Source organism: Rhodopseudomonas palustris (assembly GCF_013415845.1).
Lineage (GTDB): Bacteria > Pseudomonadota > Alphaproteobacteria > Rhizobiales > Xanthobacteraceae > Rhodopseudomonas > Rhodopseudomonas palustris_F.
In genome coordinates, this window is sequence record NZ_CP058907.1 from 3,297,946 (window position 1) to 3,354,913 (window position 56,968).

The 56,968-nt window shown below is 65.1% G+C and carries 50 protein-coding genes (2 of these 50 running past the window's edge); 21 read left to right on the top strand and 29 right to left on the bottom strand.

Annotated features, from left to right (window positions below):
- Positions 1-529, bottom strand: partial view of a hypothetical protein gene (locus HZF03_RS15065; protein WP_119019639.1) — the 5' portion only. It extends 428 nt beyond the left edge of the window; the window shows 529 of its 957 coding nt (coding positions 1-529); the start codon lies at positions 527-529; the stop codon falls past the left edge of the window.
- Positions 530-738: 209 nt separating this feature from the next.
- The gene (locus HZF03_RS15070) at positions 739-1,833 is read right to left on the bottom strand and encodes a GGDEF domain-containing protein (protein WP_234832323.1); all 1,095 of its coding nucleotides are present in this window, start codon (positions 1,831-1,833) and stop codon (positions 739-741) included.
- A gap of 304 nt (positions 1,834-2,137) precedes the next feature.
- Between HZF03_RS15070 and HZF03_RS15075 the strand changes: the two genes are divergently transcribed.
- Positions 2,138-2,824 (top strand): oxidoreductase, encoded by a 687-nt coding sequence (locus HZF03_RS15075; RefSeq protein ID WP_119019641.1) that lies wholly within the window; start codon positions 2,138-2,140, stop codon positions 2,822-2,824.
- Between the two features lie 521 nt (positions 2,825-3,345).
- Here HZF03_RS15075 and HZF03_RS15080 read toward each other — a convergent pair.
- A complete protein-coding gene (locus HZF03_RS15080; RefSeq protein WP_119018235.1) occupies positions 3,346-3,690 on the bottom strand; it encodes a 5-carboxymethyl-2-hydroxymuconate Delta-isomerase in 345 nt (114 codons plus the stop codon).
- Between the two features lie 193 nt (positions 3,691-3,883).
- Here HZF03_RS15080 and HZF03_RS15085 point away from each other — a divergent pair, with 193 nt between their 5' ends.
- The 3 genes from HZF03_RS15085 to HZF03_RS15095 all read left to right on the top strand — a co-directional run bounded on the left by HZF03_RS15085 (position 3,884) and on the right by HZF03_RS15095 (position 6,432).
- Positions 3,884-4,729, top strand: a complete 846-nt coding sequence (locus HZF03_RS15085) for an alpha/beta hydrolase (RefSeq protein ID WP_119018234.1) — start codon at positions 3,884-3,886, stop codon at positions 4,727-4,729.
- A gap of 86 nt (positions 4,730-4,815) precedes the next feature.
- Positions 4,816-5,394 carry a GNAT family N-acetyltransferase gene (locus HZF03_RS15090; protein WP_119018233.1) on the top strand — a complete coding sequence of 193 codons (579 nt, stop codon included), beginning with the start codon at positions 4,816-4,818 and terminating at the stop codon, positions 5,392-5,394.
- Positions 5,395-5,451: 57 nt separating this feature from the next.
- On the top strand, positions 5,452-6,432 hold the full coding sequence (locus tag HZF03_RS15095) for an NADPH:quinone oxidoreductase family protein (protein ID WP_119018232.1): 981 nt from the start codon (positions 5,452-5,454) through the stop codon (positions 6,430-6,432).
- Between the two features lie 134 nt (positions 6,433-6,566).
- Here HZF03_RS15095 and HZF03_RS15100 read toward each other — a convergent pair whose 3' ends face one another.
- The 5 genes from HZF03_RS15100 to HZF03_RS15120 form a co-directional block, all read right to left on the bottom strand.
- Complete coding sequence (locus HZF03_RS15100; protein WP_012496470.1) at positions 6,567-7,046, bottom strand: DUF3833 family protein; 480 nt, start codon at positions 7,044-7,046, stop codon at positions 6,567-6,569.
- Between the two features lie 133 nt (positions 7,047-7,179).
- Positions 7,180-7,476 (bottom strand): hypothetical protein, encoded by a 297-nt coding sequence (locus tag HZF03_RS15105; RefSeq protein WP_011158539.1) that lies wholly within the window; start codon positions 7,474-7,476, stop codon positions 7,180-7,182.
- Between the two features lie 325 nt (positions 7,477-7,801).
- Positions 7,802-8,374, bottom strand: a complete 573-nt coding sequence (locus tag HZF03_RS15110; RefSeq protein ID WP_119018243.1) for a DUF4142 domain-containing protein — start codon at positions 8,372-8,374, stop codon at positions 7,802-7,804.
- A gap of 141 nt (positions 8,375-8,515) precedes the next feature.
- Positions 8,516-9,169: a trimeric intracellular cation channel family protein gene (locus tag HZF03_RS15115; protein ID WP_011158541.1), complete on the bottom strand. Its 654-nt coding sequence runs from the start codon at positions 9,167-9,169 to the stop codon at positions 8,516-8,518.
- Positions 9,170-9,301: 132 nt separating this feature from the next.
- Positions 9,302-10,180 carry a LysR family transcriptional regulator gene (locus HZF03_RS15120; protein WP_104511657.1) on the bottom strand — a complete coding sequence of 293 codons (879 nt, stop codon included), beginning with the start codon at positions 10,178-10,180 and terminating at the stop codon, positions 9,302-9,304.
- A gap of 109 nt (positions 10,181-10,289) precedes the next feature.
- Between HZF03_RS15120 and HZF03_RS15125 the strand changes: the two genes are divergently transcribed.
- From HZF03_RS15125 to dapA, 4 genes are all read left to right on the top strand, one after another.
- Positions 10,290-11,861: a proton-conducting transporter transmembrane domain-containing protein gene (locus tag HZF03_RS15125; protein WP_119018231.1), complete on the top strand. Its 1,572-nt coding sequence runs from the start codon at positions 10,290-10,292 to the stop codon at positions 11,859-11,861.
- Positions 11,862-11,882: 21 nt separating this feature from the next.
- Positions 11,883-14,309 carry a YbcC family protein gene (locus tag HZF03_RS15130; protein WP_119018230.1) on the top strand — a complete coding sequence of 809 codons (2,427 nt, stop codon included), beginning with the start codon at positions 11,883-11,885 and terminating at the stop codon, positions 14,307-14,309.
- 185 nt (positions 14,310-14,494) lie between these two features.
- Positions 14,495-14,755, top strand: a complete 261-nt coding sequence (locus HZF03_RS15135) for a hypothetical protein (RefSeq protein WP_119018229.1) — start codon at positions 14,495-14,497, stop codon at positions 14,753-14,755.
- Between the two features lie 3 nt (positions 14,756-14,758).
- The gene (gene dapA / locus HZF03_RS15140; protein ID WP_119018228.1) at positions 14,759-15,682 is read left to right on the top strand and encodes a 4-hydroxy-tetrahydrodipicolinate synthase; all 924 of its coding nucleotides are present in this window, start codon (positions 14,759-14,761) and stop codon (positions 15,680-15,682) included.
- Positions 15,683-15,713: 31 nt separating this feature from the next.
- On the opposite strand, the gene HZF03_RS15145 is transcribed toward dapA, so the two are convergent.
- The 7 genes from HZF03_RS15145 to HZF03_RS15175 are packed head-to-tail and all read right to left on the bottom strand — an operon-like array spanning position 15,714 to position 24,231.
- Positions 15,714-16,160 (bottom strand): PTS sugar transporter subunit IIA, encoded by a 447-nt coding sequence (locus HZF03_RS15145; protein ID WP_119018227.1) that lies wholly within the window; start codon positions 16,158-16,160, stop codon positions 15,714-15,716.
- 23 nt (positions 16,161-16,183) lie between these two features.
- Complete coding sequence (locus HZF03_RS15150; RefSeq protein WP_041809891.1) at positions 16,184-16,876, bottom strand: response regulator transcription factor; 693 nt, start codon at positions 16,874-16,876, stop codon at positions 16,184-16,186.
- Positions 16,873-19,596, bottom strand: a complete 2,724-nt coding sequence (locus tag HZF03_RS15155) for a sensor histidine kinase (RefSeq protein WP_012496479.1) — start codon at positions 19,594-19,596, stop codon at positions 16,873-16,875. The genes HZF03_RS15150 and HZF03_RS15155 overlap by 4 nt, the downstream gene beginning before the upstream one ends.
- A 45-nt stretch (positions 19,597-19,641) precedes the next feature.
- Positions 19,642-20,247 (bottom strand): K(+)-transporting ATPase subunit C, encoded by a 606-nt coding sequence (locus tag HZF03_RS15160; RefSeq protein ID WP_119018226.1) that lies wholly within the window; start codon positions 20,245-20,247, stop codon positions 19,642-19,644.
- Between the two features lie 12 nt (positions 20,248-20,259).
- Positions 20,260-22,380 carry a potassium-transporting ATPase subunit KdpB gene (gene kdpB / locus HZF03_RS15165; protein WP_119018225.1) on the bottom strand — a complete coding sequence of 707 codons (2,121 nt, stop codon included), beginning with the start codon at positions 22,378-22,380 and terminating at the stop codon, positions 20,260-20,262.
- Between the two features lie 18 nt (positions 22,381-22,398).
- Positions 22,399-24,102, bottom strand: a complete 1,704-nt coding sequence (gene kdpA / locus HZF03_RS15170) for a potassium-transporting ATPase subunit KdpA (protein ID WP_119018224.1) — start codon at positions 24,100-24,102, stop codon at positions 22,399-22,401.
- A gap of 39 nt (positions 24,103-24,141) precedes the next feature.
- Positions 24,142-24,231 carry a K(+)-transporting ATPase subunit F gene (locus HZF03_RS15175; protein WP_104511648.1) on the bottom strand — a complete coding sequence of 30 codons (90 nt, stop codon included), beginning with the start codon at positions 24,229-24,231 and terminating at the stop codon, positions 24,142-24,144.
- Positions 24,232-25,582: 1,351 nt separating this feature from the next.
- Here HZF03_RS15175 and HZF03_RS15180 point away from each other — a divergent pair.
- On the top strand, positions 25,583-26,341 hold the full coding sequence (locus HZF03_RS15180) for a hypothetical protein (protein ID WP_234832221.1): 759 nt from the start codon (positions 25,583-25,585) through the stop codon (positions 26,339-26,341).
- On the opposite strand, the gene HZF03_RS15185 is transcribed toward HZF03_RS15180, so the two are convergent.
- Positions 26,331-28,235, bottom strand: a complete 1,905-nt coding sequence (locus tag HZF03_RS15185) for a potassium transporter Kup (protein WP_119018222.1) — start codon at positions 28,233-28,235, stop codon at positions 26,331-26,333. The two genes, HZF03_RS15180 and HZF03_RS15185, sit on opposite strands and share 11 nt — an antisense overlap.
- 139 nt (positions 28,236-28,374) lie before the next feature.
- Between HZF03_RS15185 and HZF03_RS24555 the strand changes: the two genes are divergently transcribed.
- Positions 28,375-28,785, top strand: coding sequence for a sensor histidine kinase (locus HZF03_RS24555; protein ID WP_276510741.1), 411 nt, complete (start codon positions 28,375-28,377; stop codon positions 28,783-28,785).
- Positions 28,786-28,891: 106 nt separating this feature from the next.
- Here HZF03_RS24555 and HZF03_RS15195 read toward each other — a convergent pair whose 3' ends face one another.
- Complete coding sequence (locus HZF03_RS15195; RefSeq protein ID WP_119018221.1) at positions 28,892-32,128, bottom strand: efflux RND transporter permease subunit; 3,237 nt, start codon at positions 32,126-32,128, stop codon at positions 28,892-28,894.
- Between the two features lie 129 nt (positions 32,129-32,257).
- Positions 32,258-33,457 (bottom strand): efflux RND transporter periplasmic adaptor subunit, encoded by a 1,200-nt coding sequence (locus tag HZF03_RS15200; RefSeq protein WP_119018220.1) that lies wholly within the window; start codon positions 33,455-33,457, stop codon positions 32,258-32,260.
- Positions 33,458-33,654: 197 nt separating this feature from the next.
- Between HZF03_RS15200 and HZF03_RS15205 the strand changes: the two genes are divergently transcribed.
- The 3 genes from HZF03_RS15205 (at position 33,655) to HZF03_RS15215 (ending at position 36,660) form a co-directional block, all read left to right on the top strand.
- Positions 33,655-34,242: a TetR/AcrR family transcriptional regulator gene (locus HZF03_RS15205; protein ID WP_104511639.1), complete on the top strand. Its 588-nt coding sequence runs from the start codon at positions 33,655-33,657 to the stop codon at positions 34,240-34,242.
- A 131-nt stretch (positions 34,243-34,373) separates the two neighbouring features.
- The gene (locus HZF03_RS15210) at positions 34,374-35,540 is read left to right on the top strand and encodes a GGDEF domain-containing protein (protein ID WP_119018219.1); all 1,167 of its coding nucleotides are present in this window, start codon (positions 34,374-34,376) and stop codon (positions 35,538-35,540) included.
- Positions 35,541-35,673: 133 nt separating this feature from the next.
- Complete coding sequence (locus tag HZF03_RS15215) at positions 35,674-36,660, top strand: aldo/keto reductase (protein WP_119018218.1); 987 nt, start codon at positions 35,674-35,676, stop codon at positions 36,658-36,660.
- A gap of 21 nt (positions 36,661-36,681) precedes the next feature.
- Here HZF03_RS15215 and HZF03_RS15220 read toward each other — a convergent pair whose 3' ends face one another.
- The gene (locus tag HZF03_RS15220; protein ID WP_119018217.1) at positions 36,682-37,092 is read right to left on the bottom strand and encodes a hypothetical protein; all 411 of its coding nucleotides are present in this window, start codon (positions 37,090-37,092) and stop codon (positions 36,682-36,684) included.
- A gap of 508 nt (positions 37,093-37,600) precedes the next feature.
- On the opposite strand from HZF03_RS15220, the gene HZF03_RS15225 reads away from it, so the two are divergent.
- Positions 37,601-38,251 (top strand): CPBP family intramembrane glutamic endopeptidase, encoded by a 651-nt coding sequence (locus HZF03_RS15225; RefSeq protein WP_011158572.1) that lies wholly within the window; start codon positions 37,601-37,603, stop codon positions 38,249-38,251.
- Positions 38,252-38,260: 9 nt separating this feature from the next.
- Here the strand turns inward: HZF03_RS15225 and HZF03_RS15230 are convergent, their stop codons facing one another.
- Positions 38,261-40,123 (bottom strand): potassium transporter Kup, encoded by a 1,863-nt coding sequence (locus HZF03_RS15230; protein ID WP_011158573.1) that lies wholly within the window; start codon positions 40,121-40,123, stop codon positions 38,261-38,263.
- 260 nt (positions 40,124-40,383) lie between these two features.
- Positions 40,384-41,220 carry a tetratricopeptide repeat protein gene (locus HZF03_RS15235; RefSeq protein ID WP_119018241.1) on the bottom strand — a complete coding sequence of 279 codons (837 nt, stop codon included), beginning with the start codon at positions 41,218-41,220 and terminating at the stop codon, positions 40,384-40,386.
- Positions 41,221-41,520: 300 nt separating this feature from the next.
- Here HZF03_RS15235 and HZF03_RS15240 point away from each other — a divergent pair, with 300 nt between their 5' ends.
- Together HZF03_RS15240 and HZF03_RS15245 are read left to right on the top strand one after the other, a co-directional pair.
- Positions 41,521-41,694: a DUF1328 domain-containing protein gene (locus tag HZF03_RS15240; RefSeq protein ID WP_107344910.1), complete on the top strand. Its 174-nt coding sequence runs from the start codon at positions 41,521-41,523 to the stop codon at positions 41,692-41,694.
- Positions 41,695-41,869: 175 nt separating this feature from the next.
- Positions 41,870-42,166: a hypothetical protein gene (locus tag HZF03_RS15245; protein ID WP_011158576.1), complete on the top strand. Its 297-nt coding sequence runs from the start codon at positions 41,870-41,872 to the stop codon at positions 42,164-42,166.
- Positions 42,167-42,283: 117 nt separating this feature from the next.
- Here HZF03_RS15245 and HZF03_RS15250 read toward each other — a convergent pair whose 3' ends face one another.
- The 3 genes from HZF03_RS15250 to HZF03_RS15260 form a co-directional block, all read right to left on the bottom strand.
- On the bottom strand, positions 42,284-42,907 hold the full coding sequence (locus HZF03_RS15250; protein ID WP_011158577.1) for a GNAT family N-acetyltransferase: 624 nt from the start codon (positions 42,905-42,907) through the stop codon (positions 42,284-42,286).
- A gap of 254 nt (positions 42,908-43,161) precedes the next feature.
- On the bottom strand, positions 43,162-43,560 hold the full coding sequence (locus HZF03_RS15255; RefSeq protein ID WP_011158578.1) for a PaaI family thioesterase: 399 nt from the start codon (positions 43,558-43,560) through the stop codon (positions 43,162-43,164).
- A 147-nt stretch (positions 43,561-43,707) separates the two neighbouring features.
- Entirely contained in the window at positions 43,708-44,988 is a 1,281-nt protein-coding gene (locus tag HZF03_RS15260; protein WP_011158579.1) for an ArgE/DapE family deacylase, read from the bottom strand.
- A 132-nt stretch (positions 44,989-45,120) separates the two neighbouring features.
- Here HZF03_RS15260 and HZF03_RS15265 point away from each other — a divergent pair, with 132 nt between their 5' ends.
- Positions 45,121-45,384 carry a DUF6719 family protein gene (locus tag HZF03_RS15265; RefSeq protein ID WP_011158580.1) on the top strand — a complete coding sequence of 88 codons (264 nt, stop codon included), beginning with the start codon at positions 45,121-45,123 and terminating at the stop codon, positions 45,382-45,384.
- Positions 45,385-45,412: 28 nt separating this feature from the next.
- Here the strand turns inward: HZF03_RS15265 and HZF03_RS15270 are convergent, their stop codons facing one another.
- Both HZF03_RS15270 and HZF03_RS15275 read right to left on the bottom strand, forming a co-directional pair.
- Positions 45,413-45,808, bottom strand: coding sequence for a hypothetical protein (locus HZF03_RS15270; protein ID WP_119018216.1), 396 nt, complete (start codon positions 45,806-45,808; stop codon positions 45,413-45,415).
- 1,262 nt (positions 45,809-47,070) lie between these two features.
- Positions 47,071-47,619: a CreA family protein gene (locus HZF03_RS15275; RefSeq protein WP_012496505.1), complete on the bottom strand. Its 549-nt coding sequence runs from the start codon at positions 47,617-47,619 to the stop codon at positions 47,071-47,073.
- Positions 47,620-47,830: 211 nt separating this feature from the next.
- Between HZF03_RS15275 and HZF03_RS15280 the strand changes: the two genes are divergently transcribed.
- The 3 genes from HZF03_RS15280 to HZF03_RS15290 all read left to right on the top strand — a co-directional run bounded on the left by HZF03_RS15280 (position 47,831) and on the right by HZF03_RS15290 (position 51,137).
- Positions 47,831-49,444 (top strand): L,D-transpeptidase, encoded by a 1,614-nt coding sequence (locus HZF03_RS15280; protein WP_119018214.1) that lies wholly within the window; start codon positions 47,831-47,833, stop codon positions 49,442-49,444.
- Positions 49,445-49,597: 153 nt separating this feature from the next.
- Entirely contained in the window at positions 49,598-50,536 is a 939-nt protein-coding gene (locus tag HZF03_RS15285) for a polysaccharide deacetylase family protein (protein WP_011158585.1), read from the top strand.
- 37 nt (positions 50,537-50,573) lie between these two features.
- Complete coding sequence (locus tag HZF03_RS15290) at positions 50,574-51,137, top strand: dihydrofolate reductase family protein (RefSeq protein WP_119018213.1); 564 nt, start codon at positions 50,574-50,576, stop codon at positions 51,135-51,137.
- Between the two features lie 3 nt (positions 51,138-51,140).
- Here the strand turns inward: HZF03_RS15290 and HZF03_RS15295 are convergent, their stop codons facing one another.
- The 3 genes from HZF03_RS15295 to aspS all read right to left on the bottom strand — a co-directional run bounded on the left by HZF03_RS15295 (position 51,141) and on the right by aspS (position 55,815).
- On the bottom strand, positions 51,141-51,578 hold the full coding sequence (locus HZF03_RS15295) for a DoxX family protein (RefSeq protein WP_119018239.1): 438 nt from the start codon (positions 51,576-51,578) through the stop codon (positions 51,141-51,143).
- A 106-nt stretch (positions 51,579-51,684) separates the two neighbouring features.
- A complete protein-coding gene (locus HZF03_RS15300) occupies positions 51,685-53,994 on the bottom strand; it encodes an NADP-dependent malic enzyme (RefSeq protein WP_012496509.1) in 2,310 nt (769 codons plus the stop codon).
- Between the two features lie 45 nt (positions 53,995-54,039).
- Positions 54,040-55,815, bottom strand: a complete 1,776-nt coding sequence (gene aspS, locus HZF03_RS15305) for an aspartate--tRNA ligase (RefSeq protein ID WP_011158589.1) — start codon at positions 55,813-55,815, stop codon at positions 54,040-54,042.
- A 259-nt stretch (positions 55,816-56,074) separates the two neighbouring features.
- On the opposite strand from aspS, the gene HZF03_RS15310 reads away from it, so the two are divergent.
- A protein-coding gene (locus tag HZF03_RS15310; RefSeq protein ID WP_119018212.1) for a protein adenylyltransferase SelO crosses the window boundary here: on the top strand, positions 56,075-56,968 show its 5' portion. 585 nt of this gene lie beyond the right edge of the window; the window shows 894 of its 1,479 coding nt (coding positions 1-894); it begins with the start codon at positions 56,075-56,077; its stop codon lies beyond the right edge, outside the window.

Genomic DNA, 56,968 nt, shown 5'->3' on the forward strand with positions numbered 1-56,968 from the left:
CGACGGCCTCTACCAAGACATTCCACTCCTCCAGCACTTGAACAGCAAACTTCCAATTATCGAAGGACTTTTTGCGATAGACCTTTGGATAGGACCTTGAGGATTTGAAGCTGTCACGTAGATCAAGAACAAGATGATTAAGGATGCGCTCGCCGAGAGCGCACGCTGCGACTAGAGCGGGGTAATAGAGACCAGCAACAAACGACCGGCGCGCCTGCTCGTGGAATTGATTATGATAAGCTAGCAGTGACATAGACTTCGGGCCGAGATCGATCGCATTCTTGACGACTTTTTCGATCTGTCCCGAGCCGTACTGTTGCTCTAGTCGACTGATACACTGCACGCGGCTCTGCAGATGGTTTTGCTTGACTGACTCATCCCAAGATTCATCGATCTCCTCGAGACTCAAGGGCGTAGAGTCAAAATCAAACGAAAATGGGTGATAGCGGCGAAACCCACGATCACTGAGGTCGGCATGCGAGGCATGGTCGTACACGCCCAAGGTCAAATCAACGATGGTCTTCCGCATTCTTAATATTACCCCTTCCCGACTGAGCGTAGCAACCCTCAGCAAGTATACGCGACGAGCGCCTTGAAGGGTCGATGTGGAACCGGATCGCAGCTCTTGATGTCAGCAAGCGCAACAAATGTGACCCGGTGAGCGCAGCGACAACCGGGACTCTTCGCGCCACCGAGCTGCAGCTTCCGGATGTCGCTTCGCTGATCCGGGCTACGGGACTACACGCCCCGGTCGACCGTCCGGTCGCGGCCCGATGCCTTGGCCCGGTAAAGCCGACTGTCCGCCAGCTTGTAGAGCGCCGTCCAGTCGCCGGCCTCCCGGATCGTCGCCACTCCGAAGCTCGCGGTCACGGGCCGCGTGTCGAGACCGGGAATACGGCTGTTCGCGATGGTCTGCCGGAGCCGTTCGGCGCACTCGGTGGCGTCGGACAGCGATGCGCCGGGCAGGAACACCGCGAACTCCTCGCCGCCCCAGCGGCCGACCAGATCGCCCTTGCGGGCGGTTCTGCGCAGGATCGCGCCGATCTCCTGCAGCACGGCGTCGCCGACGTCATGACCGAACGTGTCGTTGATCGATTTGAAATGGTCGACGTCGCACAGGATCAGCGCCGCGCCTTCGGGCGCGCGGCGCATCGGCGCCGCGATCTCCGCCTCGAAACCGCGGCGGTTGAGCAGCCCGGTGAGATGGTCGAGGTCGCGCTCGCGGCGCAGATCGTCGATCAGGTCGGACACCGCCGCAGCCAGGATGGCCATCGCCAAGGCAGCGCCCAGTACGGCAAGCGACAATTGCAGCGTCTGCCAGAAGACAGAGTCGGCGAACACGAGTGGTCCACCCGACGGCGGCGACACCCCGACCGTGAACACGGTGCGGGGGAAGAAGTGGAGCCCGAACAGCAACAGCGTCCAGAACAGGATGCGGTCGACCACGCGGCCGTATCTCAGATGCGCAAGTCTGAGCGCGGCCACGCAGAGCAGAAGTCCGTATCCGAAGTTCTGCACGTAGATGCGCGCGAGCAGACTGCGATCCACGTAAAAGAAGTAATACAGCGCCAGCGAAAACGCGGCGAAGATCGCGACGTCGATCCACAAGCCGAACGCCCTGCTCGAGCGGATCAGCACGCCTTCGACCGCCGCGATGACGGCGCAGGTGTAGAGGGCGCCCGACACCATTGCGTTGAGGCCCGTGTCACGCGGCCAATAGAGAATCTGGCTCGACGCACCGAGAGCGAACAGCGCGCACGCAGCGGCCAGAAGGGCGAGATAGGGCCGCCGCCGGTCGTAGCTCCAGGCCGCGAGAAACGCGACGCCGAACACGCCGATGATGCCTGGCCCGATCAGGGACAGCGTGACTCTGACAACGGAACCCGGCATCTCGAACGTCGCGACCTCACCAGCTCAAGCCCGCGTGTTTTGCCTCCATCGGCTGTCTAAATCCACCACGCACTCGATTCAATTTTAGCCAAGTGACATCGCTTCGGGCCGATCAGCGCAGCGCTATTCGCCGCGCCTCCAGATGGTGCTGATGACGGTTTCTGAGACCCCTGCAGCGTGATCTTCACTGCAGGGCGTTCATGCCTTGGCGTTGCCGTCCCCATGCCCCTGTGCAATCCTGCGGGACATGACCACCTCCGGCGACAGCTCCGCCCTGAAAACCGCCCTCGTGTTCGGTGCGACCGGATTGATCGGCTCGCAGCTCTTGCGCGGGCTGCTGGACAGCACCGACTATGCGCGGGTGATCGCGGTGGTGCGGCGGCCGCTGACCTTCAGCGATCCGAAGCTGACGGTGCTGATCGGCGACCTCGATCGCCTGCCGGCGCTGGCCGCGCAGCTCACAGCCGACGAGGTGTTCATCGCGCTCGGCACCACGCGCAAGCAGACGCCGGATGAGGTTGCGTACTACAAGATCGACCATGACTATCCGGTCGCGGCGGCGCGGATCGCGCGGGAGGCCGGCGCCAAGGCGGTGTTTCTGGTCACCGCGGTCGGCGCCGACGCCGCGTCGCGCTCGTTCTATCTCCGCACCAAGGGCGAGGCCGAGCGCGACATCATCGCGCTGGGCTTTCCGCGCACCGCCATCTTCCGCCCGTCGATGCTGATGGGCGAGCGCGCCGAGCACCGCCCGGTGGAACGGCTGTTCATCGCACTCGCGCACATCGTCAACCCGTTGCTGCGCGGCACGGCCGATCGCTATCGCGGCATCGACGCCGCCGATGTGGCGCGGGCGATGGTCGCGGCGGCGCGGACCGATGCGCCGAAGCTGCGGATCTATCATTGGCGCGAGATGATGGCGCTGCTTCGCCGCTGAGATGCGCGAACCAACGCCCGATGCCTCGGCACCCGGCAGTCTTCGCGCCGTTGAGATGCGGCCCCCGGGATGTCGCTTCGCTCATCCGGGCTACGGGCTTGATACTATTCCTACAAGGATTATAGTCCGCATCGTCCTGTCCGTGAGGGGCGCTTCGCGAGGCGTCGTTGAGCGGGGCAGATCATCGGCCGGGAGACCGGCCGGTGAGGGTTTGGCGAAGCTGCATGGTGCAGCGGGGCCGGGCTTGACGCGGCGTCCTGCGCGGTGTGGCTCGCACCCACAGCGTCCGGGAGGCAGAAGGTCAGCGCAAACAAGTGTACGCAGTTTGCGCAAAGCAAACTGCTATGCCGCCGCTACTATGAGCGGCTGCCCTGTGCGTGGCTGGACGGGACGGAACGACACGGGAGAAATCCCCGTGCTCCCCGCGCCCGGAAGAACGGTCCCGATGCCAAAAGATCGCCGCTGGTGGGCGCGCCGTGGCTGTTTGAGATTGCGATCCCGACGCGCGCGGCGGGCCTCGGCTACGGCTTCAGCCGTTTCTTGTAGGCTTCCGGGTCCATGTCGCGGATGTCGACGCTGAGGCTGGTGATGTCGGGGCAATGCTCGACCAGGGTCTGGCGCAGCGCGACGCTGAGCGCGACCTTCTGCTCCGGCGTGCGGCCCGCCAGCATGAACACGGCAAGATGCACGAAGCTGTCGCGCTGGCCCGCGACCAGATAGTCGTCGAAGCCGCGGGCCCGCACCTTGATGTCGGCGGCCTGCATCACCCCGGTCGCCGCAGCGGTGACGGCGAGCTGCTCGATCATGCGCCGGATGCGGTCGCGGCTGAGATGATCGGCCGAATAGTCCATCACGAGGTGCGGCATCGTCCCTCCGGTTCGCTTCCCACGGAATCTGCGGGCCTTCTTTGGCGCTCGCGTGCGCATGGTCAAGCCCGAGCGGCGGATCGACGCAAGCGCCGCGCCGCTCATGGCCGTATGCGTAAATGCGATCGACAGGCTGTTCGTATTTCGGCAAAGCTCGACGCCAACAAGACGCTGCACGTTCGATGGAGCCGCAATGACGACCGACCGCCCTGCCGATCCCCGCGCCCGCTGGGCGTATCTGTCGCAGAGCGAGCGCGACGCCGCCTACGATGTCGTCACCGCGGTGAAGAACAGTGCCGAGCTGAGCGCCGAGCGCAACGCGGCGTCGGCGATCGCGCGCGCCACGCTGCGGTCGGAGCTCGATCTGGCTTACGGCCCGCGCCACAAGGCCAAGATCGACCTCTATCCGGCCGCAAAGCCGGAGGCGCCCTGCCTGGTGTTCTGGCATGGCGGCTATTGGCAGAAGAATTCGCGCGAGCTGTTCGCCGCGCTGGTCGAGGGCATCGCCGCGCACGGCTGGTCGGTGGCGATCGCCGGCTATTCGCTGGCGCCAGAAGTGACGCTCACCGACATCGTCGCCGAAAGCCGCGCCGCGCTCGACTGGCTCGCCGCGCATGGCCCCGAGCACGGCATCGCTGGCCCCGTGGTGACCTCGGGCTGGTCCGCCGGCGGCCATCTGGTGGCGATGACGCTGGACCATCCGGTGGTCGCCGCAGGGCTGTCGATCGCCGGCGTGTTCGAGCTCGGCCCGCTGCGCGACACCTTTTTGAATGCGGCGCTGCGCCTCACCGATACCGAGATCGCGTCGCTGTCGCCGCTGCGGCTGCCGCCGGTCGATAAGCGGCTCGACCTCGCCTACGGCACCAATGAGCTGCCCGCCTTGGTGCTCGACTCGCGCGATCTGCACGCGCGCCGCGCCGCCGTCGGCGCGCCCGGCCGGCTGCTGCCGCTTGCCGGCCACGATCACTTCTCGATCCTCGCCGAACTGCGACGCCCGGACGGCGCGCTGGTGCAGGCCGCGCGCGAGCTGATCGGCTGAGCCCGCGCCATCTCGGCGCCACCATCGCGGACGACAGCTGCGATCCGACGCAGCCAGCTCGGCCCGGGATCACCGCGTTGCTAGCGATGATCCGTCCCGGCCAAGCGCAACAGGAGCCCTCGAGCTTGAACCGCCCCGATCAGCACGTCACGCTTCGCCCCGCGGCGAAGCAGGATCTCCCCGTCTTCATGCGCGAGTTGCAGGATGCGTTCGCGGTCGCCGTCATTGAAGAGTTCGGATCTAGTCCGAGCGAGCCCATCCCGTCCGACCGCGACATCCAGCAATCGTTCGACGCGCCGGGTGCCGAGGTGCTGCACATCGTCGCGGACGGCGAACGGGTCGGCGGCGTGGTGGTGAGGATCGACGCCGCGACCCAGCACAACTCGCTCGACCTGTTCTTCATCGCCACGCATGCGCACGGCCGCGGCCTCGGCACCGCCGCGTGGCGGGCGATCGAACAGCGCTATCCGCAGACCAAGGTGTGGCAGACCCACACGCCGTATTTCGAACGCCGCAACATCCACTTCTACGTCAACAAATGCGGCTTCAAGATCGTCGAATACTACAACGCCCGTCACCCCGACCCGCACGAGCACGAACTCGATCACGAGCCGGACGGCCTGCCGCCGGACGGTGGCTTCTTCCGGTTCGAAAAGATCTGCTGAAAGCCCGCCTCTCCTCACCCAGAAGGACCATCGCCCTTGCCAGCTCCCGAGCCCCTGATGAAAGCCGTCGTCGTCGACGACTATGCCGCGATCGATCAGGTCGCCTTGAAACAGATCGCGCGGCCGGCGGTGATGCCGGGATCGGTGCGGGTCCGGGTTCAGGCGGTCGGCATCGGCTTCGTCGACGGCCTTAAGGTGCAGGGCCGCTATCAGACCAAGGATCCGCTGCCGTTCATTCCCGGCACGGAATTCGCCGGCGTGATCGACGCGGTCGGCGACGGCGTGGCCAACTACGCGGCCGGGCAGATGGTGATGGGGATGGCGCGCTCCGGTGCGCTCGCCGAATACATCGTGGTGCCGGCCGAGGCGGTGGCGCCGCTGCCCGACGGCGTCTCGCCGGAAGAAGGCGCCTCGTTCCGGGCCAACTACCTCACCGCGTATTACGCGCTGGCCGAGCGCGCCAAGCTGCAGCGGAACGAGATCCTACTGGTCCTCGGCGCCGCCGGCGGCGTCGGCACCGCCGCGATCCAGATCGGCAAGCTGCTTGGCGCCCGCGTCATCGCCGGCGCGTCGACCGCGCAGAAGCGCGACTTCGCGCTGAAACTCGGCGCCGACGCCGTGATCGACTACACCCAGCCGGACTGGCGCGACACCTTCAAGGCGCTGTCTGGCGGCCACGGCGCCGACGTGATCTTCGATCCGATCGGCGGGCCGGTCGCTGTCGAAGCGTTTCGCTCGATCGCCTGGAACGGCCGGCACATCGTCGTGGGTTTTGCCGCTGGCGCCATCCCGGCCCTGCCGTTCAATCTGCCGCTACTCAAAGGCGGCAGCTTGCTCGGCGTCGACCTCGCCCAGCTGCCGCGGCGCGAACCGGATGTGCTGGCGCGCTGCACCGCGGAGCTGTCGCGGTTGCTCGCCAGCGGCGCGCTGAAGCCGGCGATCGTCTCGGCATTTGCGCTGGAGGATTTCCGCGCCGCGTTCACCGCCCTCGCCGGCCGCGACGCGCTCGGCAAGGTGGTGGTGCGGATCGCGCCGTAGCGGGCTTGGTCGATTGATTGCGAAGAGCCTGACAGAGCCGGGGCACGGCGAAGGATAAATAGCACCCTGCCCTACATGGTTCGAGACGGCGCTGCGCGCCGCCTCACCTTAAGGGTGTGCGTGTCGTGACGGGCTCAGGAAATCTTGCGATAGGTCACGTGCCCTGTGGCGAACGGCAGGCCGAGGCGGCCGGCCGATCCGCGGACGATGCAGGCGTTGGGCTCGATCAGATAGAACCAATCATCGAAGTTGAGCTTGGTTGAGCTACCATCCGGCTGCGGCGTATCGCGGGTGTAGCGCCAGTTGAACGCGCATCCAGCCTGATCGCCTTCGGCAGCGTCATCGACGCGCGGTTCGGCACCGCTGTAGCGGCCGGGGCCAAGCTTGCGAATGGTCCATTTCAGGGTGTCGCGGTAGCCGTCGTCGAACCGATAGGTCTCGCTGAACGACACCGTCTGCGCCGCCGCATCCCAGCGGCCTTCGGCCTGGATCGTCGCGCGCTTCTGCAAGCCGCCGACGAGACTTTCCAGCACGGCCCAGCCCTCGAGCCGACCGTTGAAGAACTGCTCGGGCAAGAACACCGGAACGGTGTCCTCGAAATCCTTGATCGACATCGGCCTCTCCATCAACGGGTGGGACAAACCCGTCCTGGTGACGCCGGTTCCTTCGGGAAGGCGCGACGGAAGCGCTGTGAGGCGATCTGCCGCGGTCAAGGCCGCTCCTTGACGGAGCGGCCTCCGCGCGTTGTTACCAGCCGCGATTGCCGAAGCTCAGACCGATACCCGGGCCGCCGCGATCACTATCACCCCGATAGCCGCGACGCTCGTAGCCGCGGCCGTAGCCTTCGCGATAGCCTCGTTGCACATAGCGCGGGCCGCCGCCACCGCTGCGCCAGCACCGGCCGGACTCGTTGCAGATCATACGGACATGCTCGGCCGAGACCGGCGCGGTCGCACCGGCAGAGCCGGCCTGGATCGGGGCCGCAGCCGCGACCGTCGTGAGCAAAGCACCGGCGGCAACAGATAGCAGAATGGTCTTGATCATGATTGATCTCCAAGGTCGTCGTTGAACGGATGTTGGGCAATGAACGGATGTTCGAGGCCGGCTTCTGAGTGAACCGCGTGTCGGCGGTTGGACGTGGTGCGTGCTTCGACGGCGGCAAGTGTGGTTGAAGCCAAGCTTTGCTGTCGGAGCACGGCAGTCCTGTTGGAGGCGGACGGTTCAAACCGTCGTGCCAATCAGCAGAAGCCGGAGATGTGTGGAATTTCCGCACGCCTGTTACGTGCATCGAGCTAATCGCCGCAGCCCTCGAAGGTTCCTGAAAGGCGGGAATTTGCACCGGCGAGCGCAGCCGGAGCAAATCAAGCGATCACTTCGGCGCGGGCGACGAGCCGACTGTCGGCGCGCCGGCCTTTGCCGGGCCGAGCTTCTGCGCCATCTCCAGATGATGCTTGAGTACGGGCAGCGTCTCCCCGGCCCATTGCTTCAGCGCGGGAAGATCGCCATTGCTGGCGTAGCTCTGAAACAGCGCCACCGCCTTCTGGTGCGCCTCCACCTGCTGGGCCGCATAGGTCGCGACAAAGTCGTCGCCGTTGCTGGCGCTCAGCTTGTCAAGCAGCGCCTGGTGCGGGGCATCGAGCTGGCTCGGCACATCGACCTTGAGACTGTCACGAACGATCAGGCGACGGACGTCGCCGGAGGTCTTGCCGTGGTCCTGCAGCATCTGATTGGCGAATTGCTGCTGGGCTTCGTTGCCACGGGCGAGCGCGAGCCGTGCCGAGGCGGTCTCGAACAGATCCGAGATCGCCACCCGCTGAATGAAGCTCTCGGTCGCGGCGCTGAGCGGCGCCTGTGAGGTGGTGGTGGTCGACGATGCCGGCGTTTGGGCGATGGCCGGGCTGGCCAGGAGGATGCAGCTCAGCAATACGAGGGCGCGCTTCATGTCGATCTCTCCTGTGATCCGGTCCGGATGCAATTGCGAGAGGAAGGATCGACGATCCGTCCGCGCCGCGATGATCCGACCAAACCCGCGGATCGACCGTCCGTTCCTCCACAGCCGCAGGCGCGCGACGGCGACGGTGCGCTAACCGCCGTCCTGTGGCGGCGGCTTGACCGGGTCGCCCGCCTCATCGAGCTTCGCGACCGGCAGCCGCCAGCCGCGGCGGATCGCAGTGACGCGAAGCGCAAAGCAGGCCAGCAAGGCGGCCGCCGTGACCGGTGCGGCGGGGAGTTGCAGCATCTGCCCGACCACCACGATCGCCGCCGCGATCAGTGCCGCGACCGCATACAGCTCGGCGCGCAGCACGGTCGGGATCTCGGCGAGTAGCAGGTCGCGTGCCATGCCGCCGCCGATCCCGGTGACCACGCCGAGCGCGACCGCCGTCACTGGGCTGAGCCCATGCGCCAACGCCTTGCTGGCGCCGGTCACCGCAAACAGCGCCAGCCCGGCGGCGTCGAGCATCAGGATCGCGCTGCGCATCCGCACCACCACCGGCACTAGGTAGAACGTGACGAGGCCGGCCAGCAGTGACACCCCGAGATAGCGCCAGTCCGCCACCGCGACCGGCGGCACCGCACCGATCAGCACGTCGCGAGTGATGCCGCCGGCATTGCCGGCCGCGAACGCCAGCACCAGCACGCCGAACAGATCGAGCCGCCGCCGCGCCCCGGCCACCGCGCCGCTGAGTGCGAACACGAAAGTTCCCGCCAGATCGAGAACGATCGGAAGCTTATCCATGATCTCTAGCTCTCCGCTCGCGGCAGGTCGTCGGACACTACCCGGCCGCACTTCCGCAGCGGCGCGACCTTAGCGCCAATCGGTTGATGATTGATTCTGGAGCCGAGTCGCATTGCCATGCGTCATCCCCGGCTAGATCTTCTTCGCCCGCAGCAGTTTGGTGAGCACCGGATTGGGAAAGCGCCGCTCGATCGTCACCGCGTAGAAGGTCTCGACGATGCCGGCGAGCTGCTCGGCTTCGATCAGCCGGCCGTCGTCGAGCTCGTCCTTGACCACGATCGGCGGCAGCACGGCGAGGCCGAGATCTTCGCGCGCCAGCAGACGCATCATCGCCATGTCCTCGACCTCGGCGGCAATCTGCGGCCGGATCCCGAGCCGCGCCACCAGCGCGTCGAAGCCCATCCGGATGCTGCTGCCCGCGGTCGGCACGATCACCGGATGGCCGCGCAGCCGGTCTTCGAGACTTCCCTTCCGCCGCAGCCGGGCGCGGGTCCCGATCAGGCTGACCGAGCGCTCGGCCAGCCGGTGGACCACTAGGCGGTTGACGCTATCGCGCGCCGGGGCGTGGTTGATCAGCACCACATCGAGGCTCAGCGCCGCGAGCAGTTGCAGCAGCTCCGCCGCACTGCCCGAGCGCAGGATCAGTTCGACGTCGGGCCGGCCGAGCACCGGTCGCAGAAACGCCATCTGGAAGTTGCGCGACAGCGTCGCCAGCGCCCCCACCCGCAGCGCCTGTCGCGCCACCCCGGTGTTGCGCAGCGTATCGATCAGCTCTTCACCGGTGGCGAAAATCGCGTCGGCATGATCGAGGGTGATGCGGCCGGCTTCGGTGAGATGCAGTTGCCGGCCCCGGCGCTCGAACAGCGCGTGGCCGATCCGCTCCTCGAGTTTGCGGATCTGCACCGACAGCGCCGACTGCGTCAGGTTCAGCCGCTGCGCCGTGCGGGTCAGATTGCCGTCATGCGCGACTGCCCAGAAGTAGCGCAGATGGTTGTAGTTGAGCGCGTTCATCGTTCGATTTTAGCGAACGTAAATGCGAAAACAATGCATTTTCTTTGATCCGGCCGCGGGTCTATCCCGGCGACGAAACTCTTCATCGCCGCATCCGGAGAACAGCCTCGTGCCCCTTGATCTGCAGCCGCTCGCCGCACCGCTGCCCCTGCTGATCGCCGCCGCGCTCGCCTTTGCGCGAGCTGGTCGACGCCCGCCGCTGGTGCCAGCGCTGGCCGAGGCCGCGGCATTGCTGGCCTTCCTCATCACCGCCGGTGCGCTCGCGGTGCTGATCATGGTCGGCCCCGCGACGAGCCCGCTGATCGGCCTTGCCGGCGTTGGCCTGTCGGCGCGGCTCGATGCAGTCAGCGCCCCCATGCTGCTCTTGGTCGGGTTCGTCGGCTGGATCGTGGTGCGCTACGCGCGGACGTATCTCGACGGCGAGGCGCACCAGGGCGCATTTCTTGGCTGGCTGTGCACGGCGATCGCCGCGGTGCTGCTGCTGGTGCAATCAGGCAACCTGGTGCAGCTCGCCGCGTGCTGGATCGCCACCAGCGAGTGTCTGCACCGGCTGCTGCTGTTCTATCCGAACCGCGCCACGGCGCAGCGGGCCGCACGCAAGAAGCGGCTATTCGCCAGCATCGGCGCGGCCGCGATGCTCGGCGGCGTGGCGCTGCTCGCGAACGCGTATCACACCACGGATATTGCGACCATCAATGCCACCGCCCGAGCGGGCGATGCACCCGCCGCAGCGATGATCGCGACCGCACTGCTGGCCCTGGCGGCACTCCTGAAGTCGGCGCAATTCCCAACGCACGGCTGGCTCACCGAAGTGATGGAAGCGCCGACGCCGGTGTCGGCGCTGCTGCATGCCGGCGTGATCAATGCCGGCGGCTTCCTGCTGATCCGCTTCGCCGATCTGATGATGACGGTGCCCGGCGTGCTCGCGGTGCTGGCGATGGTCGGCGGCTTCACCGCGCTGTTCGGCGCACTGGTGATGCTGACCCAGCCGGCGGTGAAGACCTCGCTGGCATGGTCCACCGTGGCGCAGATGGGCTTCATGATGCTGGAATGCGGTCTGGCGCTGTTTCCGCTGGCGCTGCTGCACATCGTCGCCCACTCGCTTTACAAGGCGCACGCCTTCCTCGCCTCCGGCGGCGCGGTTGAACAGATCGTGGCGATCCGGCGGCCCGGCTCGATCGCGGTGCCGAGCGGCACGGCCGTGGCGCGGGCCTTCCTGGCGGCACTGGCGATCTACGTGGCGATCGGCGCCGGCTTCGGCTTGGTGCTCGGGTTCGATCACAAGCCGCCGCAGTCGCTAGCGCTCGGCGCCATCCTGGTGTTCGGCGTCGCATATCTGCTCGCGCAGGGGCTGGCCGACGCCGCGCCGCGGCTCTTGACCCGCCGCACCGCGATCTACTCCGCCGCGACCGCCGCCGGTTACTTCGCTCTGCAGACAACCGCCGAATGGCTGACCTCCGGCACACTGCCGCCGCCGCTCGCGCCCGGCCGGCTGGAATGGACGCTGATATCGCTGGCGGTGCTCAGCTTCGGCGGCATCGCCATCGCCCAGGCGCTGTTTCCGCTGTGGACCTCGCACCCGGCGACTGCAGGCCTGCGCGTCCACCTGTCGAACGGCCTCTACATCAACGCCGCCCTCGATCGCCTGCTGAGCGGCTGGTCCGCCCGCGCCACCTCGTGATCCGGCCGAAGGAGTCCGCCGATGCTGATGACTAAGCCCCCCGTCCCGCAGCTCAACCTCACCGTCGTACGCGAGGCGGCCGAACGCGCCGCCCGCGCTATCCCGCCGCTGTGGCCGCTGGAATCGAGCGTCGCGGTCAACCCGTTCCTCGGTCAGATCGGCGAGCCGCTCGCGGTCGCGGCCGCACGGCTGCGCCGCGTCGCCGGCGCCGCAGTGACGATGCCACGCGCCTGGTACGCCGAGCGGATCGCCTCCGGCAAGCTTAGCGACGTCGACCTTGCCGCTGCAATCGACGCCGCACCTCCGACCACACGTCCGCTGACGATCGCCGACCTAAAGCGGGCTGCGCAGATGGAAATCGCTCCGCCGCAGGCGCTGCCGACCGTCTCCGAGCTTGCGAGCGCCGTCTCGGGCCTCGATTGGACCGGCTTCGTCGCCGAGCGCATCAGCGCCTGGGCGAGTAGTTACTTCGATCGTGGCCAGGCGCTGTGGGCCGCACCGATGGGGCCGAACGCATATGCGGCCTGGCGGCTGACCGCCACTCACGACCTGACGCCGGAGATCTTCGGCCTCACCGGCTTTGCGGCGGACGTCGCTGCCGCTCCGGAATCGGCGGATGCGGCGCTGATCCGCGCCGTGGAGCAGCTTGGCCTGAGCGAAGCTGCATCGGAGAGCTACTTCCATCGCCTGCTGATCAGTCTCGGCGGCTGGGCCCAGCTTGCACGCTACCGGCTGTGGCAGGCGGAGCTTGCCGGGAGCACCGATACCGCGGTGACCGATCTCATCGCCATCCGTGCAGTGTGGGATTCTACCCTGTTGCGCAAGTACCAGCCCCAGATCGCTGCGGAATGGACCGATGCGATCAATGGCTACGCGCAGCCGCTGCAGCCGACCGAAGACGATCACATCAACGCCATCCTGCAGGATGCGGTCGAACGCGCCGCGCAGCGGAAGCTTCAAACCGTGTTGGCGGCTTCAGCGCAGCCGAAGCTGGATGGACGTCCGGCGCTGCAAATGGCGTTCTGCATCGATGTTCGCTCCGAGCCGTTCCGGCGCGCACTGGAAAGTCTCGATCCGCGCCTCCGCACGCTCGGCTTCGGCGGCTTCTTTGGCCTTCCGATCGCGCATCGGCGGTTCGCGTCCGACGTCGTCGAAGCCCGCCTGCCGGTGCTGTTGCCGCCGCGTGTCACCACCAGCTGCAGCGGACAAACGCACGCGCACGAGGCGAACGACCGCGCGAAGCGTGTCGCCGCGCGCGCCAAGCGCGCCTGGGGCCGCTTCAAGCTGGCAGCGATCTCGTCCTTTGCCTTTGTCGAGTCGATGGGGCCGATCTATGTCGCCAAGCTGCTCAGCGACGGCCTGAGGTCCGGTACGCGCAAGACCAACGCTGACCCGGCGCCGCAGTTTGATCCGCCGCTCGCTCTCGGCGCTCGGGTCGATACGGCCGAGGCCGTTCTGAGAGCCATGTCGCTGACGGGTCCGTTCGCGCCGCTGGTTCTGATCGCCGGGCATGGTGCCAGCGTCGTCAACAATCCGCACGCCAGTGCGCTGCATTGTGGAGCCTGCGGCGGTTTCCCCGGCGACGTCAATGCGCGGCTGCTCGCCGGACTGCTCAACGACCCAGAGGTCCGTACAGCGCTGGCCGGTCGCGACATCGCGATCCCAGCCGATACGTTATTCGTCGGCGCACTGCATGACACCACCACGGACGCAGTGACGCTGTATGATGCCGACCATCCCTCGCCGGCCCACGCTGCGGACCTCGCGCAGACGCGGGACTGGCTCGCCACCGCCGGGGCGCTGACGCGGAGCGAGCGGGCGTTGCGGCTGCCACGGGCGGCGACGGGCGGCGCGATTGCGCGGCGGGCGCGCGATTGGGCCGAGGTCCGCCCCGAATGGGCGCTCGCCGGCTGCCGGGCCTTCATCGCCGCGCCGCGGTCCCACACCAGCGGTCGTGACCTTCAGGGGCAAGCCTTCCTGCACGACTATGACTGGCGCAAGGATATTGATTTCTCGGTGCTCGAGCTGATCCTCACCGCGCCAGTGGTGGTCGCGAGCTGGATCAGCCTGCAGTACTACGGCTCCACCGTCGCGCCGGAAACGTTCGGCGCCGGCAACAAGCTGCTGCACAACGTCACCGGCGGGATCGGCGTGGTTGAAGGCAATGGCGGCCTGCTGCGCGCCGGCTTGCCGTGGCAGTCGGTGCACGATGGCGAACGCTTGGTCCACCAGCCGCTGCGACTGTCGGTGTTGATCGAGGCCCCGCATGAGGCGATCAGCACCATCCTCGATCGCCACCCGGAGGTGCGTGCGCTGTTCGACAACAGATGGCTGCACCTGTTCGCGCTCGACGATAACGGTCGGATGCACTGGCGCTACGTTGGCGACGGCGGTTGGGAGCGTGCCGACAATCCTCCCACCAACCAATGCGTCGCATCTCTCGAGTAGACCGCGTGTCATCTGCTCCGCACTGAAAGCCGGGCAGATCCACTTATGCGGTACCTATGACGTGATGCCAGGTCTCGTCTCGCAATCCTACGGGGGAGGACCGAGATTTCCGTCGTCATCGAAGCCGCCGGTAGGCCCCTTCGGACGACGGCTTCGATGAATAAAAAACACATAGGACCTCTCCCATGCAAAACATCGAACCTCCCTCGTGTGGCGTTGAACAGAACATCGTGCTGATTGGCAAAGACGGGCTGAATCGCTGGGTGGCCCGCGAGCAGAATGGACGCTTCGGCGGCCTGTTCGTGAGCCGCGCGCACGCCATCAAGTTCGCTCTGTCCGAACTGGGACGGAGCCCTCATGCCATCATCGACATCTCCCAGCCCGCAATCCTCGACGTCTTCACGTCATCTCGAGCCGCATCGACCGCAGCCCAGCTCGCGGCCTGACCGATGGCCAAGCCCTGCTCAACGACCGATCGGCTGACCGGCTATATCCCCGATCTGCCAACACCGTTCGACGAAGCCGGCGACATCGATCTGGTCTCACTGGCTCGCTTGATCGAGCGGGCGATCAGTTCGGGCGCATCTGCGGTTGTGATCTGCGGAACCGCCGGCGAGGCATCAACACTCACACCAGCCGAGCAGACAGCCGTTATCCGCGAGGCGGTCGAGATCGCAGGCAGACGGATCAAAGTCATCGCCGGCGCCGGCTCGAACGCGACGAGCCAGGCGATCGAACTGGCAGCGCGGGCGCAATCCGCCGGTGCGGACGCCGTTCTTTCGGTCGTGCCCTACTACAACAAGCCGACGCAGGACGGCATTCACGCACACTTCGACGCCATCGGTCGCGCGATCGAACTGCCGGTCCTGCTTCACGATGTCCCCTCTCGCACCGCTCGTCCTCTGGCAGACGATACGATCGTCCGCCTTGCACGATCCGGTCGGTTCACGGGCCTGGTCGACGGCTCGGGCGACGTGCTGCGGCCGCTTCGGCTTCGGCCCCGGTTACCAGCCGGTTTTCAAATGCTGTCCGGCGACGACACAACGTCCTTTGGATTTCTTGCGAGCGGCGGCGACGGGGCGGTCTCAGAGGTGGCCAACATTGCCTCCGACCTTTGCCGCACGATTCACACCTATTGCCGCCAAGGCCGCCTGCAATCGGCGCGCTATCTCCAGAAGCGTCTGCTACCGCTGGCATCCAGCCTCGATCAGGACTCGCCTGCGTCTCTCAAATACGCGCTGAATTTGCTCGGTCTGATCCGGCCCGATACACGCCTGCCGATCGTCCCGCTGGCTGGCGATTCCGCCGCGCATCTTGCCGCCGTGTTGGCAGCAATGGCCGACGAGGATCTCGCCGAAACGATTGGCGCGTGATCAGGGTATCTTGCCGGCACGCGCAAACGCTTCACGCACGCGTCAACATCTGGAACGCCGTCGAGGCATCCGCCGCCGTGCGTAGCTCGCGGGCAATCGCCTGCTGCCGCAGATGCCGCGCGACCGAGGCCAACAGCGGCAGCTGCTCGCGGCTCGATGACGCCGGCAACAACAGGAGAAACACCAGGTCGACCGGCTTGCCATCGATCGCATCGAAATCGATCGGCCGCTGCAGTCGGGCGAACAGAGCGAACGGCTGAGCTAATTCTTCGAAGCGCGCGTGCGGAATAGCTACGCCATCGCCGACGCCGGTCGAGCCGAGACGCTCGCGCTCCAGCAGCCGCCCGGACAGCAAGCCCTGCGACAGGGCAACCGTCTTCGAAGCGATCGACGACAGTTCGCTGATGAGCTGCGCCCTGTCGGAGCAGCGCAAACCCACGACGACGTGCGCCGGGAGCAGAATATCCCCAATGACCATAGCGTTTCCGGGTGGATGTCGTTCTAGTTCGGTGCCTTCAGGCGATAGCCAATCCCAGTTTCCGTCAGCAGGTACTGCGGACGCTCGGGATCTGGCTCGATCTTCTGCCGAAGCTGGCGAACATACACCCGCAGATACTGCGCATCGGTGAGTTCGTCCCACAATTCGTGCAGGAGAAACTTGTGCGTCAACACCTTGCCGGCGTGTTGCACCAGCACGCGCAGCAGGTCGTATTCCTTCGGCGACAGCTTCACGTCCTTGTCGGCGAGCTTGACGATCCGCCGCACCAGATCGACGGACAGGTCTCCGACGCGGAATACTGGACGCTCGCCCTGCACCTGAAGCTGGTGCCGCAGCGCGGCGCGCAGCCGCGCGAGCAGCTCGTCCATGCCGAACGGCTTGGTGACGTAGTCGTCGGCACCGAGATCGAGCGCTTCGACCTTGCCCGCTTCGTCACCACGGCTCGACAGCACGACGATCGGAACGGATTCGCTGCGCGCGCGGATCTGCCGGAGCAGCTCGTGGCCGGGCAGATCTGGCAGTCCAAGATCGAGCACCACCAGATCCGGCGGCGTATTCGCCATCGCCTGCAGCGCGAGCTTGCCGTTGCTGGCCTCGATCACCTCGTAACCCTGACTGCCAAGGCCCATCCTCAGCAGCTTCCTGATCGGCGGTTCGTCGTCGATGATCAGAACTTTAATCGGCATGGCGGTCACGCTGCACTGATCAGGGCATCGCCACGCGATGCGACGGGGAGACGGATAGTCATCGCGGCACCGCTACGATCGGATCGATTGCCGGCCGACAATCGCCCGCCCATGGCCTCGATGAAACCTCGTGCGATCGCCAGTCCGAGGCCAGTACCGGGCCTTATATGATCGCCTTTCCGCACGCGATAAAACTTATCGAACACGGTTTCCAGTTCGGCAGGCGGAATGCCCTCGCCTTCGTCGCGCACTTGAAGCTCAACCTGACCACCGCTCTGCGCGGCGCGAAGCTGGATGGCACTGCCGGCCGGCGCGTATTTCGCTGCGTTGTCGAGCAGGTTGAACAGCGCCTGTTCGAACAGCACCGGATCGACCTCGATCAGCGGCAGATCATGCCCGAGATCCAGCTTGACCGTATGCTGCGCCAGGATCGACGTCGCGCGCCGCAGCGTGGCGCCGACCAGTTCGCCGAGATCGTGCGCCGCGCTGTTCGGAACCACAGCGCCAGACTCCAGTTTGGTCATGTCCAGCAGGTTGGCGATGAAGCGGTTGAGGCGTTCGGATTCCTCGACGATGGTGCCGATCAGTTCGGTTCGTTGCGCGTCGCTCAGATGCGGCGCCAGATCCCGCATCGTGGTTGCCGCGCCGAGGACCGCGGCCAGCGGAGTCTTCAGGTCGTGCGAAATCGACGTCAACAACGCCTGCCGCAACCGGTCGGACTCGGCATCGCGCTTGACCCGATCCATGTCCTCGACCAGATGCACCCGCTCGATCGCCAGCGCCCCCTGATCGGTCAGTGCGTCGAGCAGGCGGCGCTGGTCCGGCGTCAGCAAGGCACCGGCGCGATCATCATCGATCCCGATCACGCCGATCGGTCCGCGTCCGGTCCGCATCGGCAGAAACAAACGTTTGGCACCGGGCAAGGTGTCGGAGCCTCGCCCTGCCACTCGATCGTTCTCCCAAGCCCAATTCGCCGCCGCGAGATCGGCCGGATCCAGCTGATCTTCCGGCGGATAGCCGGCCTTGACGGCGATGCGGCCCTGTTCGGGGAGCAGCAACACTACCCGGACCTTCAGCATCAGCGCGATCTGATACGCGGTCGCCCACAGCACGTCGTCGAGCGCGGCGGTGCCGGCGAGCTTCCGGCTGAAGGCGTACAGCGACTCTGTCGTCCGCACCCGCTGCGCCGCGGCGGTCGCCTGGGCGCGAACACGCCCGGCGAGGTTCGAGACCAGGATCGCGATCAACATGAAGAAGAAGAACGCGACGATGTTGGTCGGATCGGTGATGGTGAAAGTATAGACCGGCGGAAGAAAGAAAAAGTTGTAGCACAGCGACGCGACGACGCTGGCGAGCAGCGAGGGCCCCAGCCCGTAGCGTACCGCGACGCCGACCACCGCGGTGAGAAACACCAGATCGACGTTTTCGATGCTGAAGAACGGTTCGATCAGCTTGGCGACGCCGAGCCCGATCCCGACCAGCACCAGCGCCATCGGATACGGCCACGGGTTGAACGGCTCCGTTCCCTCGGCCGGGCGCAGCGAACCGGTCTGGCTTTCCTCGATCGAGACCGCGGTACCGGTCATGACGTGGATCGAGATGTTGCCGGAGCCGCGCACCAGCTCGTGGACCGTCGAGCCGCGCAGAGCTTCGTACCAGAACGATCGCGGCGCCTTGCCAACCACGATCTGGGTAATGTTGTTGGCGCGCGCGAACGCCAGAATGTCGTGCGCCAGACTGCGATCGCCGCCGGGGATCGCCAGCGCTTCGCCGCCCAGCGCCTCGGCCAGACGCAGCGTATCGGCGAGCCGATCGCGCTGCTGCTCGGTCAGCGACAGGCTGCGACGCGTCTCGATATTGATCGCCGTCCAGGGCGCACGCAGCCGGTCCGCGAGCCGTTTGGTGTAGCGGACCAGCCCCTGCGAGCGCTGATCGTGGCTGACGCACACCAGCACGCGCTCGCCCGCCGCCCATGGCCCGGGGATCGCATTGGCCTGCATGTGCGACAGCAGCTGCTCGTCGACCCGCTCGGCGGTCCGCCGCAGCGCCAGTTCGCGCAGTGCGGTCAGGTTGCCCGGTGAGAAGTAGTGCTCCAGCGCGCGCTCGGCCTGCTTCGGCACATAGACCTTGCCTTCCTTCAGACGCTGGATCAGGTCGTCCGGCGTCAGGTCGACCAACTCGATCGCATCGGCCCGCTCGAACGCCGAATCCGGGACGGTCTCCCGCACCCGGACCGTGGTGATCTGCGCGACGACGTCGTTCAGGCTTTCGATGTGCTGAATGTTGACTGCGGTGTAGACGTCGATGCCGTTGGCCAGCAGTTCCAACACGTCGAGATAGCGCTTGGGATGGCGGCTGCCCGGGGCGTTGCTGTGGGCAAGCTCGTCGACGATGGCGAGCTGCGGCCGCCTGGCGAGCACCGCATCGAGGTCCATCTCTTCGAGAACCTGCCCTTTGTAAGGAATGCGCCGGCGCGGCACGGTCTCCAGGCCGGCAAGCAAGGCCTCGGTCTCGGCACGACCGTGGGTCTCGGCATAGCCGATCACCACATCGACCCCGGCCTTGGCGCGGGCGTGCGCGCTCTGCAGCATGGCGTAAGTCTTCCCGACGCCAGGCGCGGCCCCAAGGAAGACCTTGAGCCGGCCCGTGCCGGGCTCCTGCCGCCTCGCCTGTTCAAGCAAGGCGTCCGGAGAGGGTCGCGACGGCGGCTCAACGCGCGGATCAGGCATGGGAGAAATATATCCGACCGCAACAGCCTCGCCTAGCGGCGCGCCTTAGCGCGGCGCCGCGGCGTCGAGCGCGAGATTGAGCTTCAGCACGTTGACCCGCGACTCGCCGAGCACGCCGCCGAGCGGCTGCTCGATCGAGGCGCCGACCAGCTTCCGGATCTGCTCCTCCGGCACACCGCGCGCCTTGGCGACGCGCGGCACCTGAAACAGCGCGCCCTCCGGCGAGATGTCCGGGTCGAGCCCGCTGCCGCTGGTGGTGACGAGATCGACCGGAATCGGCGCTGCCGGGTTCTCCGCCTTCAGCTTGGCGACGTCCTCACTCAGACGATCCGCCAGAGCCTTGCTGGTCGGACCCAGATTAGAGCCGCCGGAGTTGGCCGCATTATACGGCGCCGAGATTGTCTTGGTGGAGTCGGCCGGATCGGGAGCGACCGTCGCCGACGGCCGACCATGGAAATACTCGTCGCCCTTGAACTCCTGCCCAATCAGCGCCGAGCCGACTACCTTGCCTCCCCGCTCGACCAGGCTTCCCTGGGCCTGATACGGAAACAGCACGGTAGCAAGGCCGGTCACGGCGAGCGGATAGGCCAGGCCTGTGATCATGGTGAGCGCCAGCAGCGACACGACGGCGGGACGAACTTCCTTCAACATGACGACTTCTCCTCACACCAGATGCAGGGCCGAGACGGCAAGGTCGATCACCTTGATGCCGATGAAGGGCACCAGGATGCCGCCGAGGCCGTAGACCAGCAGATTCCGCCGCAGCAGCGCCGCGGCTCCGACCGGCCGATACGAGACGCCCTTCAGCGCGAGCGGGATCAGCGCGATGATGATCAGCGCGTTGAAGATGATCGCCGACAGGATCGCGCTCTGCGGGCTGGCGAGGTGCATGACGTTCAACACGCCGAGCTGCGGATAGAACGCCAGGAACATCGCCGGGATAATGGCGAAATACTTGGCGACGTCGTTGGCGATCGAGAATGTGGTCAGCGCGCCGCGCGTCATCAGCAGCTGTTTTCCGATCTCGACAACCTCGATCAGCTTGGTCGGATTGGAGTCAAGGTCGACCATGTTGCCGGCCTCGCGCGCTGCCTGGGTGCCGGAATTCATCGCCACACCAACATCAGCCTGTGCCAGCGCAGGGGCGTCGTTGGTGCCGTCGCCGCACATCGCCACAAGCTTGCCCTTCGCCTGCTCGTCGCGGATCAGCCTGAGCTTGTCTTCCGGTGTCGCCTGAGCGAGGAAATCGTCGACGCCGGCTTCAGCAGCGATCGCCGCCGCGGTCATCGGATTGTCGCCGGTGATCATCACCGTGCGGATGCCCATCCGTCGCAGTTCGGCGAAGCGCTCGCGGATGCCGCCCTTGACGATGTCCTTGAGCTGGATAACGCCGAGCAGCTTGCCATCGCGGGCCACCGCAAGCGGCGTACCACCCGCCTTGGCAATCTCGTCGGCGATCGCCACCAGTTCGCGAGCGCCCTCCACGTTCGCGGCCGTCTCGATCGCGCGCGCGGCGTTGCCCTGGATCGAAGCTACGCCGGGGACGGCCGAGACAGAGGCCAGGATCGAGTCGACCGCGCCCTTGCGGATCGACGATCCGCCGATGTCGACGCCGCTCATCCGGGTCTGCGCGGTGAACGGAATGAAGTGAGCGCCGAGCTCGGCCAGATCACGACCGCGGATGCCGTGCTTCTCCTTAGCCAGCACCACAATCGACCGGCCTTCCGGCGTTTCGTCGGCAAGAGACGCCATCTGTGCAGCATCGGCAAGATCGCGCTCGCTGACGCCACGCACCGGACGGAACGCGGTCGCCTGGCGATTGCCGAGCGTGATGGTGCCGGTTTTGTCGAGCAGCAACGTGTCGACGTCACCGGCGGCCTCGACGGCACGGCCCGACATCGCCAGCACGTTGAAGCGTACCAGCCGGTCCATGCCGGCGATGCCGATCGCCGACAGCAGCGCACCGATCGTGGTCGGGATCAGCGTGACGAACAGCGCCACCAGGATCACCACGGAGATCTGCCCGCCCGCATAAGCAGCAAAGCTCGGAATCGTCACGGTGGCGAACACGAAGATGATGGTGAGGCCGGCGAGCAGAATGTTGAGCGCGATCTCATTCGGGGTCTTCTGCCGTTCCGCGCCTTCGACCAGCTTGATCATGCGGTCGAGGAACGAATGGCCGACTTCCGCGGTGATCCGCACCACGATGCGATCGGAGATCACCGTGGTGCCGCCGGTCACCGCCGAACGGTCGCCGCCGGACTCGCGGATCACCGGCGCGGACTCGCCGGTGATGGCCGCTTCGTTGACCGAGGCCACGCCTTCGACCACCTCGCCGTCGCCGGGGATCACGTCTCCGGCTTCGACCAGGACCATATCGCCGACCGAAAGGTGCTCGGCCGCGACGCCTTCATACAGCTCGGTATTGCCCGGCATCAGCAGCCGCTTGGCGACAGTGCCGACCCGGGTCTCGCGCAGCGTATTGGCCTGGGCCTTGCCGCGCCCTTCGGCGACCGCCTCCGCGAAGTTCGCAAACAGCACCGTGAACCACAGCCACAGGATGATCTGCCCGGTGAACCACAGATCCGCGCTGCCGGTGACGAGGTCGCGTACGAACAGCACCGTGGTCAGCGCAGCGACCACTTCCACCACGAACATCACCGGGTTTTTGATCATCACCCGAGGATCGAGCTTGGCGAACGACGTGCCGATCGCCGGCAACACGATCTTCGGGTCGAGCAAGGTCGACGACTTGCCGCGTGTCTTGATTTGAACCGCATCCATCGCAGTCACTCCGAATTCTCAGAACAGTGTCTTGGCCGACATCGAGACCTGCTCGACGATCGGGCCGAGCGCGAGCGCCGGGAAGAAGGTCAACCCACCGATGATCAGGATCACGCCGACGACCAGGCCGACGAACAGCCCGCCGGTGGTCGGCAACGTGCCAGCCGACGGCGGCACCAGCTTCTTGCCGGCAAGCGATCCGGCGATCGCCATCGTCGGTACGATCATCATGAACCGGCCGACGAACATCGCTGTCGCCAAGGTGAGGTTGTAGAAGAAGGTGTTGCCGGTGAGCCCGCCGAATGCCGACCCGTTGTTCGCGGTCGCCGACGTGAAGGCGTACAGCACCTCGCTGAAGCCATGCGGTCCGGCATTGCCCATCGAGGCGACCGCCGACGGCAGGACCACGGCGATAGCGGTCCAGCCGAGATACATCAGCGGAAGCACCAGGATCGCCAGCATCGCCATTTTCACTTCGCGGGCTTCGATCTTCTTGCCGACATATTCCGGGGTGCGCCCGACCATCAGCCCGGCGACGAAGATCGCCAGCACGACGAACAGCAGCATGCCGTACAGGCCGGCGCCGACGCCGCCGACGATGATCTCGCCGAGCTGCATGTTGATCAGTGGGATCATGCCGCCGAGCGCCGTGAAGGAATCGTGCATCGCGTTCACCGCGCCGCAGGAGGCGGCCGTGGTCACCACTGCGAACAGCGCCGACGCCACGATGCCGAACCGGACCTCCTTGCCTTCCATGTTGCCGCCGGTGATCCCGAGCGCATCAAGCGTCGCCGTTCCGGAAGCCTCGGCCCAGTAAGCAACCGCAATCCCCACCACGAACAGCACGCCCATGACGCCGAGGATAGCCCAGCCCTGCCGCTGATTGCCGATCATCCGGCCGAACACATTGGTGAGCGCGGCGCCGAGCACAAAGATCGACAACATCTGCACGAAATTGGACAGCGCTGTCGGGTTCTCGAACGGATGCGCGGCGTTGGCATTGAAGAAGCCGCCGCCATTGGTGCCCAGCATCTTGATTGCAACCTGCGAGGCGACAGGACCAACCGCGATCGTCTGCTTCGCTCCTTCGAGCGTAGTCGCGTCGACGTAGCTGCCCAAGGTCTGCGGCATGCCCTGCCACACCAGGAACAGCGCATAGGGAATACAGATCGGCAGCAGCACGTACAGCGTGCAGCGGGTGATATCGACCCAGAAGTTTCCAATGGTGCGCACCGATGCACGCGAGAAGCCGCGGATCAACGCCATCGCCAAGACGATACCGGTCGCGGCAGACAAGAAGTTCTGGTGTGTCAGCGCCAGCATCTGCGACAGATAGGACAGCGTGCTCTCGCCGCCGTAGTTCTGCCAGTTGGTGTTGGTGAGGAAGCTGATCGCCGTGTTGAACGCCAGATCCGGCGCCACCGCACCCTGCTCCGCAGGATTGAACGGCAGCAGCGCCTGCAGACGCAATACCGCGTAGATGATCGCGAAACCGCCGATGTGAAACAGCAGCATCGCCAGGGTGAAGGTCAGCCAATGCTGTTCCTGCTTTGGATCGACACCAGCTGCGCGATACAGCACTGTCTCGACCGGGCGCAGTACGGGCGTCAGCGGCGTCCACTCGCCGGCAAAGACGCGCGTCATGTACCAGCCGAGCGGCTTGACCAGTGCGACCACGACGGCGCCGAACAACGCAATTTGACACCAACCAATGAAGGTCATGGGTTTCGTCCTTGTTGTGCGTAGAGAACCGGCCTGAACTCAGAACCGTTCGGGACGCAGCAGCGCGTAGGTGAGATAAGCGAGCAGTCCCGCGGTCACGGCGCCCGCCAAGGCATAATCGATCGTCATCGCGGCTCTCCTAAAGACGCTCACACGCATAGGCGTAGCTGATCGCCAGCGTGAACAGTCCGGCGCATAGCGCCAGCATCAGAATGTCGGACATTGCAGGCCTCTTCTGCGACGGGCATCGTCATCAACGTGCCCTACTCGTGCCCTGCCGAAGTGCCACTCGCCGCGTAGGTTTTCGAGATCGCCGCGGCGACGAAAATATATGAAAGCTATAAAGGCGTCGGTCGGCGCCCATCTCGTGGGGACTACCCGGATCGAACGATCGGTCGTTTCCGTCGCGGTGACGACGCCGCTTCTGGCAGCTGACCGCGGTGGATGCCGACCGAGGAGAACGAAGTCATCATCGCGGCGGGCGACGACCTCGAAGCTCGAGCTCGACCCTCAGCCTGTGCAGTTTCGCAGCGGCGATCACGCCCTTGGCCGAACGCAGCACAACCAAAATGCCGCGGAGCAATCGTCGCAAGATGGATGGCACCAGGTATCGAGCGGAGGATGATCCTCGCACGGAAGACGAAGGTTGGATGCGGGGATATCGACGATCAGGCCGGAAGCCCGCCTCGATCCGGCTGTTCGGCGTCGCTGACATGGCGTTGTCCTTGCTCCTCGACCGCCACGACATGGATTGTCGCGCCGTGTAATTTCCAGGCAGGCCGACATGCCATTCCATAAGTGCCGCATAGCTTCGTCCAGCCGAACGCTGGCCACCTATTTTCTCTTTACATTTTCGGCCGCGGGACCTTCTCGAAACTCTATGGCGCCCCGCGTAGCTTGCGCGCGGCGCATGAGCCGTGAGGGACGAGCTTGACCGGGACTTCATCGCTATGGATCAGCGGCCTTCGCGCGGCTGTCGACGCACTCCGGGCGAAGGCAGATCGGGCGACGGCTGCTTGGCTGCGTTCCAAAGCCATACTGGCTGTCGGTCGCCACGATCGACAGGAGGCTTCGCGCGTCCCGTCGGAGCACACGGCGAGCGGAATACGAGGCGAACGCCCGTTCACCCGCCCCTGCGCCGCAGTCCTTGCACCCGGGATCCCGTTGCTCCTTGTCAAGCATCATCCCGAAGGCGGCTGGATCGTTCTCGACGAAGCCGGACAGTGCCGCGGCCACTTTCTTTTCAGATCGTCAGCGCTTGCGTTCGCCGGGAGGACAGCAGGCGAGATCAAACCCGCTATCCTTCTCGACGATAACCAAGCGGAACGACGGAAACACGCGAGCCGCATTCACTGGCTCCGCCGGCTGAACGACTGGCTTTCGTCATCGGATGAAGCTCCGAGCGCAGGTCGGATGTCTCGGCCGGTCCGGCTGCGCCCCGCTTCACGCTCTTCGCTCCAAGCCAAGATGGATGATCGCCGTGCCCACTGACATCCGGTTGCCCCGTCGGTCCAAGGCAACCCGACAAATGATGTCCCGGTCGTGCCTGCTCTTTCTAGGCGTCGCCGCTGCCTCGACGACGCTGCTGATCCTCGGTGTGGGACCATCCTGGATCGCCTTCGCCAACCTCGGCATCAGTCTGGCAGCCGCTGGCATTGCCGCACATCCCAGATGGACCGGCCCGGCACTGACAGCGGCAAGGCCATGGTTTCCGCGCAGGGACAGAAGCCGGGCGAACCGCCGTGCCACCTTCGTCTCGATCGCCGCGCCGTTGCTCCCGCGACGCACGATCCGCCGGTTCAAACGGGTGGCGCGGCAGTCCGATACGATTCACCGGCGGCGCGCCGACGCCGAAGCGAGACTTCGCGATTTCGGTGACCAGATCTCGGCAGCATCGATGAAAACGTCACCCACGATCCGAAAACTGCGGGACCTTATCGCCGTGTTGTCGATCGAAGCGGTGATGGCGGATGAAGCGGTCAAAATGCTCGCCCACGAAATTGCAGCGAGCATCCAGGACCAGTTACAGGACGGTAAGACGATCGCTCGCGGCAGACGCCAGTCCGACGATCGGTGGATCGACATCTCACCGGACGAATGGCGAATGCTCAGGCTGGACGCCTCCCTCGCCATCGCCCATCACCACGCCAGCGGCGAGACGGCCTACTCGCAGCTTGAACTCGCGATGTGCGTCCGTCACGGAGAGCATTATGCCAAGCAGACAGTGCTCACACCGTAATCTGCATCCCGACTTCCACCGCGCGACCGGTGGGGATCTTGAAGTACAGGCTGGCGTCGTCCGACCATTTGGCCATGTTGACGAACAGCAAGCCTTGCCAACGCGGCATCTCGGACGGGTTTGCCTGGCGGATCACCCGCCGCGACAGGAAGAACGACGTGCTCATCATGTCGAAGGCGAAGCCCAGCGGCCGGCATGCGACCAGCGCCTTGGGAACGTCCGGCGTCTCCATGTAGCCGAACCGAACGGTGATCTTGGCGAAGCTGTCGTTGACGGGCTCATAGCTCAGCCGCTCGTCCTCGCTGACGCGCGGGACGTCTTCGGTCGCGACCCGTAGGATCACGTTCTTTTCGTGGAGCACCTTGTTGTGCTTCAGATTGTGCATCAACGATGTCGGCGTCGAGTTCGGGTTGCCGGTCAGGAACACGGCCGTACCGCGAACGCGGCTGATCGACGACGAAACCGAGATCGAGGCGATGAAGTCGTTCAGATCGATTTCGTCCCGAACCGTCTTACGCGCCACGATCTTCGAACCGCGTCGCCACGTCACCATCACGCCCATCAGGCCGACGCCGATCATGAGCGGGATCCAGCCGCCGTCGACGATCTTGAGCAGATTGGCCATCAGGAAGATCAGATCGATGATCAGGAACGGCACGATAATCGCGGTCGCGACAGCGGCCGGCCAATGCCAGCATTTCCGCATGACGAAGAATGCCATGATGCTGGTCAGCACCATCGTGCCGGTGACGGCAATGCCGTAGGCCGACGCCAGCGCACTCGACGATTTGAATGCGAACACCAGATACAGCACCGCGATCAGCAGCAGCCAGTTGGCGCGGGGAATGTAGATCTGGCCCTTCTCGGTCTCGGACGTGCGGCGGATCTCCATCCGCGGCAACAGCCCGAGCTGGATCGCCTGCTGTGTCAGCGAATAGGCGCCCGAGATCACGGCCTGGCTGGCGATGATCGTCGCGCCGGTCGCGATCCAGACCATCGGCAGCAGCGCCCAATCCGGAAACAGCAGGAAGAACGGGTTCTCCAGCCGCTCCGGATGCGACAGCAGCATTGCGCCCTGCCCCAGATAGCACAGCGCGAGCGCAGGAAACACCAGCACCAGCCACGCGACCTGAATCGGCCGCCGGCCGAAGTGGCCCATGTCGGCGTACAACGCCTCGGCGCCGGTCACAGTCAGAAAGACTGCACCCAGCGCCAGCAACCCGGCGTGGCCGTGATGCATGAGAAAGTCGATGCCGTAGATTGGATTGACCGCGCCGAGGATGTGGAGGTTGTCCATCAGGTTGGCGGTCCCGGCGACCGCCATCAGGCCGAACCAAATCAGCATCAATGGGCCGAACCACGTCGCCACCGCGGCGGTGCCCCAGCTCTGCACCAAAAAGAGCCCGACCAAGATCGCCATGCTGAGCGGCAGGATGTACGGATCGAACCCGGGTGCCACCAACTTCAGGCCTTCCACCGCGGATAGCACTGAAATTGCCGGCGTGATGATGGCATCGCCATAGAACAACGCGGCACCGGCCATGCCGAGCAGCGAGATCGCCGCGAACCTTCGCCGCATCACGCTCTGCAGCAGCGCCATCAGGGTCAGCGTTCCGCCTTCGCCGTGGTTATCGGCTCGCATGATCAGCAGCACGTATTTCAACGTGACGATGATCAGGAGCGTCCACAGCATCAGCGACAGCACGCCGAAGATCATCTCTTGCGTCAGCGCCCCGCCCGCCGATGCGGCGGTGAGGCTCTCTTTCAGGGCGTACAATGGGCTTGTGCCGATGTCGCCATAGACGACGCCGATCGACCCCAGGGCGAGCGTCCAGAACGAATTCGGCTTGGGAGAAGCCTTCGCAAGCGTGACGTCGGAAACGGCTTCGGTCATGGCGCCCTGTGACGGTCAGCGGGCAACCTGCCCGCAATTTCCGGCACCCTGAAATTACCCCGGACGGGACGTCAAGACACCGCAGCACGCAATCGACGCTACGCCTATACGGCTCCTATATCGAGAGCGGCGGTTCTTTATGAGATCTTTATATCCGGCTTCCGGACCGCCCAACGGGCCACCAGCGGTCCACCTTCTTCCTCCGCGCCCAACGCCGGGATTCGGCTTCGGCGAACGCCGGCTGCCGCCCGATATCGAGAGCGCGCTGTACAGGATCGTTCAGGAAGGGATCACCAATGTGGTCCGCCACGCCCATGCGACCCGCGTCGGCGTCATCCTCGAATTTCGCGGCAGCGACGTGATCTGCATCATCGAGGACAACGGCTGCGGCATCCCTCCGGAACAGGCAGACGAACATTCGTCCCGGAGTCTCGGACTCGTCGGGATGCGGGAACGACTTGCCTCGGTGGACGGCACCGTCGAACTGGAAACCGAGGCAGGTCGCGGCACCGCGCTGTTCGTCCGCGTTCCCCTCGGCAGGCCGAGCTGAAGCGAAGCGGCGCCGAGTAAGACCCGACGCCGCTTCAGCCGCTCATCCCCAAGATCTGCTCCATCGGCATCAAATCATGCCGCGCCCAGCCGCGCCAAGGATCGCATTATGGATGCGATCCGACGACGGTCTGCTGCCGTGGCTCGGGCTCGTGCGACGCCGGCGCCAACGGCGCGTCCTGGTCGACCGTGCCCTCGCCGTGTTGCGTCAGCGGCCGGTTGCCAGCGAGCGCACGCAGCAGCACATAAAACATCGGCGTGAAGAAGATGCCGAACGCAGTGACGCCGATCATGCCGGCGAACACCGCAACGCCCATGGCGTGGCGCATCTCCGAGCCGGCGCCGGTCGAGGTCACCAGCGGCACCACGCCCATGATGAACGCCATCGACGTCATCAGGATCGGCCGCAGCCGCAACCGGCTGGCCTCGATCGCCGCCTGGATCGGCTTGCGCCCAGCGAACTCCAGTTCGCGCGCGAACTCGACGATCAGGATGGCGTTCTTGGCTGACAGGCCGACCAGCACGATCAACCCGATCTGGGTGAACACGTTGTTGTCACCCTTGCTGACCCAAACGCCGAACATTGCGGCGAGCAGGCCCATCGGCACGATCATGATGATCGACAGCGGCAGCGTCAGGCTTTCGTACTGCGCGGCCAGCACCAGGAACACCAGCAGCAGCGCCACCGGGAACACAATCAGCGACGAATTACCGGCGATGATCTCCTGATAGGTCAGCTCGGTCCATTCATACGACGTGCCCTTCGGCAGCGTCTCCTTGGCGACGCGCTCGATCGCAGCCTGCGCCTGCCCGGTCGAATAGCCGGGCGCCGCGCCGCCGCTGAGATCGGCGGTGAGGAAGCCGTTGTAGCGCATCGCCCGCTCCGGCCCGGCGCTCTCCTTGACCCGCAGCAGCGTCGACAGCGGGATCATTTCGCCGGAGTCCGAGCGCACCTTGAGCTGGCCGATGTCGTCCGCCCGCGCCCTGAACTTGGCGTCGGCCTGCACCCGCACCGAATAGGTGCGGCCGAACTTGTTGAAGTCGTTGACGTAGAGCGAGCCGAGATAGATCTGCATGGTCTCGAAAATCGAGGTCACCGGCACATTGAGCTGCCGGGCCTTGGTGCGATCGACGTCGGCATAGAGCTGCGGCACGTTGATCTGATAGCTGGTGAACAGACCGGCCAGTTCCTTTTGCGCGCTCGCCTTGGCGACGAACGCCTTAGTGGCGTCGTTCAGCGCCTCATAGCCGAGCCCGGCACGGTCCTCGATCTGCAGCTTGAAACCACCGATGGTGCCAAGGCCGGAGACCGGCGGCGGCGGAAACATCGCGATGAACGCATCCTGGATGCCGGCGAACTTCTTGTTCAGCGACATCGCGATCGCATTGCCGCTGAGCGACTTGTCCTTGCGCTCGTCGAACGATTTCAGGCCGATGAACACGATGCCGGAGTTCGACGAGTTGGTGAAACCGTTGATCGACAGGCCGGGAAACTGGATCGAGTTCTCCACTCCCGGCTCCTGCTGGGCGATCTCGCCCATCCGCCGGATCACCTCCTCGGTGCGGTCCAGCGTGGCGCCGTCCGGAAGCTGCGCGAAGCCGACCAGATACTGCTTGTCCTGCCCCGGCACGAAGCCGCCCGGCACCGCATGGAACAGATAGAAAGTGGCTCCGACCAGCAGCAGATACAGCCCCATGCCGACCGCGCGACGCGATACCACGCGCTTGACGCCGCGACCATAAGCCTCCGAGCTGCGCGCGAAGAAGCGGTTGAAGCGGACGAAAAACCAGCCGAGCGTCTTGTCCATGAAGCGCGTCAGCGCGTCCTTCGGCGCGTCGTGGCCCTTCAGCAGCAGCGCCGCGAGCGCCGGCGACAGCGTCAGCGAATTGAACGCGGAGATCACCGTCGAGATCGCCACCGTCAGGGCGAACTGCTTATAGAACTGCCCGGTGAGACCGGTGATGAAGGCGAGCGGCACGAACACCGCGACCAGCACCAGGGCGATCGCGATGATCGGTCCGGTGACTTCGCGCATCGCCTGATAGGCAGCGTCCTTCGGCCCAAGCCCGCGCTCGATGTTGCGCTCGACGTTCTCCACCACGACGATGGCGTCGTCGACCACGATGCCGATGGCCAGCACCAGGCCGAACAAGGTCAGCGCGTTGATTGAAAATCCGAACACATGCATCACCGCGAAGGTGCCGACCACCGACACCGGCACCGCGATCAGCGGAATGATCGACGCCCGCCAGGTCTGCAAGAACATGATCACCACCAGCACCACCAGCGCGATCGCTTCGAGCAGCGTGTGGATCACCGCCTCGATCGAGGCGCGGACGAACTGGGTCGGATCATAGACGATGTCGTAGGAGACGCCGTCCGGCATGTTCTGCTTCAGCTCCTTCATCGTCGCACGGACGTTGTCGGAGATCTGAATCGCGTTGGAGCCCGGCGACTGGAAGATCGGGATCGCAACTGCAGACTTGTTGTTGAGCAGCGAGCGCAGCGCATAGTCGGCAGCGCCGAGTTCGATCCGCGCGATGTCGCGCAGCCGCACCACCTCGCCGCCCGCACCATTCTTGACGATGATCTCGCCGAATTCCTCTTCGGTCTGCAGCCTTCCCTGCGCATTGACCGAGAGCTGCAGATCGAGCCCCGGCTCGCCCGGCGAGCTGCCGACCTGCCCGGCCGCGGCCTGGACGTTCTGGGTGCGGATCTCGCGCACCACGTCGGCCGGCGACAGGCCGCGCTCGGCGACCTTCTGCGGATCGAGCCAGACCCGCATCGAATAGTCGCCCGAGCCGAACAACTGCACCTGGCCGACGCCGGGAATTCGTGCCAGCCGGTCCTTGACGTTAAGCACCGCGTAGTTGCGCAAGTAGGTCATGTCGTAGCGGTCGTTCGGCGACATCAGATGCACGACCATGGTCAGGTCGGGCGCGCTCTTGATGGTGGTGATGCCGAGCGCACGCACTTCCGCCGGCAACCGCGGTTCGGCCTGCGAGACGCGGTTCTGCACCAGTTGCTGCGCCTTGTCCGGATCGGTGCCGAGGCGGAAAGTGACGTTGAGCGTCATCTTGCCGTCGGTGGTCGCCTGGCTGCTCATGTAGAGCATGTTCTCGACGCCGTTGATCTGCTCCTCGATCGGCGTCGACACCGTCTCGGCGATCACCTTGGGATTGGCACCGGGATATTGCGCCGATACCACGATCGTCGGCGGCGCCACTTCGGGATATTCGGAGATCGGCAGCACCGGCATCGACAACAGGCCGGCGAGGAAGATCACCGCTGACAGCACGCCGGCGAAGATCGGGCGATCGATGAAGAACTTGGAGAAATTCATGGCTGTGATCCGCCGGTTCGCCCGCACGCGGGCGCAATGATCCCTGCACGGCGGACCGGACGTCTGCCGAGTTGCTGTATGTTGAGAACAATGTGGGGCAGCCCCGCCTTAGAGGCGGAGCCGCGACAATTAGTTCTGCGCGACCGTCTTGCTCGAGGCGGCGGCATCCATCGCCACCGTCTCGGGCTTGATGGTGACGCCGGGACGGACCCGCTGCAGGCCGTTGACGACGATGCGTTCGCCGGCCCTGAGTCCGGAAGCCACCACCCGCAGGCCGTCGACCGAGGCCCCCAGCGTCACTTCACGGTATTCGGCATGGTTCTGGGCATCGACCACCATCACGAACTTCTTGTTCTGGTCGGTGCCGACCGCACGCTCGCTGACCAGCAGCGCTGCTTCCGGCTTCGGCTGTCCCATCGACAGCCGCGCGAACTGGCCCGGCATCAGCCGGCCGTCGGCATTGTCGAATACCGCACGCACCCGCACCGTGCCGGAGCGCGGATCGACCTGGTTGTCGATGAACTGCATCTTGCCCTTCACCGGCGCCCCTCCCGCGACAGTCGTCATCTCGACTGGAATCCGTTCGATCGCACCCGGGGTGTTTTCGTCCGCGAGGGTCTTCAGCGCGCGGGTCACCACCTGCTCGTCGGCATTGAAGCTGGCATAGATTGGATTGACCGAAACCAACGTGGTGAGCAGCGGCGAGTTCGGGCCGGCGGCGATCAGGTTGCCGACGGTGATCTCCACCTTGCCGACCCGGCCGGACACCGGGGCGCTGATCTCGGTGTAGCTGAGGTTCAGCTCGGCGGTCTTCAGCGCCGCTTCGGCCGATCTGAGGTTCGCCTCCGCCTCACGATAGGCATTGAGGCGGTTGTCGACCTCGCGCTGGGTGATGCTGGAGCTGGAGAGCTGTTGGCTGCGTTCGACATCGGCCTTGGTGAAGACGACCCGCGCACGGGCCGCCGACAACTGCGCCTGGGCGCGATCGACCTCAGCGGCGTACAGCGACGGATCGATCCTAACCAACAGGTCGCCCTTGTTTACCAGAGCGCCTTCCCTGAACTGGATTTGCTGGACGGCACCGGCGACCCGCGAGCGGATCTCGACCCGCTCGATCGCCTCCAGCCGGCCGGAGAATGCGTCGGACGGCGTGGTCGCCTTGGATTCGACGAGCGCCACCGAAACTGGCACCGCCGGCGGAGGCGCCGCGGTGGTTTCGGCAAGCGCCCCACCCGGGCGGCCGATCAGCGCTGCGCCGCCGGCAAGGGCTACCGAAACCGCCACGATCCCTGCACCCAGCGCGACATTCCGAACAAGTGTATTCGCCATGATGACTCCCGTTCAACCATAGCGGGCTTGCAAAAAGCCCTGCAAATTCAGTAACTCGTGGACGCAACGCAGTTTGGCCAGATCACGATCGGCCTACGCTGCATCGCACATCAATACCGTACGGTATAGATGGACTATCGACATCCACTGTCAAGAGACTTATCTACCGGTTGGTAGAAATCTCTGGAGATCCAGCCATGGCCATGGGCCGCCCCCGCGAATTCGATGTCGATGCAGCGCTCGACCTCGCTTTGCATGTGTTCTGGCGCAAGGGGTACGAAGGCACCTCGATGGCGGACCTCACCGAGGCGATGGGTATCACCAAGCCGAGCCTGTATGCGGCGTTCGGCAACAAGGAAGAGCTGTTCCGCAAGGCGCTGGACCGCTACGTCGACGGGCCCGGCGGCTACTACCAGGCCGGCCTGCAGAAGCCGACCGCGCGCGAGGTGGTCGAGCACATCCTTCACGGCGCGGTCGATGCGATGACCGACCCGAGCAACCCCGGCTGTCTGGCGGTACAGGGCGCGCTGTGTTGCGGCGAGGCAGCCGAGACCATCAAGCAGGAACTGGCTGCTCGCCGCGCCAAGACCGAGGACGATCTGCGACTTCGCCTGGACCGGGCGATCACCGAAGGTGACCTACCGGCGCAAGCCGACGCCGGCGACCTGGCCCGCTACGTGTCGGCGATCCTGCAGGGCATGGCGGTGCAGGCGGCTAGCGGCGCCCCAAGCGAGCAGCTGCACAAGCTCGCCGACATCGCCCTCCGAAACTGGCCACCCGTGTAGCGCCTCTGCCCGGTGGGCGTGACGCACGTTAGCGCTCACCGCAAACGTTTCGTTAACGATACAGCCACCCAAGTACCAACGTTGCGCGCAGTTGCTATCGCTTATTAGGAACTGCCGGCGATGTTGCATGCATGCGCTTTCCGGTGTTGTCCCGCTTCCTGCATCCCGACCCGCGGATCCGCCGCGAGCTGGTCGAATTGCTCTACACCTCGCTGCCGCAGGTGATGGCAATCGGCGTGACATCGGTGACGGGCGCGTTGGCACTCACCCTGCTCGGAGACGATCCGGGCTATGCGGTGATTACGTTTTTCATTCTGGTCACCGCTACCGCGCGGGTATTCTCGTTGATGCGGTACAAGGCGCGCGCGGCGCGGTTCACCGACGCCGATGTAGTGCGCTGGGAACGTCTGTACGGCGCCGGCGCCACCGCTTTCGGCTTAGCACTCGGCGCGCTATCGTTCCGGGCGCTGCAGCTCGGCGATGCCCCCGGCGCGTGGATCGCATTCGGCTTGTCGATGTCGTATTGCGTCGGCATGGTGTCGCGCGCCGCGATCCGCCCGTGGATCATCCTCACCGCTGCAGCGGCTCTGCTGATGCCCACCATGATCGCCGGCCTGATGCGTCCTGAACTCGCGTACAAGATCGGCGCCGGCATGCTGGTGCTGTTCTGGCTGACGCTGCGCGAAGCCTCGAAGCATCTCAGCGCCGCCTTCACCGAGCGTCTCGAGGCCAAGCACCGGCTGGCGCGGCAGGCCACGCATGACTTCCTCACCGACCTGCCGAACCGCGCCGGCTTCCTGCAGGCGCTGTCGGACATGGCGGGCAACTTCACCGTGGTGGCGATCGATCTCGATGGCTTTAAGCCGATCAACGATCGACACGGTCACCACACCGGCGATGATCTGCTTCGCCAGGTCGCCGAGCGGCTGACCACTTGCGTCGGCGCCGACGGCATCGCCGCACGGTTCGGCGGCGACGAGTTCATGCTGCTGAAACCGGTCACCAGTGCCGAACAGGGCCGCGACGAAGCGCTCGCGCTGGCGCGCAAAGCAGTGTTTGACCTGTCGATGCCGTATCTGCTGGCCGACCTGCCGGTGTGTATCGGCGCCAGCGCCGGCATCGCCGTCAGTCACGCCGCGCTGACCGGAGGCAACACCGCGCAATTGCTCGAGCGCGTCGACCGCGCGCTGTATGTCGCCAAACGCGCCGGCGGCGGCTGCGCCTGGGCCGACGGCGATATCGAACCATCCTGCTGCCCGCGCATTGCGCCGCTGGCAAAGGACTCCGCTGCGGCCTGACCGCGGTGCCCGCGGTAGCTACTCACCAGCCTCATCACGAGCTTCGTTTGCGCCAATTCAATGCGCGGCCTGTCGCCGCCGTGACATGTTGCGGCGTCATATTGTGCAGTTCATTGAAGTTGGAGTCACGGCCATGAAGCAGCGAGTTCTCGGGAGCAGCGGGATCAGCGTCGGTGAGATCGGGCTCGGCTGCATGGGGATGTCGCCGGAATTCTACGGCTCCTCGGACGACGCCTCGTCGCTGCGCACGCTGGAGCACGCCTATGCGAACGGCGTAACGCTGTATGACACAGCCGACATGTACGGCCGCGGTCACAATGAGCAGTTACTGTCCTCGTTTCTGCGCGCGCATCCGGACGTGCGCATCGCCAGCAAATTCGGCATCGTCCGTCAGGACAATGTGCTGGAGCGCACGATCGATAACTCGCCGGAATACATCGTGCAGGCTTGCGATGCCTCGTTGAAGCGGCTCGGCGTCGAGACGATCGACCTGTATTACGTGCACCGCATCGACACCAACCGGCCGATAGAGGAGACCATCGGCACGATGGCGCGGCTGGTGACAGCCGGCAAAGTCCGCGCACTCGGGATCTCGGAATGCTCGGCCACGACGCTGCGCCGGGCACATGCGGTGCATCCAATCGCGGCGGTGCAGAGCGAGTACAGCCTGTGGACCCGCGATCCGGAAGCCGAAGTGCTGCCGGCGTGCAACGAGCTCGGCATTGCATTCGTGGCCTATTCGCCGCTCGGCCGGGGCATGCTGACCGGTGCGATCAACAGTTCCGACAGCTTCGAAGCCAACGACTACCGCCGCCGCTCGCCGCGGTTCGTCGGCGACAATCTCGATGCCAATCTAAAGCTGGTGGACAAGATCCGGCAGCTCGCGGCCACAAAAGGCTGTACGCCGGCGCAGCTTGCGATCGCGTGGCTACTGCACCAGAGCGATCGGATCATTCCGATCCCGGGAACACGGCGGATTGCGACGCTGGATGAGAACCTCGGCGCGTCCGAGGTGTCGCTGAGCGCGGATGATCTTGCGGCCATCCGCGACGCGTTACCGGCCGGCGCTGCCGTGGGCGCGCGCTATCCGGAGAGCGCGCTGGCCGGGCTCAATGGCTGAGCCCGCCCCGCCCAAGTGGTATTAGGTCTTCGGCTTTGCCGCCGGCTTGTCGGCGAAGCCGTTGTAGCAGGCGAGCCGCTCGTCCTCTTCCTTAAGCAGGCGACAATCCGCCGCAGCCTTGGCAGGCTTGGCTTTAGCGCCCGCCTTGGTCGCTTTCGGCTTCGGCGGGTAGATAGCGTCGAAGCATTCGAGCCGCTCCTTGGTGGCGTCCTCGATCTCGAGGCAAGCCTTCATCTGATCTGCGACCGAGGGCTTCGCCGCCGTGTTCTTGGCAGCCTTGTGACCCTTCGGCTTGATCTGCACCAGCGGCTGATCGCCGACCATCGGCGTCCCATTGGTGGCGGCCGTCGCATTGCTTGCGGCCGGTGCGTTGCTCTGCGCAAACGCCGCGCTCGACACGAGCAGCGCGGCAAGTACCATGATCGTTCTCATCGAAATCCCCGTCCCTTGCCCCGTACCACACGCGGCTGGCCGCCGCCCGCGGCGATGATCGTCAGACCGGAGCCGTCCTCCGCCGTCAAGCGCGCCGGCTGCCGCAGCCCTGGTCCGTCCACGGCCCAGCACGGCGTTGCGATTGCGGCGGCTTTTGGGCAAGCCCACCCGGCTCCACAATTGCCGCGGCTGGCCAGATCGCCACCGAAGCGTTACAGCAGCACCGATGAAATGGATGCTGATCGCCCTCGCCGTCCTGCTCCCGGTCGCTGCCGGAGCAGAACCGCGCAAGCCTGCGGCTCCGGCCGTGCGGAACGAGACCAGTAGCTTGGCGGCGCGCCCTGTCGGATCAGGGCGCAATCCATGTGCGGCATTCGGTCCCGGTTTCGTGCAGGTCGAAGGCAGCTCCACCTGCGTCAAACTCGGTGGCGGCATCAGCGTCGGTGCCGGCGCCCGCCGCTGACCCTCGGAGCCGTCCGTACTGGAACCCACCGGCCAATACCGGATTATGGGTCCTATGACGTTTTTACGACGAGTTCCCGCACAACGGTCATCGGCCGCACCGCATCCGGCTCTCCGCTTCGCTCCGCTCGCCGGACTGACGCTGATGCTGGCCGCCCCTGGGCTCGCGATCCAGTTCGGGCTGCTGCCGTTCGAATACCGGATGGGCGCGCTGATCGTGGTGTCGGCGCTGTGTATCGGGCTGTGCCTATGGGCCGGCTTTTCGTTCACCGAGCTTGGCTTCGGCCGGCCGCATCAATGGCGGCACTGGCTTGGGGCGATCGCGGTCACCAGCCTGATCTCAGGGATCATGTTGCTACAGACCCGGCTGTTCAGCTTCGACGCCAAGCCACCGGCCTGGCTCAGCTTCGCACCGTTCTACGTGCTGGTGTCGAGCCCGTGCCAGGAAGTCGTGTGCCGCTCGATTCCGAAGCTGATCACCGACCGTATGCAGCACGGCGGCTGGGCCTACGTGCTGTATTCGGCAGCGCTGTTCTCGCTGATCCACCTTTGCTACGGCGATCCAGCGCTGCTGCTCAACACCTTCCTGCTCGGCGTGGTGTGGGGCTTCGTGTACTGGCGCACATTGAACATCTGGCCGCTGATCGCGTCCCACGCCGCCGTCGGCACCCTCGCCTTCGCGCTTGGGCTTGCCTGATCGGCGTCGTCAAATCTCGAGCTGCGTCCCGAGTTCGACCACGCGGTCGGTCGGAATCTTGAAGAAGGTCGTCGCGCGCGTCGCGTTGAGCGTCATGAAGGTGAAGAGCCGCTCGCGCCACAGCGCCATGCCTGGATTGAGGCTCGGCACATAGGTTTCGCGGCTCAGGAAGAACGAGGTCGACATCATGTTGAACTCGTGTCCGAACTGTTTGCACAGCGACAGCGCAGCCGGCACGTCCGGCGTCTGCATGAAGCCGTAGCGGATGATCAGGCGATGGAAGCCGTCGCCGATATCGGTCATGTGCACGCGCTCGCTGTCCGGCACATACGGCGTTTCGGCGGTACTCACCGTGGTCAGAATGACGCGCTGATGGACAGTCTGATTGTGCTTCAGATTGTGCAGCAGCGCCGGCGGCACGCCGTCGGTCGCGGCGGTGAGAAACACCGCGGTGCCACGGGCCCGCGACACGTTCGGTCCCAGTGCCCGCAACACCACGTCGAGCGGCACCGCCTGCTTCTTCAGCTGTTTACGCACCAGCGCCCGCCCACGACGCCAGGTCGTCAGCACCGTGAACGAGATGAAGCCGATGAACAGCGGGAACCAGCCGCCCTGCGCGACCTTGATGATGTTGGCGGCGAAGAACGCGAAGTCGAGCAGCAGCAACGTGCCGATCACCACCGCGACCACGACCGGGTGCCACCGCCACAGCAATGCGGCGACGAACGACACCAGGATGGTGTCGATCATCATCGTGCCGGTCACCGCGATGCCGTAGGCCGCGGCGAGGTTGCTCGACGACTGGAAGCCCACCACCAGCGCCATCACCGCAAAGTACAGCGTCCAGTTGGTGAACGGCACGTAGATCTGGCCGGCCTCCTCGCCAGAAGTGTGGACGATCGTCATCCGCGGCAGCAGGCCGAGCTGGATCGCCTGCCGCGCCACCGAGTAGGCGCCGGAGATCACCGCCTGCGACGCGATCACCGTGGCGAGCGTCGCGAGCGCGACCATCGGCACCACCATCCATTCCGGCCCGAGCCGGAAGAACGGGTTCTGGATCGCGCTCGGATCGTGGATCAGCAGCGCGCCCTGACCGAAATAGTTCAGCAGCAGCGCCGGCAGTACCAGGCCGAACCACGCCAGCCGGATCGGGAAGCGGCCGAAGTGGCCCATGTCTGTGTACAGCGCCTCACCGCCGGTGACGGCGAGCACCACCGAGCCGAGTGCGTAGAAGCTCATCAGCGGATGGCGGAATACGAATTCGATCGCGAAGGTCGGGCTGATCGCCTCGAGCACTTCGGGTGCATGCACGATGTTGGCGATGCCGAGCAAGGCCAGCGTCAGGAACCACATGCACATGACGGGGCCGAACAGCCGCCCGACCAGACCTGTGCCGCGCGACTGGATCGCGAACAGCAACGTCAGCACCACCGCCGTGATCGGCACCACATAGGCCTTGAGATCCGGCGTGACGACTTCGAGGCCTTCCACGGCGCTGAGCACCGAGATCGCCGGCGTAATCATGCTGTCGCCGTAGAACAGCGCGGCGGCGATCACGCCCAGCATCATCAGCGGATAATGCACGCGCCGGCCGCGCGTCAGTTCGGTCACCAGCGCCAGCAACGCGAGGCTGCCGCCCTCGCCGTGGTTGTCGGCACGCATGATGACGATGACGTACTTCACCGTCACCAGCAGCATCACGGTCCAGAACACCAGCGACAGCACGCCGAAGATGTTGTCCGGCGTCACCGGAATCGGGTGGTGACCGGCGAAGGTTTCCTTCAGGGCGTAGAGCGGGCTGGTGCCGATGTCGCCGAACACCACTCCGATGGCACTGACCAGGAGGCCGATGCCCTTCTTCTGCTGGCTCATTGCCTATCCTCGGGCCGCCTGGGCGGACGCAATGGACGCCGAGCGCAGCATCCGCCGCGCGGGCGCCGCAGCCGGGCCATGAGCCGGCGCGACGCGCCGATGCCCCCGGGGCAGCACTCGAAATCGGTCCCGCGTCTGTTGCATGAAGGCTACGCCCTTTGATTGACCTGGATCAGGGGCGCGCGGCGCCGACGCTCCAGGACGTGGTCGAGTGTGTGTTGATTCGGTTGAAGTCAGTCAGGCGTGGCTGCGTCGATTGCCTAGAAGCATAGGTTTGTCACCATGTTTCCGCGCTTGTCCTTAAGCACATAGGGGCAATCGCTCCGCTTCAGCGCGGCCTTGGCGTCTGCGTTGCCGAGCGCGGCAGCCTTTTCGTAGTATGCCTTGGCAGCGTCACTGTCCTTCGGGCCGCCTCGACCCGCTTGGGCAAACGCCCCCATCTGCATCAAGGCGCCGGGGTGGCCCTGCCCCGCCGCCTTTTCAAACAGAGCTCGCGCGCCAGCGTCGTCTTTCGGACCTCCGACGCCGTCAGCGAGCATCAGGCCGAGCTGATACTGGGCCTCGGCGTTACTCTCCGCGCCCTTGGTAAGCAAGGCTCGGGTTTTGACGGGGTCGGACGACGCCCCGCCGCCGAGCGCGGCGAGATTGCTGATGCCGCGCGGATTGCCGGCGGCCGCGGCACGCTCCAGGAGCTGCCGAGCTTTGGCGTCATCTTTTGTCAGACCGGCGCCAGTCGCATAAGCAACGCCGAGTTCGACCATGGCCGCGCTCGAGCCCTTGTCCGCGGCCTTGCGGTAAGCAGCCAGCGCCTCGGCGGTCTGGCCGCCGGTCGCATAGGCACGGCCAAGCGCGTACATCGCCCGGCGCGATCCGGCGGAGGCGACGCGGCAGTATTTGATCGCGGTAGCAACGTCGCCGGGCGCAATCTGGGTCACGCCTTTCACATCGGCCGGCTTGTCGGGATCTGCCGGATCAGCAGCAATCCGATCGCACAACACCAGATCGGCCGACTGCGCATGTGCGGAGGTGATCGCGCCCCCAAGTAACAGCGCGAGCAGGACAGCCGATCCGCCGGCGGCCCACGATCTCGTCATCATCATTCATCCCCAAACATGCAGGCCACGCCGGGCCCCGGCAAGCAGCCTTCGGCCGCCGCGGGCAGCCTCGATCGGCCGCAATCTAGCCAATCCCCACACAGGTTTAAACTGACCTGAGGCGACAAAGGACTGTGGAGGAGACGGGCGAGCCGCCGAAAACCGACTTGCCGCAGCCATCAGGATGGGCATCGGCGGCCCGCTCTTTCGCCTGCGTCGGCCGCCGGATCAGGCCATAGGCATCGCGGAACCAATGCGGTTGCGCGTCGTTCAAACCGGCAGTCTCAGCCAAGGATCAACGTAATGACGATTTTGAAATGGGCGCTGATCTTTCTGGTAGTTTCGATCATCGCCGGCATCTTCGGATTCACCGGCATTTCCGCCGCGTCTGCCGACATCGCGCGGATTCTGTTCTACATCTTCGTCGTGATTTTCGTCGTGCTGCTGATTCTTGGATTCACGATCTTCAGAGCCTAATCAGTACGCAGCGCCCTGCGCTTCGGCGCAGGGCTGCCATGATGTGCTCCCTGTTTGATCTGCCGCAAACGGTGGTCGGCCACCTTCGACCAAGGTCCGGTTCGCGTCGCCGATATTCAATATTGCAATGCAACATCGGCTCCACTAGGTAAACGCACTCAACCCGGGGCCGTCGATGAGCGAAGACTGGAATACCAAATACGGCGTGCGGCGCGTGCGACGCGACCCGCCGACTCTTGAGGAAGCGATCTTTGCGGCGGCCGGCATCACCGACGACGTCGACTCGCAGGCGGAAATTGCCGCGTCCCTGATGGGGATGCCGATCGAAGCCGTGCTGAAGGAAGTTCGGAAGTCGGCCCGTGCCTCGGCACGGACGTCGCGGGTGATCACCGGCGAACAGGGCTTCCAGCGCTCTGTGGTGGTCGAGCGTCGGGTGTCGCGCCGAATCGTCGGAAACGACAAGCGGATCTGACCGCCTTCGCGCTCCCCTCTTCGAGCGAGCCACTCTTCCAAAACTAGACCTCTTCCAAAAAAGAACGCCGCGAGCTCACCAGCGCGCGGCGTTGTTGTTTTGAGGCCGTTCGGACCGTCAGGCCGCGCGATTGAAGCCCGACATTCTCAGAAACAGGTTCCAGCACGCCTGATTGAAGGAGATCAGCGCATTGGCCGCGCCGCCCGGAATGTCGATCGAGCGCGAGGGCGCGATCGTGTCAGCCTCGTGCTGGAGATCGATCGTGCCGGTCGACTCGCCCTGACGGAAGGTCAGGTGCGCGCCGAACTTGTTAGCGAGCGCGCGCATCGCTTGGTTCTGCGAGCCGGTGGTGATCCGCAGCTTCTCGTAGCCGAGCGAGCGTGCGACCTCCATCAGCTGCTTGAACAGAATGCTGCCGATGCCCTTGCGGCGCAGATGGCTTTCCACGCTGAAGGCGATTTCGGGAAGCGAGTCGATGTGCAGATCGGGCTGATGCAGCTCAGCAGCCGCATGCACGGAGCCGTCTTCCGCAAAGAATGCGATAATAATGGTGCCGTCGCCGCCGCACTTCATGGCGTAGCGATCGATGAAGCCTTCGTCGGCGAAGCCGTTGAAGCGATCGCGCCGGCTTTCGGCGTCGAGGCGCAACAGGTGATCCCGCAGCAGCGGCAGCTCTTGATTGATCAGGGATCGGATCGTCCCTTTTGAGCCGGTGAGATCGGCGATGAGAGCGTCGTGCATAAGTCTTCTCTCCTCTCGGGATGACCCTCAAGGAGGCGTTCTCTTCCCTAGACAGAAGTCATATTGTGCATTGCACAATAATATTCAAGACCCATTCGCAGGCGACGCCTAGGAAAGAACGGCCGAGAGCCTTCGAACTTTCGCAAAAACCTATCTAAACTAAACCGCTTAAGGAAGCTTGAGGCAGCGCAAACGGTGCTCGAGGAGCGGTTTTGGCTCGCACCCTCGTAATCTTACGGAGGGTCAAAGCATTATCATAGCACCATCTGCGTCTGGGTCACCACCGCCACTAGTTTGCCGTCCTCGGTCTCGATTCGGGTCTGCCACACCTGGGTCCGCCGTCCGCGATGCACCGGCGTGGCAGTCGCCACCACGGTCGAGCCAGCCTTCGCCGGACCGATGAAGTTGGTCTTGCTCTCCAGCGTCGTGGTGCCCTTGGCATCGGCGGGCAGATTGATCACGGTCGCCGCCGCGCCGACACTGTCGGCCAGCGCCATCACAGCACCGCCATGAATGCTCGCGCCGACGGTGCAGAGATCATCGCGCACCAGCAGCGTAGCGACGACACGGTCGGGTTCGGCTTCGGTGAAGCGCAGCCCCATCAGCGCCGCGAACGGCAACGGAATTGAATTGATCTTCTCCAGCGGCGTCATCGTTGCGCGTCCCTGCCCGCCAATGTGGCGACGGCGGCGCGGGCTGCCTACCGTCGCTTATTTGGATGTGTCTGGCGGACCGATGCCTGCCGGTCCGCCCAGGCGCAATGACCTGTCAGGTCATGGAGGCGGCGCGCGAGCTGTGCCTCAGGCAGGCTCGACGCCGCACCATTCGGCAATGAACAGCGCAGTCGCCTTGGTCGATTGCCGCAGCGACTCCAGATCGATGTACTCGTTGAAGCCGTGCATCGCCTCGCCCGACGCGCCGAAGCACAGGCTCGGAATGTTGTAGTTGAGGCCATAGAACCGGGTATCGGTCAGCGCGGTGAACACCAGATCCTCAACCTCGCTGCCATACACGGCCTGATACGCCTTGCCGAACGCCGCTTCGGGCTCGGCCGCATTTTTCAGCTCATAGCCTTCCGACAGAAAGCCCGACCACTCCACCTGGGGCGGATTGTTCGACAGGAAGCGATGATCGCGCGCCGCTGCGGAGACGCAGGCCAGGATCTCGGCCTGATGATCAGCAACCGACCAGCCCGGCAGGATTGCGATGCGGCAATCGACGTCGCACCACGCCGGCACACTGGACGCCCAGTCCCCGCCCTTGATGATGCCCGGATTGAAGTTGATCGGATGCGCGAGCGTCTTGAAATGCGGATCGCTGGCCGCGCGGCGATTCCACTCTTCCTCGAGCTTTCCAAGCGCGTCGATTAAATGATAGGCGGCGGTGATCGCATTCGAACCCGTGCCGGCGGTCGCGACATGCACCGGATAGCCGCGCACCTTCAGCCGAAACCAGATCACCCCGACCTGCGATCGCACCATTTTGCCGCCGGTCGGCTCGGGGATAAAACAGGCATCGGCCCGATAGCCGCGCTGCAGCGTCGACAGCGCGCCAACGCCGGTGCTCTCCTCTTCGATCACCGACTGGAAGTGGATCCGCCCGGTCGGGCGCAGCCCTGCGGCCTTGATAGCATCCAGCGCATACAACGCACCGATGGTGCCGGACTTCATGTCACACGCGCCGCGACCGTACATCCGCCCCTGTTTGATCACCGGTGAAAACGGCGGGGTGTCCCACATCTCCAGCGGGCCGGCCGGCACGACGTCGCAATGTCCCTGCAGGATCAGCGATCGGCCGGCATTGGTCGACGGCCGGTAGGTTCCGACCACCGTCCGCGCTTTCGAAAAATCGTGCTCAATCGGACCATAGCCGCGCAGATCCTTGAGATCATCGAGATCGATGTGCCAGTCGTCGACTTCATAGCCGCGCTGCCGGAGCAGATCGCCGATCATGTCCTGGCAGGGGCCCTCGGCCCCGCGCGTGCTGGGGATCGCAACGAAGTCGCGCGTGGTGGCGAGTTGGGCGTCGAAACCGGCATCGACGGCATCAAGAATGCGGCGCTGGAGATCGTTATCGCTCATGCGGGTGGGCGCTCCTTTTTGTTTGCTCTGACACCGGCTCGCAGATCAAACCACAGATCGCCCGATTTTCCATGCAGTTTGGCCCTGCAATCGAATCATGCCCTCATGCCGCGACACCGTTCAGGAGATCCGATGTTCCGTTCACAACCCCAGCGTTCGCCTCTGACCATCATCGCGCTCGGTGCGGTAGCGCTTCTCGCCGTTGCAACGCCGGTCGCCGCGCAACAGCTGCAGGTCTTCCGCGAACAGGACATCACGGAACTGCGGCTCGGCCAGAAGATCCTGGTCGACGACGGCTCGTGTCCGAATGGTCAGATCAAGGAAGTCACGGGATCGACGCTGTCGGCCTCGGGCGTCGTGGCGACGGTCAAATGCATCCAGCGCGTGCGACGCTGACTCAGCTCTCGTCCGGAAGGCAGATGAGTTAGTCGGCCGGATCGAACATGCACTGCAGGGCCGGCTTGGCGATCAGCGTGAAAGTGGCGCTGATCTGCGACTGCTTGGTCTGCGGCACCCAATCGTTATCGATGGTCGGCACGCCGCTTTCGCGGATGCCGCGCAGCAGCGCCTGACGCAGGTCGCTATCGGACACTTTGGCGGCGGCGTGATCGTGCAGGCAGCCGCATACGGCATCGGGATGCGCCCAGCGACCGGTCATATGCGCGGTGCACTGGCGGATGAACTCCATCCGGGCATCCAGGGCGCCGAACAGGGACCGGGTCTGTGTATAGGTCTGCGCCTGCGCCGCATCGCCGATCATCAGGCCGAAGCCGACCACCAGCGCAGCCATCCGTAGTATCTTGAGCAATTCCAACTCCATTCGGCGGACTTGCCGCCTCACCGGGCTGCACCATCGTGCACCGCAGCGACTTGCGCGACCGGCGTGCCGAGATAGGCGAAGGTCCCGGCACCAGGCAGCCGCCCTTCCGATGAGCCTGCGGTCGAGGCGCCGCTAGCTATCAAAGCGAGAGCAAGGAAAAGGCTCCAGGTCCGCATCCGAGATCTCCTGCCAGTCGTCAGCCGTGCCGCCGCTGTCGTTGAGCAGTTGATAACCACGCTGTGTTTCCAGACCGCTGCAAGCGCACAGCCGAATGGTTTCGTCCCACCCACGAATTGTTTCGTCGGACCTCGGCCGACGAAACAATTCGGAGAAAACCATCGGGATTTCAGTGCGCTCTGATTGGGCCCAGGACGCGGCCATGCACGACTAAAGTTGCTGGCGCTGATCCATCCGGTGGGCGGCGGTGACATCACCGCGTCATCAATGGACGCTTAGTAGGGCATGCATCCCGTTATATTCAACGGACCGAAGACGAGGGGCCTATCCACCCTCCATTACCAACTTTGGCCGATGGATAGTTGAGGCTAGTAATTTCCTTGGATCGGCCCTAAAAATGATTAGTTGCGGAGCTAGGCTTGATCCAGCTTTGAGCCGCGCTGTGACGTCGGGTGCAGATCATTGCGGTGCATTACACCGCGGCCGTGGCAGAGACCTGGACGTTGGAGACCCAAAGATTAACGGGTCTCGCCCTCGCCGCGCCGGCTCATCCGGTTTGCGTCACGAAAAGCCCGCTTCGGTTCGGACCACGCGTCGCTTGGCGGCGTGCGGAAACGATTACGGATCGGGCGCGTTAATGCATGATGGAGGAAACAAAAATGGCCAGTAATGCGCTCGGCGACGGCACTGGCAGCGACCGTTCCACAGAGCGGCGTCACTCGCCCCGGCCGGACACTCTGAACGCTGACGCCCTGCGCAGCCGCAGAGGCGTTTCGACATTGGGAGAGATGGCCCTTCAGGGGCCGTTTGGGCATGCGGCTACGCAGGGGATGCCGCAGCGGCTGGTGCGCTTGGTGGGCTATTGCGCGCCTGCGCGGCCGGCGGCGGCGCAACACATGTCAATCGAGCGGGAGTCGGCCTGAATTCCAGGCCCCGTGAGTTCCAAGTGCAACGATCCGGCACCATGAGTTCCAAGTGCCGACGATAACGGCGGCGCTTGGATAACGGCAGCTCTTGGATCACGTCGGCGCTTCGCTGTTGATTGCAGCCGAAGCGCCGATGTGATCGTTACTTGATTTTGATCGTTACTTGATGAAGTCCCCGCATTTCTCGACCGCGGTATCCCCGCCCCACGGCATCACCGGCACCGACGACGTCGAGTTCTTCGGCGAGCCTTCGATCAGCCTGTCCGAATACACCATGTAAACCAGCACGTTTCGCTTGGCGTCGCAGCCGCGGACGATCTGCATCCGCTTGAAGAACATCGAGCGGCGCTGGCTGAACATGTCGTCGCCCTGATCGAGCTTCTTGGTGAAGTGGATCGGTCCGACCTGGCGGCACGCCAGCGAAATGTCGGAGACCTCCTCGGCCAACCCAAGCCATCCCTTGAACCCACCGCGCTCCGGCACCGTGAAGTGGCAGGCGACGCCTTTGATCTCCGGATCGTCGATGCCGTACACGGCGAGCTTGTCGTTGGGGCTCAGCAGCTTGAACACCGTCGAGCGTCGGAAGATCAGATCCGGATCGTCGGCGGCCACGGCAGCGGTGGAAGCGCCCGTCACAGCCAGCGCGAGCAGCGCCAGGGTCGCGGATTTGAAGCGGGAGAGGCGAAACTGAGAGGCACGCCGGTTCATCGAAATCTCCATAGAAACGGTTCTGTGCATTTGGTGAGCACGTCGCCGGTTTGAAAGGTGCAACTCCTGCCCGCCGCCGCGTTTAACCTCCTGTGAAGCTTTTTTGTTACGGTCGAACAGGTTTGCGCGACAGTTCGCCCCGAAGGCGAACGCATCTCGCGCCAGAGAGACTAATCTAAAATCCTGCTGGCAAGATTCGGGGAAGAACTGCGTGCGCGTCTTTCAATGCGAAGCCGATTTCACCGACGAGCGTTACTCCCGCACCAGCAAGCGCAGCGGTGCCGGGAGATTGACCATTTCGCAGGCAACGCTCGCCGCAGGCATCATGGCCACTGCGATGGCGGCTGCACCCGCGCAAGCCTCGCCGGCCTGGTTCTGGTCGGACGAAGTGCCGATTTACGACGAGCCGCCGCCGGCTGCGCCGAAGCGGCACTATCAGCATCCGCGCAAACGGCTTCAGCTCGACCACAAGGCCGAGAAGCAGATCGAGAAGCAGGCGACCAAGCCGCAAGGTCCGGTGGTGATCGCGGTTTCGATCGAGCAGCAGAAGCTTCGTGTCTACGACGCCAACGGTCTGTTTGCCGAAACGCCGGTGTCGACCGGGATGCGTGGGCACTCGACCCCGATGGGCGTGTTCAGCGTCATCCAGAAAAGCAAATATCACCGCTCGAATATCTACAGCGGCGCCCCGATGCCCTACATGCAGCGCATTACCTGGTCGGGGATCGCGCTTCACGCCGGTGCCCTCCCCGGTTACCCGGCATCGCATGGCTGCATCCGGATGCCGATGACGTTCGCGGTGAAGATGTGGGGCTGGACCCGGATGGGCGCCCGCGTGATCGTCGCGCCCGGCGACGTGACGCCGGTGAGCTTCTCTCATCCGCTGCTCGCCACCAAGAAGGTCGCGCCGGATCCCGAGCCGATGATGTCGGATTCGCCGAAGCCCGCGACGACGACCAAATCCGACAAGGCGGCCGTCAATGACCAACCTGCGGAGCCCGCGCTTTCCGCCGGCGAGCTGCGGCGCGGCCTGGCGCTCGGCAGCGACAAGCCATCGGCCTCGCCGGTCCGGACGGCGGATGCGGCCGCTGCGACGGTGACGCTGACTGACGCTTCATCAAGCAAAGCTCCCGAGACAAACGACGCCGCTCCCGCGACGACCGGGACCGTCGATGCCGCCAAGACTCAGGACAAGCCGACCGACAACAAGCCTGCCGACGCCAAGGCGCCTGCGGCCGCCGAGGCCGCACCTGCTGCCGAGCCCAAAGCATCGGCTGCAACGAGCGACGACAAAGCCCCCGCGTCGCAAGGCGCAAAGGACCAGTCGCACGCTCCGACGAGCGATGAGCACACCGCCGCCGCTCCGGCGTTGCCTGCGCCGAATCCGAGGGAGCAGATTGCCGCCTTCGTCAGCGGCAAGGACGGCAAGCTGTACGTCCGGCAGAACCAGACGCCGCTGTTCGACGTGCCGGTGACTATTGCGGCCAGCGACCGTCCGCTGGGCACCCATATCTTCACCGCCGAGCTCGATAAGGATCAGAGCGTGCGCTGGTCGGTGGTGTCGCTGCCCGACGCCCCGGCTAAAGCGGAACCTGAAGTGCAACGAAAATCTCGTCGGCACGACAAGGCGTTGACGGAAGAGTTGAAGGCTTCGCTTCACACCAACAGCCCGGCCGAAGCGCTCGATCGGCTGACCATCCCGCCGGAAGCGATGAAGCGGATCGCCGAGGCGCTGACCAATGGCGGCTCGCTGATCGTATCCGACCAGGGCATCGCCGCCGGCGAGACCGGGAAAGGCACCGACTTCATCCTTCGGCTGCGCTGATCTTCCGAGCCTCGAATCTGCGCGCAACTCCGCGGCCGTGGCAAAAAGCCGTTGGCACTGCTGGGTGCGAGCCTCTACCTTGGCGTAGCGATGCGCGCCGGCCCGACTCGGGCTGCGCTCGCTCGGACGACCAAACGGCAGAAGGACTTCGGCATGCGGATAGCAGCAGCTTTGATCGTTGCAGGTGTGGTGTCAGTCGGGACGACCGCGGCCTTCGCGCAGGCACCGAAGTCTCCCGCGCCCGCCGCTCCGCAGGCCACCCCAGCTCCGGCGCCCGCCCCGCAACCGGCGGCCGCGGCCAAGCCGGTCTGCGCCAATCCGGACGCGCTCGGCGTCGGCCGCATCGTCGAGATCGACACCACCGGCGGCCCCGGTTTCGGCTTCGAGCATTTCAAGCAACTCGACTTCCTGCGTGACAAGGAAGTGGTGCTGACGTTCGACGACGGCCCCTGGCCGGTCAACACCCCGGCAGTGCTGAAGGCGCTCGGCGACCAGTGCACCAAGGGGATCTTCTTCCCGATCGGCAAGCACGCCACCTATCATCCCGAAATCCTCAAGCAGGTCGCCGCCGCCGGCCACACCGTAGGCTCGCACACCTGGTCGCACGCCAATCTCGCCAACAAGAAGTTGACCGAACAGCAGGCCAAGGACGAGATCGAAAAGGGGTTCGCCGCGGTGAAGTGGGCGATCGGCACCGCACCGTCGCCGTTCTTCCGCTTCCCGGCCCTGCAGCATCCGCCGGCGCTGGTGACCTATCTCGGCACCCGCAATGTCGCGATGTTCTCCTGCGACATCGACTCGTTCGACTTCAAGGTGCGCAAGCCGCAGCAGGTCGTCGACAATGTGATGAACAAGCTGGACAAGCTCGGCAAAGGCATCATCCTGATGCACGACTTCCAGAAGAGCACCGCCGAGGCATTGCCGGAGCTGCTGCGGCGCCTGAAGGCCGGCGGCTACAAGGTGGTGCAGATGCGCGCCAAGGCGCCGGTGCAGACGATGCCGCAGTACGACGAGGAGCTCGCCAAGAGCAATCCGCTGCCGACGGTGAGCACCCGGCCGGTCAGCGCCGTCGTGCAGACGATCTCCGAATAAGCCGCATCGCGTTGCAGATGCGGATTGCAAAGCGCCAATGACGGCAACGCCGGCGTTGACGATCGAGGGCTACGTCATCGTGTCGGCCGAGGGCAACCTCGCCGACGCCAGTCGGCTGATGCCCGAGGCTCTGAAGTACAAAGGTGATCAGGCCTTCTTCGCCGCGGCGCTAGACCGCGCCGACCTGATCGTCCACGGCCGCAATTCGTTCGAAGACCAGCCCAACTCGCCGCAGCGGCGCCGGCTGATCGTCACACGGCAAGTTTCCGGGCTGGCGCCGGCCCCGTCGAACCCGAAAGCGCTGCTGTGGAATCCGGCGGGCGCTTCGTTCGAGGAGGCCTGCGTGCGCGCCGGCGTGACCAGCGGCACAGCGGCGATCATCGGCGGGCCGGAGGTGTTCGCGCTGTTCTTCGATCGCTACGACACGTTCTATCTGTCGCAGGCTCCGCAGGCCCGGCTGCCCGGCGGCGAGCCGTGTTTCCCGGGCGTGCCGGAGCGGACGCCCGAGCAGATCCTGTCGGCGCACGGCCTGCACCCGGCCGACCGGCAGATCCTCGACGCCGACCACGAGGTCAGCGTCACCGCCTGGCGCCGCGGCTAAGGGTCAGGCGCCGCCGGACGCTGCGCCGCCCCTGCCGATCCCGGCAATGATCAGCAGTCCGCCAATCAGCGACAGGCTCTTCAGCGCGACCGCCAGATTGGCCTGAGCATCCGCACCCGTCTGATTCCAGAAATCGTGGAAGTAATAGGTCCCGATCGCTACGAACACGATCAGCACCAGCGCGCAGAACCGCGCACCGAAGTTCAGCGCGATCAGCAAGCCGCACAACAGTTCGATGCCGCCCGCCGCCAGCGCCAGCATCTGGGCGAATGGCATTCCGGCCGCCTGCTCGAGCTGCGTCGTATAGGTGGCCAGCATCTCGGGCACGACGAACTTGCCGGCCGCCTGGGTGGTCGCAGGCAGATCGAGCAGTTTGGATGCGCCGGAGTAGATGAACAGGATGGAGAACAGAAAGCGCCCGAGTGCAATCAAGGCCGGCATATGCATCCCCATGGACAGCGGCGAATGCGCCGCACCGCGCCGTCAGTATGGGCGCGGTGCATGGGGTTTTCAAACGAACAAAAAACGACAGGCCTGACCTGCTGTCTCAGGCGAACAGCGTTCCCTGATGCCGGCCCGCCCGCTCCTGCGCCTCGACCACCGCCACCGCGGTCATGTTGAGGATGCCGCGCGCTGTCGCCGACGGCGTCAGGATGTGCGCCGGCAGCGCCGGGCCGATCAGGATCGGGCCGACAGGCAGCGCCTCGCCCACCACCTTGATCATCTGATAGGCGACGTTGGCGGTATCGAGATTGGGCATGATCAGCACGTTGGCGACGCCGGTCAGCCGCGAATGCGGCAGGATCATCTGCCGCGACGTCTCCGACAGCGCGCTGTCGCCCTGCATCTCGCCGTCGGCTTCGATCTCCGGATGCTTCTCGGCGAGGATCGCGGTGGCGCGGCGCATCTTCAGCGACGAGTCGGTCGGGAAGCTGCCGAAGTCCGAATGCGACAGGAACGCGATCTTCGGCTTGATATTGAAGCGCTGCACGTGGACCGCAGCGAGCGCCGCAAGTTCGGCGAGTTCTTCCGCGGTCGGATTGGGCCGCACCTGGGTGTCGGCGATGAAGATCGGGCCCTTCTTGGTGATCAGCAGCGCCAGCGCGGCGTAGTCCGACACGCCGGGGCGCCGGCCGATCACGTCGCGAACGTGGCGCAGATGATTCATGTAGCGGCCGTCGAGGCCGCAGATCATCGCGTCCGCCTCGCCGCGTGCTACCGCGAGCGCGGCGATCACCGTCGAGTTGGTCCGCACCACCGTGCGCGCCGCTGCCGGCGTCACACCGGCACGGCCGGCGATGTCGATATAGGACTGCACATAGGAGCGATAGCGCGGGTCGTCCTGCGGGTTGACGAGGTCGAAGTCCTCGCCGGGACGGATCGACAGGCCGGAGCGCTTGATCCGCGCCTCGACCACCGACGGACGGCCGACCAGGATCGGCCGCGCCAGCTTCTCCTCGAGGATGGTCTGCACCGCGTGCAGCACCTTCTCGTCTTCGCCCTCGGCGTAGATGACGCGGACGGGCTGGCCCTTCGCCTTGGCGAACACCGGCTTCATCACCAGGCCGGAGCGGAAGGCGAACCGCTCGAGCTGCGCGTAGTAATCGTCGAACGAGGTGATCGGACGAGTCGCGACGCCGGAATCCATCGCGGCCATCGCCACCGCCGGCGCGATCCGCAGGATCAGGCGCGGATCGAACGGGCTCGGGATCAGCGAGCCCGGACCGAAGCCGAACGCTTCGTCGTTATCGAGGCCGACCGACACCGGATCCGCCGGCGCTTCGCGCGCGAGCTGGGCGATGGCGTCGACGGCGGCGTGCTTCATCGCCTCGTTGATCGCGGTGGCGCCGACATCGAGCGCGCCGCGGAAGATATAGGGGAAGCACAGGACGTTGTTGACCTGGTTCGGGAAGTCCGAGCGCCCGGTGCAGATCATCGCGTCGGGACGTACCTTGCGCACGTCTTCCGGCATGATCTCGGGGGTCGGATTGGCCAGCGCCATCACCAGCGGCCGCTCCGCCATCTGCTTGACCATGTCCTGCGACAGCACGTTCGGGCCGGACAGGCCGAGGAAGATATCGGCGCCCGGGATGACTTCGGCCAGCGTCCGCTTGTCGGTTTTCTGCGCGTAGACCTCTTTCCAGCGGTCCATCAGCACATTGCGGCCTTCGTACACCAGGCCTTCGAGGTCGCAGACGAAGATGTTCTTGCGCTGCGCGCCGAGCGACACCAGCAGATTGAGGCAGGCGAGCGCGGCCGCGCCTGCTCCGGCGGCGACGATCTTGACCTTCGAAATATCCTTGCCGGTCAGCGCCAGCGCGTTCTTGACCGCGGCGCCGACGATGATCGCGGTGCCGTGCTGATCGTCGTGAAACACCGGGATCTTCATCCGGTCCTTCAGCATCGCCTCGATCTCGAAGCACTCCGGCCCCTTGATGTCTTCGAGGTTGATGCCGCCAAAGGTCGGCTCCAGCGCCGCCACGGTTTCGACCACACGTTCGACGGTCTCGGCCGCGATCTCGATGTCGAACACGTCGATGCCGGCGAACTTCTTGAACAGAACCGCCTTGCCTTCCATCACCGGCTTGGCGGCGAGCGGCCCGATATTGCCGAGGCCGAGCACCGCCGTGCCGTTGGTGACGACGGCGACCAGATTGGCTCGCACGGTGAGTTCGGCGGCCTGCGCCGGATCGGCTGCGATCGCGTTACAGGCGGCGGCAACGCCGGGAGAATAAGCCAGCGCGAGGTCGCGCTGGTTGGCGAGTGGCTTCGATGCCTGAATCTCCAGCTTTCCGGGCTTCGGCCGGCGATGATAGCCGAGCGCTGCCGCCTGAAGATCTTCGGAATACGACGCCATACGTTCCCCCGCCATTGTGGTTAGTTTCGACTCGCTGCCCGACGCTTACTTAGTGTCGGGCAGATTGAGCCGGATGTGCAGTTCGCGAAGTTGCTTGGGCGAGACCTCCGAGGGCGCGCCCATCAGCAGGTCTTCCGCACGCTGGTTCATCGGGAACAGCGAGATTTCGCGCAGATTGGTGGTGCCGCACAGCAGCATCACGATGCGGTCGACACCGGCCGCCATACCGCCATGCGGCGGAGCGCCGTACTGGAACGCGCGGTACATGCCGCCGAACCGGTCGACCACTTCCTGCTCCCCGTAACCGGCGATCTCGAACGCCTTCACCATCGCCTCGGGGCGATGGTTGCGGATGCCGCCCGAGGCGATCTCGTATCCGTTGCAGGTGATGTCGTACTGGAACGCCTTGATGGTCAGCGGGTCCTGCGACGTCAGCGCCTCCATGCCGCCCTGCGGCATCGAGAACGGGTTGTGCGAGAAGTCAACCTTCTTGTCGTCCTCGTTGTACTCGTACATCGGGAAGTCGACGACCCAGGCGAGCGCGAACTGATCCTTGTCGATCAGGTTCAATTCCTCGCCGACCTTGGTGCGCGCGAGCCCGGCGAATTTGACGAACTTCGACGGATCACCAGCCACGAAGAACGCGGCATCGCCGGCCTTCAGGCCGAGCGCGGCGCGGATCGCTTCGGTGCGCTCCGGCCCGATGTTGTTCGCCAGAGGACCGGCGCCCTCGCCGCCTTCTCGCCACATGATGTAGCCGAGGCCGGGCTGGCCTTCGCCCTGCGCCCACGAGTTCATGCGATCGCAGAACGCGCGGGAGCCGCCGCCCGGACCTGGGATCGCCCAGACCTGGTTGCGCTGCTCTTCGAGCATCCGCGCGAACACCTTGAAGCCGGAGCCGCGGAAGTGCTCCGAGACGTCCTGCATCTCGATCGGGTTGCGCAGGTCCGGCTTGTCGGTGCCGTACTTCCGCATCGAGTCGGCGAACGCGATGCGCGGCCAGCCCTTGGTGACGCGCTTGCCCTTGGCGAATTCCTCGAACACGCCGGTGATCACCGGCTCCATCGCGGCGAAGATGTCGTCCTGGGTGACGAAGCTCATCTCGACGTCGAGCTGATAGAACTCGCCCGGCAGGCGGTCGGCGCGCGGATCTTCGTCGCGGAAGCACGGCGCGATCTGGAAGTAACGGTCGAAGCCCGACATCATCAGCAGCTGCTTGTACTGCTGCGGCGCCTGCGGCAGCGCGTAGAACTTGCCGGGATGGATGCGGCTCGGCACCAGGAAGTCGCGCGCGCCTTCCGGCGACGACGCCGTCAGAATCGGGGTCTGGAACTCGAAGAAGCCCTGCTCCTTCATCCGCCGGCGCATCGAGTCGACGATCGCGCCGCGGGTCATGATGTTCTGGTGCAGCTTCTCGCGGCGCAGGTCGAGGAAGCGATAACGCAGGCGCACGTCTTCCGGATATTCCTGCTCGCCGAACACCGGCAGCGGCAGTTCGCCGGCCGGGCCGAGCACTTCGATCTCGGTCACGAACACCTCGACCGCGCCGGTCGGCAGGTCGGGATTGTCGGTGCCCTCAGGGCGGCGGCGGACCTTGCCGTCGATCCGCACCACCCATTCGGCGCGGAGCTTTTCGGCGTCCTTGAACGCCGGGGAATCCGGATCGGCAACGCATTGGGTAAGGCCGTAATGGTCGCGCAGATCGATGAAAAGCACGCCGCCATGGTCGCGAATGCGGTGGCACCAGCCGGACAGGCGAACGGTCTGGTCGATATGGCTGTCGCGGAGCGCGCCGCAGGTATGGGTTCGGTAACGGTGCATGGAAATCCCGGGAAAGCCGTCTTTAGGCAGAATCGCGTGTCCGCAAGCCGTTGCGGAGAGCGTCAGGGTTTACCCGAGCGAACCCACCGCGGCAACCAAATGCGGAACGGGGGACCACCGCGTTCAAAGCGGGCCGCGCGCCTTCTGCGCAGTCTTTCGCCAACTCGCCTCCGGATTGCAGCTTTTCCGCGGAAGCTGTTGAAACCGGCCGGTTTCCGGCGGATTGTCGAAACGGCGAAGCGTTCTTAACTGGTGATCGATGACAGCTCATTTTCCGTTCGACAACAGCTACGTGGCGCTCCCGCCGAACTTCTTCGCGCGGGTTGCGCCGACGCCGGTCGCCGCCCCCCGGTTGATCAAGCTGAACCGCCCGCTCGCGGTGCAGCTCGGGCTTGATCCGGACCTGCTCGAGACGCGCGAAGGCGCGGAGATCCTGTCCGGTAACCAAATGCCGGAGACCGCTGCCTCGATCGCGATGGCCTATGCGGGCCACCAGTTCGGCAACTTCGTGCCGCAGCTCGGCGACGGCCGGGCGATCCTGCTCGGCGAGGTGGTCGACCGCAACGGGGTTCGCCGCGACATCCAGCTGAAGGGCGCCGGCCGGACGCCGTTTTCGCGGATGGGCGACGGCCGCGCCGCGCTCGGCCCGGTGCTGCGCGAATACATCGTCAGCGAAGCGATGGCAGCTCTTGGCATCCCGACCACCCGCTCGCTCGCCGCGGTGCTGACCGGGGAGACGGTGCTGCGCGATCCGATCCAGCCAGGCGCTGTGCTGACGCGGGTGGCCTCCAGCCATATCCGGGTCGGCACCTTCCAGTATTTCGCCGCCCGCGGCGATCTCGCCAGCGTCCGGGCGCTCGCCGACCATGCCATCGCCCGCCACTACCCGGAGGCGGCTCAGGCGCCCTCGCCTTATTTGGCCCTGCTCGAAGGCGTGATCGGTCGACAGGCGGAACTGGTGGCGAGCTGGATGATGGTCGGCTTCATCCATGGGGTGATGAACACCGACAACTGCTCGGTTGCCGGCGAGACCATCGATTACGGCCCGTGCGCCTTCATGGACACCTTCGATCCGAAGACCGTTTACTCCTCGATCGACCAGTTCGGCCGTTACGCCTATGGCAACCAGCCCCCGATCGCGTTGTGGAACCTG

Bases quoted from the DNA above. Each gene is read 5' to 3' on its own strand.
- HZF03_RS15075 (WP_119019641.1), top strand. From the start codon at position 2,138: ATGACCACCTCCGGCGACAGCTCCGCCCTGAAAACCGCCCTCGTGTTC.
- HZF03_RS15080 (WP_119018235.1), bottom strand. From the start codon at position 3,690: ATGCCGCACCTCGTGATGGACTATTCGGCCGATCATCTCAGCCGCGAC.
- HZF03_RS15085 (WP_119018234.1), top strand. From the start codon at position 3,884: ATGACGACCGACCGCCCTGCCGATCCCCGCGCCCGCTGGGCGTATCTG.
- HZF03_RS15090 (WP_119018233.1), top strand. From the start codon at position 4,816: ATGATCCGTCCCGGCCAAGCGCAACAGGAGCCCTCGAGCTTGAACCGC.
- HZF03_RS15095 (WP_119018232.1), top strand. From the start codon at position 5,452: ATGAAAGCCGTCGTCGTCGACGACTATGCCGCGATCGATCAGGTCGCC.
- HZF03_RS15100 (WP_012496470.1), bottom strand. From the start codon at position 7,046: ATGTCGATCAAGGATTTCGAGGACACCGTTCCGGTGTTCTTGCCCGAG.
- HZF03_RS15105 (WP_011158539.1), bottom strand. From the start codon at position 7,476: ATGATCAAGACCATTCTGCTATCTGTTGCCGCCGGTGCTTTGCTCACG.
- HZF03_RS15110 (WP_119018243.1), bottom strand. From the start codon at position 8,374: ATGAAGCGCGCCCTCGTATTGCTGAGCTGCATCCTCCTGGCCAGCCCG.
- HZF03_RS15115 (WP_011158541.1), bottom strand. From the start codon at position 9,169: ATGGATAAGCTTCCGATCGTTCTCGATCTGGCGGGAACTTTCGTGTTC.
- HZF03_RS15120 (WP_104511657.1), bottom strand. From the start codon at position 10,180: ATGAACGCGCTCAACTACAACCATCTGCGCTACTTCTGGGCAGTCGCG.
- HZF03_RS15130 (WP_119018230.1), top strand. From the start codon at position 11,883: ATGCTGATGACTAAGCCCCCCGTCCCGCAGCTCAACCTCACCGTCGTA.
- HZF03_RS15135 (WP_119018229.1), top strand. From the start codon at position 14,495: ATGCAAAACATCGAACCTCCCTCGTGTGGCGTTGAACAGAACATCGTG.
- dapA (WP_119018228.1), top strand. From the start codon at position 14,759: ATGGCCAAGCCCTGCTCAACGACCGATCGGCTGACCGGCTATATCCCC.
- HZF03_RS15145 (WP_119018227.1), bottom strand. From the start codon at position 16,160: ATGGTCATTGGGGATATTCTGCTCCCGGCGCACGTCGTCGTGGGTTTG.
- HZF03_RS15155 (WP_012496479.1), bottom strand. From the start codon at position 19,596: ATGCCTGATCCGCGCGTTGAGCCGCCGTCGCGACCCTCTCCGGACGCC.
- HZF03_RS15160 (WP_119018226.1), bottom strand. From the start codon at position 20,247: ATGTTGAAGGAAGTTCGTCCCGCCGTCGTGTCGCTGCTGGCGCTCACC.
- kdpB (WP_119018225.1), bottom strand. From the start codon at position 22,380: ATGGATGCGGTTCAAATCAAGACACGCGGCAAGTCGTCGACCTTGCTC.
- kdpA (WP_119018224.1), bottom strand. From the start codon at position 24,102: ATGACCTTCATTGGTTGGTGTCAAATTGCGTTGTTCGGCGCCGTCGTG.
- HZF03_RS15175 (WP_104511648.1), bottom strand. From the start codon at position 24,231: ATGACGATCGATTATGCCTTGGCGGGCGCCGTGACCGCGGGACTGCTC.
- HZF03_RS15185 (WP_119018222.1), bottom strand. From the start codon at position 28,235: ATGACCGAAGCCGTTTCCGACGTCACGCTTGCGAAGGCTTCTCCCAAG.
- HZF03_RS24555 (WP_276510741.1), top strand. From the start codon at position 28,375: ATGAGATCTTTATATCCGGCTTCCGGACCGCCCAACGGGCCACCAGCG.
- HZF03_RS15195 (WP_119018221.1), bottom strand. From the start codon at position 32,128: ATGAATTTCTCCAAGTTCTTCATCGATCGCCCGATCTTCGCCGGCGTG.
- HZF03_RS15200 (WP_119018220.1), bottom strand. From the start codon at position 33,457: ATGGCGAATACACTTGTTCGGAATGTCGCGCTGGGTGCAGGGATCGTG.
- HZF03_RS15205 (WP_104511639.1), top strand. From the start codon at position 33,655: ATGGCCATGGGCCGCCCCCGCGAATTCGATGTCGATGCAGCGCTCGAC.
- HZF03_RS15210 (WP_119018219.1), top strand. From the start codon at position 34,374: ATGCGCTTTCCGGTGTTGTCCCGCTTCCTGCATCCCGACCCGCGGATC.
- HZF03_RS15215 (WP_119018218.1), top strand. From the start codon at position 35,674: ATGAAGCAGCGAGTTCTCGGGAGCAGCGGGATCAGCGTCGGTGAGATC.
- HZF03_RS15220 (WP_119018217.1), bottom strand. From the start codon at position 37,092: ATGAGAACGATCATGGTACTTGCCGCGCTGCTCGTGTCGAGCGCGGCG.
- HZF03_RS15225 (WP_011158572.1), top strand. From the start codon at position 37,601: ATGGGTCCTATGACGTTTTTACGACGAGTTCCCGCACAACGGTCATCG.
- HZF03_RS15230 (WP_011158573.1), bottom strand. From the start codon at position 40,123: ATGAGCCAGCAGAAGAAGGGCATCGGCCTCCTGGTCAGTGCCATCGGA.
- HZF03_RS15235 (WP_119018241.1), bottom strand. From the start codon at position 41,220: ATGATGACGAGATCGTGGGCCGCCGGCGGATCGGCTGTCCTGCTCGCG.
- HZF03_RS15240 (WP_107344910.1), top strand. From the start codon at position 41,521: ATGACGATTTTGAAATGGGCGCTGATCTTTCTGGTAGTTTCGATCATC.
- HZF03_RS15245 (WP_011158576.1), top strand. From the start codon at position 41,870: ATGAGCGAAGACTGGAATACCAAATACGGCGTGCGGCGCGTGCGACGC.
- HZF03_RS15250 (WP_011158577.1), bottom strand. From the start codon at position 42,907: ATGCACGACGCTCTCATCGCCGATCTCACCGGCTCAAAAGGGACGATC.
- HZF03_RS15255 (WP_011158578.1), bottom strand. From the start codon at position 43,560: ATGACGCCGCTGGAGAAGATCAATTCAATTCCGTTGCCGTTCGCGGCG.
- HZF03_RS15260 (WP_011158579.1), bottom strand. From the start codon at position 44,988: ATGAGCGATAACGATCTCCAGCGCCGCATTCTTGATGCCGTCGATGCC.
- HZF03_RS15265 (WP_011158580.1), top strand. From the start codon at position 45,121: ATGTTCCGTTCACAACCCCAGCGTTCGCCTCTGACCATCATCGCGCTC.
- HZF03_RS15270 (WP_119018216.1), bottom strand. From the start codon at position 45,808: ATGGAGTTGGAATTGCTCAAGATACTACGGATGGCTGCGCTGGTGGTC.
- HZF03_RS15275 (WP_012496505.1), bottom strand. From the start codon at position 47,619: ATGAACCGGCGTGCCTCTCAGTTTCGCCTCTCCCGCTTCAAATCCGCG.
- HZF03_RS15285 (WP_011158585.1), top strand. From the start codon at position 49,598: ATGCGGATAGCAGCAGCTTTGATCGTTGCAGGTGTGGTGTCAGTCGGG.
- HZF03_RS15290 (WP_119018213.1), top strand. From the start codon at position 50,574: ATGACGGCAACGCCGGCGTTGACGATCGAGGGCTACGTCATCGTGTCG.
- HZF03_RS15295 (WP_119018239.1), bottom strand. From the start codon at position 51,578: ATGCCGGCCTTGATTGCACTCGGGCGCTTTCTGTTCTCCATCCTGTTC.
- HZF03_RS15300 (WP_012496509.1), bottom strand. From the start codon at position 53,994: ATGGCGTCGTATTCCGAAGATCTTCAGGCGGCAGCGCTCGGCTATCAT.
- aspS (WP_011158589.1), bottom strand. From the start codon at position 55,815: ATGCACCGTTACCGAACCCATACCTGCGGCGCGCTCCGCGACAGCCAT.